The sequence below is a fragment of the Pseudomonas sp. LPB0260 genome, assembly GCF_013388395.1.
Map to the genome: position 1 here is coordinate 518158 of NZ_CP058247.1, position 57671 is coordinate 575828.

The 57671-nt window shown below is 64.9% G+C and carries 50 protein-coding genes and 3 tRNA genes (2 of these 53 only partly in view); 29 read left to right on the forward strand and 24 right to left on the reverse strand.

Annotated elements, in window-relative coordinates; genetic code table 11:
* The 4 genes in view from LPB260_RS02185 to fabI are tightly spaced (at most 30 nt apart) and all read left to right on the forward strand, a layout consistent with a single transcriptional unit that may run on beyond the window.
* Positions 1-38, forward strand: the 3' end of a protein-coding gene (locus LPB260_RS02185; RefSeq protein ID WP_208707011.1) for a microcin C ABC transporter permease YejB. Its footprint begins 1036 nt before the window's first position; the window shows 38 of its 1074 coding nt (coding positions 1037-1074); its start codon lies beyond the left edge, outside the window; it ends in the stop codon at positions 36-38.
* A 1-nt stretch (position 39) separates the two neighbouring features.
* Positions 40-1059 carry an ABC transporter permease gene (locus LPB260_RS02190; protein WP_208707012.1) on the forward strand — a complete coding sequence of 340 codons (1020 nt, stop codon included), beginning with the start codon at positions 40-42 and terminating at the stop codon, positions 1057-1059.
* A 1-nt stretch (position 1060) separates the two neighbouring features.
* Positions 1061-2674 carry an ABC transporter ATP-binding protein gene (locus LPB260_RS02195; protein ID WP_208707013.1) on the forward strand — a complete coding sequence of 538 codons (1614 nt, stop codon included), beginning with the start codon at positions 1061-1063 and terminating at the stop codon, positions 2672-2674.
* 30 nt (positions 2675-2704) lie between these two features.
* Positions 2705-3499, forward strand: coding sequence for an enoyl-ACP reductase FabI (fabI, locus tag LPB260_RS02200; RefSeq protein ID WP_208707014.1), 795 nt, complete (start codon positions 2705-2707; stop codon positions 3497-3499).
* A 62-nt stretch (positions 3500-3561) separates the two neighbouring features.
* Here the strand turns inward: fabI and LPB260_RS02205 are convergent, their stop codons facing one another.
* The 9 genes from LPB260_RS02205 to LPB260_RS02245 form a co-directional block, all read right to left on the reverse strand.
* Positions 3562-5427, reverse strand: coding sequence for a SurA N-terminal domain-containing protein (locus LPB260_RS02205; protein ID WP_208707015.1), 1866 nt, complete (start codon positions 5425-5427; stop codon positions 3562-3564).
* Between the two features lie 224 nt (positions 5428-5651).
* Positions 5652-5924, reverse strand: a complete 273-nt coding sequence (gene hupB / locus LPB260_RS02210; protein ID WP_003239952.1) for a nucleoid-associated protein HU-beta — start codon at positions 5922-5924, stop codon at positions 5652-5654.
* Between the two features lie 137 nt (positions 5925-6061).
* On the reverse strand, positions 6062-8458 hold the full coding sequence (gene lon, locus LPB260_RS02215; RefSeq protein ID WP_208707016.1) for an endopeptidase La: 2397 nt from the start codon (positions 8456-8458) through the stop codon (positions 6062-6064).
* 145 nt (positions 8459-8603) lie between these two features.
* On the reverse strand, positions 8604-9884 hold the full coding sequence (gene clpX, locus LPB260_RS02220; protein WP_208707017.1) for an ATP-dependent Clp protease ATP-binding subunit ClpX: 1281 nt from the start codon (positions 9882-9884) through the stop codon (positions 8604-8606).
* 107 nt (positions 9885-9991) lie between these two features.
* Positions 9992-10633 (reverse strand): ATP-dependent Clp endopeptidase proteolytic subunit ClpP, encoded by a 642-nt coding sequence (gene clpP, locus LPB260_RS02225; RefSeq protein WP_208707018.1) that lies wholly within the window; start codon positions 10631-10633, stop codon positions 9992-9994.
* A gap of 91 nt (positions 10634-10724) precedes the next feature.
* Positions 10725-12035: a trigger factor gene (tig, locus tag LPB260_RS02230; RefSeq protein ID WP_208707019.1), complete on the reverse strand. Its 1311-nt coding sequence runs from the start codon at positions 12033-12035 to the stop codon at positions 10725-10727.
* A gap of 124 nt (positions 12036-12159) precedes the next feature.
* Positions 12160-12244: transfer RNA gene (locus tag LPB260_RS02235), tRNA-Leu, on the reverse strand.
* A 54-nt stretch (positions 12245-12298) separates the two neighbouring features.
* Positions 12299-12374 (reverse strand) — tRNA-His (locus LPB260_RS02240).
* A 33-nt stretch (positions 12375-12407) separates the two neighbouring features.
* Positions 12408-12484, reverse strand: a tRNA-Arg gene (locus tag LPB260_RS02245).
* Positions 12485-12755: 271 nt separating this feature from the next.
* Between LPB260_RS02245 and folD the strand changes: the two genes are divergently transcribed.
* A complete protein-coding gene (gene folD / locus LPB260_RS02250; protein WP_208707020.1) occupies positions 12756-13610 on the forward strand; it encodes a bifunctional methylenetetrahydrofolate dehydrogenase/methenyltetrahydrofolate cyclohydrolase FolD in 855 nt (284 codons plus the stop codon).
* A gap of 60 nt (positions 13611-13670) precedes the next feature.
* Here the strand turns inward: folD and LPB260_RS02255 are convergent, their stop codons facing one another.
* The 6 genes from LPB260_RS02255 to LPB260_RS02280 form a co-directional block, all read right to left on the reverse strand.
* Positions 13671-15413 carry an ABC transporter substrate-binding protein gene (locus tag LPB260_RS02255; RefSeq protein ID WP_208707021.1) on the reverse strand — a complete coding sequence of 581 codons (1743 nt, stop codon included), beginning with the start codon at positions 15411-15413 and terminating at the stop codon, positions 13671-13673.
* A gap of 84 nt (positions 15414-15497) precedes the next feature.
* On the reverse strand, positions 15498-15770 hold the full coding sequence (locus LPB260_RS02260) for a DUF2160 domain-containing protein (RefSeq protein WP_208707022.1): 273 nt from the start codon (positions 15768-15770) through the stop codon (positions 15498-15500).
* Positions 15771-15781: 11 nt separating this feature from the next.
* Positions 15782-16582: a carbohydrate ABC transporter permease gene (locus tag LPB260_RS02265; protein WP_208707023.1), complete on the reverse strand. Its 801-nt coding sequence runs from the start codon at positions 16580-16582 to the stop codon at positions 15782-15784.
* 8 nt (positions 16583-16590) lie between these two features.
* Complete coding sequence (locus LPB260_RS02270) at positions 16591-17457, reverse strand: carbohydrate ABC transporter permease (protein WP_208707024.1); 867 nt, start codon at positions 17455-17457, stop codon at positions 16591-16593.
* Positions 17454-18566 carry an ABC transporter ATP-binding protein gene (locus tag LPB260_RS02275; RefSeq protein ID WP_208707025.1) on the reverse strand — a complete coding sequence of 371 codons (1113 nt, stop codon included), beginning with the start codon at positions 18564-18566 and terminating at the stop codon, positions 17454-17456. The genes LPB260_RS02270 and LPB260_RS02275 overlap by 4 nt, the downstream gene beginning before the upstream one ends.
* Positions 18566-19660 carry an ABC transporter ATP-binding protein gene (locus LPB260_RS02280; RefSeq protein ID WP_208707026.1) on the reverse strand — a complete coding sequence of 365 codons (1095 nt, stop codon included), beginning with the start codon at positions 19658-19660 and terminating at the stop codon, positions 18566-18568. Before LPB260_RS02280 ends, LPB260_RS02275 begins: the two co-directional genes overlap by 1 nt.
* A gap of 282 nt (positions 19661-19942) precedes the next feature.
* Here LPB260_RS02280 and LPB260_RS02285 point away from each other — a divergent pair, with 282 nt between their 5' ends.
* Together LPB260_RS02285 and LPB260_RS02290 are read left to right on the forward strand one after the other, a co-directional pair.
* Positions 19943-21817, forward strand: a complete 1875-nt coding sequence (locus LPB260_RS02285; protein ID WP_208707027.1) for a sigma-54-dependent Fis family transcriptional regulator — start codon at positions 19943-19945, stop codon at positions 21815-21817.
* A gap of 127 nt (positions 21818-21944) precedes the next feature.
* Positions 21945-22346: a hypothetical protein gene (locus tag LPB260_RS02290; protein ID WP_208707028.1), complete on the forward strand. Its 402-nt coding sequence runs from the start codon at positions 21945-21947 to the stop codon at positions 22344-22346.
* Positions 22347-22391: 45 nt separating this feature from the next.
* Here the strand turns inward: LPB260_RS02290 and LPB260_RS02295 are convergent, their stop codons facing one another.
* Entirely contained in the window at positions 22392-23309 is a 918-nt protein-coding gene (locus LPB260_RS02295) for a LysR family transcriptional regulator (RefSeq protein WP_208707029.1), read from the reverse strand.
* A 141-nt stretch (positions 23310-23450) separates the two neighbouring features.
* Here LPB260_RS02295 and LPB260_RS02300 point away from each other — a divergent pair, with 141 nt between their 5' ends.
* On the forward strand, positions 23451-24887 hold the full coding sequence (locus LPB260_RS02300) for an MFS transporter (RefSeq protein ID WP_208707030.1): 1437 nt from the start codon (positions 23451-23453) through the stop codon (positions 24885-24887).
* Positions 24888-25302: 415 nt separating this feature from the next.
* On the opposite strand, the gene LPB260_RS02305 is transcribed toward LPB260_RS02300, so the two are convergent.
* Positions 25303-25764, reverse strand: a complete 462-nt coding sequence (locus LPB260_RS02305) for a hemerythrin domain-containing protein (protein WP_208707031.1) — start codon at positions 25762-25764, stop codon at positions 25303-25305.
* 483 nt (positions 25765-26247) lie between these two features.
* Positions 26248-27135 carry a LysR family transcriptional regulator gene (locus LPB260_RS02310; RefSeq protein WP_208707032.1) on the reverse strand — a complete coding sequence of 296 codons (888 nt, stop codon included), beginning with the start codon at positions 27133-27135 and terminating at the stop codon, positions 26248-26250.
* 96 nt (positions 27136-27231) lie between these two features.
* Here LPB260_RS02310 and LPB260_RS02315 point away from each other — a divergent pair, with 96 nt between their 5' ends.
* Positions 27232-27732: a lactoylglutathione lyase family protein gene (locus tag LPB260_RS02315; protein ID WP_208707033.1), complete on the forward strand. Its 501-nt coding sequence runs from the start codon at positions 27232-27234 to the stop codon at positions 27730-27732.
* 84 nt (positions 27733-27816) lie between these two features.
* On the opposite strand, the gene cysS is transcribed toward LPB260_RS02315, so the two are convergent.
* Entirely contained in the window at positions 27817-29202 is a 1386-nt protein-coding gene (cysS, locus tag LPB260_RS02320; RefSeq protein WP_208707034.1) for a cysteine--tRNA ligase, read from the reverse strand.
* The gene (locus LPB260_RS02325) at positions 29202-30872 is read right to left on the reverse strand and encodes a glutamine--tRNA ligase/YqeY domain fusion protein (RefSeq protein ID WP_208707035.1); all 1671 of its coding nucleotides are present in this window, start codon (positions 30870-30872) and stop codon (positions 29202-29204) included. The genes cysS and LPB260_RS02325 overlap by 1 nt, the downstream gene beginning before the upstream one ends.
* Positions 30873-30991: 119 nt before the next feature.
* On the opposite strand from LPB260_RS02325, the gene LPB260_RS02330 reads away from it, so the two are divergent.
* Both LPB260_RS02330 and lpxH read left to right on the forward strand, forming a co-directional pair.
* Entirely contained in the window at positions 30992-31486 is a 495-nt protein-coding gene (locus LPB260_RS02330; RefSeq protein WP_208707036.1) for a peptidylprolyl isomerase, read from the forward strand.
* Positions 31483-32205 (forward strand): UDP-2,3-diacylglucosamine diphosphatase, encoded by a 723-nt coding sequence (lpxH, locus tag LPB260_RS02335; protein ID WP_208707037.1) that lies wholly within the window; start codon positions 31483-31485, stop codon positions 32203-32205. Before LPB260_RS02330 ends, lpxH begins: the two co-directional genes overlap by 4 nt.
* Positions 32206-32219: 14 nt before the next feature.
* Here the strand turns inward: lpxH and LPB260_RS02340 are convergent, their stop codons facing one another.
* A complete protein-coding gene (locus LPB260_RS02340; protein ID WP_208707038.1) occupies positions 32220-33098 on the reverse strand; it encodes a LysR substrate-binding domain-containing protein in 879 nt (292 codons plus the stop codon).
* 131 nt (positions 33099-33229) lie between these two features.
* Between LPB260_RS02340 and LPB260_RS02345 the strand changes: the two genes are divergently transcribed.
* Positions 33230-34444, forward strand: a complete 1215-nt coding sequence (locus LPB260_RS02345; protein ID WP_208707039.1) for an MFS transporter — start codon at positions 33230-33232, stop codon at positions 34442-34444.
* A gap of 54 nt (positions 34445-34498) precedes the next feature.
* On the opposite strand, the gene LPB260_RS02350 is transcribed toward LPB260_RS02345, so the two are convergent.
* On the reverse strand, positions 34499-35101 hold the full coding sequence (locus LPB260_RS02350) for a tRNA-(ms[2]io[6]A)-hydroxylase (protein WP_208707040.1): 603 nt from the start codon (positions 35099-35101) through the stop codon (positions 34499-34501).
* 164 nt (positions 35102-35265) lie between these two features.
* On the opposite strand from LPB260_RS02350, the gene LPB260_RS02355 reads away from it, so the two are divergent.
* Together LPB260_RS02355 and LPB260_RS02360 are read left to right on the forward strand one after the other, a co-directional pair.
* On the forward strand, positions 35266-36129 hold the full coding sequence (locus tag LPB260_RS02355; protein ID WP_208707041.1) for a universal stress protein: 864 nt from the start codon (positions 35266-35268) through the stop codon (positions 36127-36129).
* Between the two features lie 238 nt (positions 36130-36367).
* Positions 36368-37273, forward strand: coding sequence for a universal stress protein (locus tag LPB260_RS02360; protein ID WP_208707042.1), 906 nt, complete (start codon positions 36368-36370; stop codon positions 37271-37273).
* Between the two features lie 23 nt (positions 37274-37296).
* Here LPB260_RS02360 and LPB260_RS02365 read toward each other — a convergent pair whose 3' ends face one another.
* The gene (locus tag LPB260_RS02365) at positions 37297-37761 is read right to left on the reverse strand and encodes a DUF1289 domain-containing protein (protein ID WP_208707043.1); all 465 of its coding nucleotides are present in this window, start codon (positions 37759-37761) and stop codon (positions 37297-37299) included.
* Positions 37762-38168: 407 nt separating this feature from the next.
* On the opposite strand from LPB260_RS02365, the gene acnB reads away from it, so the two are divergent.
* The 5 genes from acnB to alaC all read left to right on the forward strand — a co-directional run bounded on the left by acnB (position 38169) and on the right by alaC (position 45676).
* On the forward strand, positions 38169-40769 hold the full coding sequence (acnB, locus tag LPB260_RS02370) for a bifunctional aconitate hydratase 2/2-methylisocitrate dehydratase (RefSeq protein ID WP_208707044.1): 2601 nt from the start codon (positions 38169-38171) through the stop codon (positions 40767-40769).
* Between the two features lie 181 nt (positions 40770-40950).
* Positions 40951-42168, forward strand: a complete 1218-nt coding sequence (locus LPB260_RS02375; protein ID WP_208707045.1) for a CmpA/NrtA family ABC transporter substrate-binding protein — start codon at positions 40951-40953, stop codon at positions 42166-42168.
* Between the two features lie 21 nt (positions 42169-42189).
* Positions 42190-42768: an ANTAR domain-containing response regulator gene (locus LPB260_RS02380; RefSeq protein WP_208707046.1), complete on the forward strand. Its 579-nt coding sequence runs from the start codon at positions 42190-42192 to the stop codon at positions 42766-42768.
* A 183-nt stretch (positions 42769-42951) separates the two neighbouring features.
* The gene (locus LPB260_RS02385; RefSeq protein ID WP_208707047.1) at positions 42952-44316 is read left to right on the forward strand and encodes a pyridoxal-dependent decarboxylase; all 1365 of its coding nucleotides are present in this window, start codon (positions 42952-42954) and stop codon (positions 44314-44316) included.
* A 121-nt stretch (positions 44317-44437) separates the two neighbouring features.
* A complete protein-coding gene (gene alaC / locus LPB260_RS02390; RefSeq protein ID WP_208707048.1) occupies positions 44438-45676 on the forward strand; it encodes an alanine transaminase in 1239 nt (412 codons plus the stop codon).
* Positions 45677-45727: 51 nt separating this feature from the next.
* Here alaC and LPB260_RS02395 read toward each other — a convergent pair whose 3' ends face one another.
* Positions 45728-46120, reverse strand: coding sequence for a hypothetical protein (locus LPB260_RS02395; RefSeq protein WP_208707049.1), 393 nt, complete (start codon positions 46118-46120; stop codon positions 45728-45730).
* Between the two features lie 201 nt (positions 46121-46321).
* Between LPB260_RS02395 and LPB260_RS02400 the strand changes: the two genes are divergently transcribed.
* From LPB260_RS02400 to nirD, 10 genes are all read left to right on the forward strand, one after another.
* Positions 46322-46639 (forward strand): transcriptional regulator, encoded by a 318-nt coding sequence (locus LPB260_RS02400; RefSeq protein WP_208707050.1) that lies wholly within the window; start codon positions 46322-46324, stop codon positions 46637-46639.
* Between the two features lie 402 nt (positions 46640-47041).
* Positions 47042-48430, forward strand: coding sequence for a CmpA/NrtA family ABC transporter substrate-binding protein (locus LPB260_RS02405; protein ID WP_208707051.1), 1389 nt, complete (start codon positions 47042-47044; stop codon positions 48428-48430).
* 60 nt (positions 48431-48490) lie between these two features.
* Positions 48491-49480: an ABC transporter permease gene (locus LPB260_RS02410; protein ID WP_208707052.1), complete on the forward strand. Its 990-nt coding sequence runs from the start codon at positions 48491-48493 to the stop codon at positions 49478-49480.
* A gap of 23 nt (positions 49481-49503) precedes the next feature.
* Positions 49504-50298 carry an ABC transporter ATP-binding protein gene (locus tag LPB260_RS02415; RefSeq protein ID WP_208707053.1) on the forward strand — a complete coding sequence of 265 codons (795 nt, stop codon included), beginning with the start codon at positions 49504-49506 and terminating at the stop codon, positions 50296-50298.
* 86 nt (positions 50299-50384) lie between these two features.
* Positions 50385-50828: a thioesterase family protein gene (locus LPB260_RS02420; RefSeq protein ID WP_208707054.1), complete on the forward strand. Its 444-nt coding sequence runs from the start codon at positions 50385-50387 to the stop codon at positions 50826-50828.
* Between the two features lie 60 nt (positions 50829-50888).
* A complete protein-coding gene (locus LPB260_RS02425) occupies positions 50889-51371 on the forward strand; it encodes a cytochrome C (RefSeq protein WP_208707055.1) in 483 nt (160 codons plus the stop codon).
* Positions 51372-51813: 442 nt separating this feature from the next.
* Complete coding sequence (locus LPB260_RS02430; protein WP_208707056.1) at positions 51814-53025, forward strand: NarK/NasA family nitrate transporter; 1212 nt, start codon at positions 51814-51816, stop codon at positions 53023-53025.
* 197 nt (positions 53026-53222) lie between these two features.
* Positions 53223-54890, forward strand: a complete 1668-nt coding sequence (locus LPB260_RS02435) for a bifunctional protein-serine/threonine kinase/phosphatase (protein ID WP_208707057.1) — start codon at positions 53223-53225, stop codon at positions 54888-54890.
* A 294-nt stretch (positions 54891-55184) separates the two neighbouring features.
* Positions 55185-57641, forward strand: coding sequence for a nitrite reductase large subunit NirB (gene nirB, locus LPB260_RS02440; protein ID WP_208707058.1), 2457 nt, complete (start codon positions 55185-55187; stop codon positions 57639-57641).
* On the forward strand, positions 57638-57671 hold the beginning of the coding sequence (nirD, locus tag LPB260_RS02445; RefSeq protein ID WP_208707059.1) for a nitrite reductase small subunit NirD. Its footprint extends 293 nt past the window's final position; the window shows 34 of its 327 coding nt (coding positions 1-34); it begins with the start codon at positions 57638-57640; the stop codon falls past the right edge of the window. The genes nirB and nirD overlap by 4 nt, the downstream gene beginning before the upstream one ends.

A 57671-nucleotide genomic window follows, 5' to 3' on the forward strand; every position in this document is an offset into this window, starting at 1 on the left:
TCGATCCACGCATCGACTTCGAAAGCCGGGAGCATTGAGATGGCCTTGTCTCCTATCAATCAACGGCGTTTCGAACTGTTCAAGGCCCACAAGCGCGGCTGGTGGTCGTTGTGGATCTTCCTCGCCCTATTCGTCCTGACCCTGGGTGCCGAGCTGATCGCCAACGACAAACCGCTGGTGGTGCAGTACGACGGCCAATGGTACTTCCCGGTGCTCAAGCGCTACCCGGAGACCACCTTCGGCGGCGAGTTCCCCTTGCAGGCGAACTACAAGAGCCCCTATATCAAGGGCTTGATCGCCGAGAAGGACGGCTGGATGCTCTGGCCGCCCATCCCCTTCAGCTACTCCAGCATCAACTACGACCTGGAGGTGCCTGCCCCCGCGCCGCCTTCCGCGGCGAACTGGCTGGGCACCGACGACCAGGGCCGCGACGTGCTCGCCCGGGTGATCTATGGCTTTCGCATCTCGGTGCTGTTCGCCCTGACCCTGACCGTGCTCAGTTCGATCATCGGTGTGCTCGCCGGCGCCCTGCAGGGCTTCTACGGCGGCTGGGTCGACCTGCTCGGCCAGCGCTTCCTCGAGGTCTGGTCGGGCCTGCCGGTGCTCTATCTGCTGATCATCCTGGCCAGCTTCGTGCAACCGAACTTCTGGTGGCTGCTGGGCATCATGCTGCTGTTTTCCTGGATGAGCCTGGTCGACGTGGTGCGCGCCGAATTCCTTCGCGGCCGCAACCTCGAGTATGTGCGGGCGGCCCGCGCCCTCGGCATGGAGAACGGCGCCATCATGCTGCACCACATCCTGCCCAACGCCATGGTCTCGACCATGACCTTCATGCCCTTCATCCTCACCGGCGCCATCGGCACCCTGACCGCCCTGGACTTCCTCGGTTTCGGCCTGCCCCCGGGCGCGCCGTCGCTGGGCGAGCTGGTCGCCCAGGGCAAGTCCAACCTGCAGGCGCCCTGGCTCGGCATCACCGCATTCTCCGTGCTGGCCCTGATGCTCAGCCTGCTGGTGTTCATTGGCGAAGCGGCGCGCGACGCCTTCGACCCGAGGAAATGAGATGAACGACTCAGCCCCCCTGATCGAAGTCCGCGACCTCGCCGTCGAGTTCGTCATTGGCGAGCAGAAACAACGCGTGGTCGAAGGCGTCAGCTTTTCCATCAAGCGCGGCGAGACCGTCGCCCTGGTCGGCGAGAGCGGCTCCGGCAAGTCGGTCACCGCCCACTCGATCCTGCGCCTGCTGCCCTACCCCCTGGCGCAGCACCCGAGCGGCAGCATCCACTACGCCGGGGAAGACCTGCTCAAGCTCGACGAGAACCGTCTGCGCGGCATCCGCGGCAACCGCATCGCCATGGTCTTCCAGGAGCCCATGACCTCGCTGAATCCGCTGCACAGCATCGAGAAGCAGATCAACGAGGTCCTCGCCCTGCACAAGGGGCTCACCGGCAAGGCCGCCACCGAACGCACCCTGGAACTGCTCGATCTGGTCGGCATTCCGGAGCCGCACAAGCGCCTCAAGGCCTACCCCCACGAACTCTCTGGCGGCCAGCGCCAGCGCGTGATGATCGCCATGGCCCTGGCCAACGAGCCGGAACTGCTGATCGCCGACGAGCCGACCACCGCGCTGGACGTCACGGTGCAGCTGAAAATCCTCGAACTGCTCAAGGAGTTGCAGGCCCGCCTGGGCATGGCGCTGCTGCTGATCAGCCATGATCTCAACCTGGTGCGAAGAATTGCCCATCGGGTATGTGTCATGCAGAGCGGAAAGATCGTCGAACAAGCGTCGTGTGAAAAGCTGTTCCGTGCACCGCAGCATGCCTATACCCAGGAACTGCTCGGCGCCGAGCCCAGCGGCGACCCAGTCGCCGTCAGTGCCGGCGCGCCATTGCTGGAGGTCGACGACCTGCGTGTGTGGTTCCCGATCAAGAAGGGGCTGCTCCGGCGTACCGTCGACCATGTGAAGGCCGTGGACGGAATCACCTTCAGCCTGCCTCAGGGCCAGACCCTGGGCATAGTCGGCGAGAGTGGTTCCGGCAAGTCGACCCTGGGCTTGGCTATCCTGCGGCTGCTCGGCAGCCAGGGCGCCATCCGTTTCCAGGGCCAGGAATTGCAAGGGCTGTCGCAAGACGGCGTGCGCCCCCTGCGTCGACAGATGCAGGTGGTGTTCCAGGACCCGTTTGGCAGCCTGAGTCCGCGGATGTCGGTGGGCCAGATCGTCGGCGAAGGTCTGCACATCCATCGCATGGGCACGCGGGAGGAGCAGGAACAGGCGATCATCGACGCGCTCGTGGAGGTGGATCTGGATCCGGAGACCCGGCACCGCTACCCCCACGAGTTCTCCGGCGGGCAACGGCAGCGGATCGCCATCGCCCGCGCGCTGGTGTTGAAGCCGGCGCTGATACTGCTGGACGAGCCGACTTCGGCGCTCGATCGCACAGTACAGCGCCAGGTAGTGGAGCTGTTGCGATCGCTGCAGGTCAAATACAACCTGACGTATCTGTTTATCAGCCACGATCTGGCGGTGGTTCGGGCATTGAGCCACCAGCTGATCGTGGTCAAGGAAGGACAAGTGGTGGAACAGGGATCGGCGGAGCAAATCTTCGCCGCTCCGCAACATATTTATACTCAGCAGCTACTGGAAGCCGCCTTTCTGGCTCCGGGCACTGCTGACTAATCCTTGAAAGCAGGAAGAGGAAGAGCACACATGGGTTTTCTAACCGGTAAGCGCGTACTGATCGTTGGCGTTGCCAGCAAATTGTCCATCGCCTCGGGTATCGCCGCGGCCATGCACCGCGAAGGCGCCGAGCTGGCCTTCACCTATCAGAACGAGAAGCTCAAGGGCCGTGTCGAGGAATTCGCCGCCGGCTGGGGCTCGGGCCCCGAGCTGTGCTTTCCTTGCGACGTGGCCAGCGATGACGAGATCGTCAGCGTGTTCGAGGCCCTGAGCAAGAAGTGGGATGGCCTGGACTGCATCGTCCACTCGGTCGGCTTCGCCCCGGGCGACCAGCTCAACGGCGACTTCACCGATGTCACCACCCGCGAAGGCTTCAAGATCGCTCACGACATCAGCGCCTACAGCTTCGTCGCCCTGGCCAAGGCCAGTCGCGAGATGATGAAGGGCCGCAACGGCAGCCTGCTGACCCTGTCCTACCTGGGTGCCGAGCGCACCATGCCCAACTACAACGTGATGGGCATGGCCAAGGCCAGCCTGGAAGCCGGCGTCCGCTACCTGGCCGCCAGCCTCGGCCCGGAAGGCACCCGCGTCAACGCCATCTCCGCCGGCCCCATCCGCACCCTCGCTGCCAGCGGTATCGCCAGCTTCCGCAAGATGCTCGCCGCCAACGAGAAGCAGACCCCGCTGCGTCGTAACGTGACCATCGAGGAAGTCGGCAACGCCGGCGCCTTCCTCTGCTCCGACCTGGCCTCGGGCGTGAGCGGCGAGATCATGTACGTCGACGGTGGCTTCAACACCACGGCCATGGGCGCCATGGAAGACTGATCGGCGAAACGCCGACAATAAAAAAGCCCGCTTTCGCGGGCTTTTTTATTGTCGGTCGGCTATCAGAATCGCTCGATATCCGCCCGGGCTTCCAGCTGCTTGCGGAACGCGGCGAAGTCCTGCTGGCCGCTGCGCGACGCCAGGAACTGCCGATACATGGACTTCTCCTCGTCCGCCAAGGGCTCCTGGGGCTCGCTCACGCCACTGAGGCGAATCAGCACGAAGTCGCCATTGCCGAGGCCTACGCCGGCAAAAGTCGGCTGCCCTGCATCGACGGGCTTGGGCATGCGGAACACCGCCTGCAGCACCGATGGCTCGACGCCTTCCTGGCTGCGTGTGGCCGCCTCGACCGGTTGCCAGGTCTGGGCCTGCTCAGCCGGCGTCTGGCCGTCGCGCAACGCCGCCAACAGCTCCTCACCCTTGGCTTTCGCCGCCTCGCTGGCGCGAACCTGAGTCAGGTGCGCACGGATGCTGTCGGACACCTGATCCAACGCCAACTGCTCGGGCTTCTTGTGCTCTTTGACACGCACCACAACGACCGTATTGGGGTCGAGCTCAATGGTGCTGCTGTTGCGCCCGTCTTCCAGCGCGTCCTCACTGAACGCTGCCTGAATGACCTGGCGGTTGGCGGTCAGTCCTTCGCCGCCCTCGCGACCGAAGGCCTCGCTGGTCTTGATCTCAAGCCCCAACTCCTCCGCCGGCTGATCCAGGTCGGAAGCCTCGAAGGCCAGGTCTTCAAGTTGCTTGGCGGCTTCGACGAAACGCTGCTCGACCTGCCGGGCCTTCAAGTCCCGCACCAGCTTATCTTTCAGGCTGGCAAGGCTCGGCACCTCAGGTGCCTGCACGCCCAACAGCTTGATCAAGTGCCAGCCGAACTCGCTGCGTACCGGCGCCGAGACCTGATTCTCGCCCAGCGCATACAGCGCTTCCTCGAAGGCCGGGTCGTAAACACCCTGCCCGGCATAGCCCAGATCACCACCCTCGCCGGCCGAGCCCAGGTCATCGGAAAACTCTTTGGCCAGCGCCGCGAAATCTTCGCCCTGCTGCAGACGCTTCTGCACGCCCTCGATCTTGGCCTTGGCCTGCTCATCGCTTAGCGAATCGCTCACCTCTACCAGGATATGCGCGGCCCGGCGCTGCTCAGCCAGGTTGGCGATCTCGCTCTGGTAGGCGCTCTGCAGATCCTCGTCAGACACCTCGACCTGTTCGAAGAAGGCATCCTTGGTCAGCTCGACATACTCCAGGACTACCTGCTCCGGGCTCATGAACTGCGCCGCCTGGGCTTCGTAGTACGCCTTGACGTCATCTTCGCTCAACTGCACCGCCGCGGTATCGGCCGGCACCTTCAGCATGGCGAAATCACGGGTCTGCTTCTCCAGACGGGCAAACGCCTCGACCTGGGCATCGGTGACGAAAGCGCTGCCGGCAAGTCCCGCACGCAACTGACCGATGAGCATTTCCTGCGCCAGCATCTGGCGGAACTGCAGGCGGCTGTAGCCCAGCTGGCGAATGACCTGATCGAAACGCTCTGCGCTGAACTTGCCCTCGACCTGGAATTCCGGCGTTTGCAGGATCAGCTGGTCAAGCGCCTGCTCGGAGAAGGCAAAGTCGGCATCGCCAGCAGCCTGAAGCAGCAAGGTGCGCTCGATCAGCCCCTTCAGCGCCGCCTCGCGCAGCAGCTTCTCGTCCAGCAAGGAGGCGTCGAAGTCCTTGCCGAGCTGCTGCAGCAACTGACGGCGCTGCATCTCGACCGCCTGTACCAGCTGATTCAAGCTGACCTTCTCGCCGTTGACCTCGGCGGCATTCTGACTGTTGCTGGTACTGGTGAAAATGGCCTCGACGCCGGTAAATGCCAGCAGCACGACGATGAGGCCGATAATGGTTTTGGCGATCCAACCCTGTGAGTTGTCCCTGATGTTCTGCAGCATGCGTCCCCCAGAACGGCTGTACTAAAACAAGCAGCCGCGCAGCGTGGGTAATATCCGGATAGAAGAAAGGCGCATCCTAGGATGCGCCTTCGCGTAACTGGCGGAGCGAACGGGGCTCGAACCTGCGAACCCCGGGTGACAGACCGGCATCCAAGCAGCCGGTTACCGCTCCGCTGCCAGATCAACCTCACGGCCGACCTGGTAGGGCAAGGCCCGAAGGACGCTTAGTTGACGGCGTCTTTCAGGGCTTTGCCAGCTTTGAAACCTGGGATCTTAGCGGCGGCGATGCTGATCGGCTTACCGGTCTGCGGGTTGCGGCCGGTGCGAGCGGCGCGCTCCTTGACTGCGAAAGTGCCGAAACCAACCAGTACAACGGAGTCGCCAGCCTTGAGAGCACCGGTGACGGATTCAATCACTGCATCCAGCGCACGGCCGGCAACAGCTTTCGGGATATCAGCAGATGCAGCGATGGCATCGATCAGTTCCGACTTGTTCACTCTTAAGTCCCCTTAATTTCTGTTGAGTTTGTTTCTTGATTTTTAGTGTAAGCAAAGCGGGTGCTGGGTGGCGTGCCGACACAATAAGAGCCGCTTTATAACAAGGGCCCTAAAATTGTGTCAAGGAAGCCCCCCGGCTAATGCGTGCTGATTCGCTCCTTGGAGTCAGAATCGCGCTTCTCATCCTTTGCAACCAGCTCGGGAGCCGCATCGGGCAAGGGCTCCGGGGCGTATTGCAGCGCAATTTGCAGGACTTCGTCAATCCATTTAACCGGCTTAATCTGCAGGTCCTGCTTTATATTTTCTGGAATTTCTTTCAAGTCCCGCACATTTTCTTCGGGAATGATCACAGTTTTGATTCCGCCGCGGTGTGCCGCCAGCAACTTTTCCTTTAGGCCGCCAATAGCGAGAACCTGACCGCGCAGGGTGATTTCGCCGGTCATGGCCACATCCGCGCGCACCGGGATCTGGGTCAGCGCCGAGACCAGCGCGGTGCACATGCCCACGCCTGCACTGGGACCATCCTTGGGCGTCGCGCCCTCCGGCATGTGGATATGAATGTCCCGCTTCTCATAGAAATCCAGCGCCACGCCCAGGCTCTTGGCCCGACTGCGTACCACGGTCTGCGCGGCGGTAATCGATTCCACCATCACATCGCCCAGCGAGCCAGTTTTGATCAACTGGCCCTTGCCAGGCACCACCGCCGCCTCGATGGTCAGCAGCTCTCCCCCCACCTGGGTCCAGGCCAGCCCGGTCACCTGACCGATCTGATCCTCCTGCTCGGCCAGGCCATAGCGATGCTTGCGCACCCCGAGGAAGTGCTCCAGCGACTCGGCGGTCACCACGACCTCGAAGCGCTTCTCGCGCGCATGCTCCTTCACCGCCCGACGGCAGACCTTGGCGATCTGTCGCTCAAGACTGCGCACACCCGCCTCGCGGGTGTAGTAACGAATGATGTCGCGGATCGCCGCCTCCTCGAACGCCAACTCGCCTTTCTTCAGGCCATTGGCCTGGATCTGCTTCGGCGCCAGGTACTTGATGGCGATATTGACCTTCTCGTCCTCGGTGTAGCCGGGTAGGCGAATCACTTCCATGCGATCCAGCAGGGGCGCCGGGATGTTCATGGAGTTGGCGGTGCAGAGGAACATCACGTCGGAGAGGTCGTAATCGACCTCCAGGTAATGGTCGTTGAAATTGTGATTCTGCTCCGGATCGAGCACCTCTAGCAGCGCCGAGGCAGGGTCGCCACGCATGTCCTGCCCCATCTTGTCGATCTCATCGAGCAAGAACAGCGGATTGCGCACGCCCACCTTGGTCATCTTCTGGATCAGACGACCGGGCATCGAGCCGATATAGGTACGACGGTGACCGCGGATCTCCGCCTCGTCCCGCACGCCACCCAGGGCCATGCGCACGAACTTGCGGTTGGTCGAATGGGCAATGGACTCGGCCAGGGACGTCTTGCCCACCCCCGGCGGCCCGACCAGGCAGAGCACCGGCCCCTTGATCTTCTTCACCCGCTTCTGCACGGCGAGGTACTCGAGGATGCGCTCCTTGACCTCTTCCAACCCGTAATGGTCGGCATTGAGAATGGCCTCAGCCCGAGCGAGGTCCAGACGCACCTTGCTATGCGCCTTCCACGGCACATTAACCAGCCAGTCGATATACGAACGCACCACGGTGGCTTCGGCCGACATCGGCGACATCTGCTTGAGCTTGTTTAGCTCGGTCTGGGCCTTGTCGTAGGCCTCCTTGGTCAGCCCGGCGCTCTCGATGCGCTTTTTCAGCTCGTCCAGCTCGCTGTGGCCTTCGTCGATGTCGCCGAGCTCCTTCTGAATGGCCTTCATCTGCTCATTCAGGTAGTACTCGCGCTGGCTGCGCTCCATCTGCTTCTTAACCCGGCCGCGGATGCGTTTTTCCACCTGCAGCAGGTCGATCTCTGCATCCAGCAGGGCCAGCACGTGCTCGACCCGCGCGGACAGGTCGGTGATCTCCAGGATTTCCTGCTTCTGCTCGATCTTCAGCGCCATGTGCGCCGCCATGGTGTCGACCAGGCGGCTGGGCTCGTCGATGCTGTTGAGCGACGACAGCACCTCGGCCGGCACCTTCTTGCCGAGCTGCACATACTGCTCGAACTGGCTGAGCAGGCTGCGCACGAAGACCTCGGACTCGCGCTCGGCGGCCTCCACCTCGTCGAGCAGCTGTACCTCGGCGCGGCAATGGCCATCGGCCTCGATGAAGCGCTCGATCTCGCCGCGCTGCTCGCCTTCGACCAGCACCTTGACCGTGCCATCCGGCAGCTTCAACAACTGCAGCACCGTCGCGACGGTGCCGACCCGGTAGAGCCCCTCCTCACCCGGATCATCATCCGCGGGGTTCTTCTGGGCGAGCAGCAGGATCTGCTTCTCCCCGGTCATCGCCGCCTCGAGGGCTTCGATGGATTTCTCGCGCCCGACGAAAAGCGGGATCACCATGTGCGGATAGACCACGACATCGCGCAGCGGCAGGAGAGGCAATTCGATGGTTGTCTTCATGATTTCGGCTCTACGGCGGCCATACGGCCGTAAACAGTTGGGATTACCCTTGGCCCTAAGATGGGGGTAGCCCCAGCAAAAAACAAGCGTTAGCACCGGAAATGCAAAGGGGCCCGCAGGCCCCTTTGCATTCAGGATGAAACGATCACGCGTCAGGCGCAGCCTTGGCAGGCGGCTCGCTGTTCTCGTAGATCAGCAGCGGCTTGGACGAACCGTCGATGACGCTTTCGTCGATCACCACCTTGCTGACTTCCGACTGCGAAGGGATCTCGTACATGGTGTCGAGCAGGATACCTTCGAGAATCGAACGCAGGCCACGGGCCCCGGTCTTGCGCTCCAGCGCCTTGTGCGAGACTGCTTTCAGGGCGTCCGGACGGAACTCCAGCTCGACCCCTTCCATCTCGAACAGCTTGGCGTACTGCTTGGTCAGAGCGTTCTTCGGCTCGGTCAGAATCTGCATCAGCGCCGCCTCGTCCAGCTCTTCCAGCGTCGCGATGACCGGCAGACGGCCGACGAACTCCGGAATCAGACCGAACTTCACCAGGTCATCAGGCTCGACCTCGCGCAGCGACTCGCCGACCTTCTTACCCAGGTCCTTGCTGCGCACCTCGGCATTGAAGCCGATGCCACCCTTGGTCGAACGCCCCTGGATGACCTTCTCGAGGCCGGAGAAGGCACCGCCACAGATGAACAGAATGTTGCGTGTATCGACCTGCAGGAACTCCTGCTGCGGATGCTTTCGCCCCCCCTGCGGAGGCACCGAAGCGACCGTGCCTTCGATCAGTTTCAGCAGAGCCTGCTGCACGCCCTCACCGGAAACATCGCGGGTGATCGAGGGGTTGTCGGACTTGCGCGAGATCTTGTCGATCTCGTCGATGTATACGATGCCCATCTGGGCCTTCTCTACATCGTAGTCGCACTTCTGCAGCAGCTTCTGGATGATGTTCTCGACATCTTCCCCGACATAACCCGCCTCGGTGAGGGTGGTGGCATCGGCGATGGTGAACGGCACATTGAGCAGGCGTGCCAGGGTCTCGGCGAGCAAGGTTTTACCCGAGCCGGTCGGACCGATCAGCAGGATGTTGCTCTTGCCCAGCTCGACGTCATCCTTCTTGTCACGCTGGTTGAGACGCTTGTAGTGGTTGTATACCGCCACCGACAAGACCTTCTTCGCACGCTCCTGACCGATCACATACTGATCCAGGATGGTGCTGATCTCCTTTGGCGCAGGCAGCTTGTGCGCGCTGCTCTCGGCCTGGGCTTCCTGCACCTCCTCGCGGATGATGTCGTTGCACAGGTCGACGCACTCGTCGCAGATAAAGACAGAGGGGCCGGCAATCAATTTGCGCACTTCGTGCTGGCTCTTGCCGCAGAAGGAGCAATAAAGCAGCTTGCCGTTGTCCTCGCCGTTGCGGGTATCAGTCATTCGATCAATCCAATACGGTAGGCTTGAAACACAAGATGAAGGCAAATGCGGGCGTTTTCAAGCCCGCGCAGCGGCCGGGATCTCCTGCCGCTGCCTGGTTAAGCCGCTTAGCCCGCCAGCTGACGCTTGCTCAGCACCTGATCGATCAGGCGATACTTCACCGCGTCTTCACCGCTCATGAAATTGTCACGATCAGTGTCGCGGGCGATCACCTCGATCGGCTGACCGGTGTGGTCGGCAAGAATCTTGTTCAGGCGCTCGCGAATGGTCAGGATCTCGCGGGCGTGGATCTCGATGTCCGAGGCCTGGCCCTGGAATCCGCCCAGCGGCTGGTGAATCATCATCCGCGAGTGCGGCAGGCAATAGCGCTTGCCTGCAGCGCCGCCAGCCAGCAGCAGAGCACCCATGCTGCATGCCTGACCGATACAGATGGTGGAAACATCCGGCTTGATGAACTGCATGGTGTCGTAGATCGACATGCCCGCGGTAACCGAGCCACCCGGGGAGTTGATGTACAGGTGGATATCCTTGTCCGGGTTCTCAGCCTCGAGGAACAGCAGCTGAGCGGCAACCAGGTTGGCCATGTAGTCTTCGACCGGACCGATCAGGAAGATCACCCGCTCCTTGAGCAGGCGCGAATAGATGTCGTAGGCGCGCTCACCGCGGGCCGACTGCTCGATCACCATCGGCACCAGGCCGCCGGCCGCTTGAATATCAGGCATGTGTTGCATAAAAGGATTGCGGGACATGTCTTGCACTCGCTCCCTAAATAGTCATGTCACAAATACGCATAAGCCAGCGCGGAGGCTGGCTTATGGCGTGTTCGAACGAGGTAAAGAATCAGTCGGCTTTGGGCGCTTCCGCCGGCTTGACAGCTTCTTCGTAAGAGACCGATTTATCGGTCACGTTGGCCTTCTGCAAAACAGTATCTACAACTTGCTCTTCCAGCACAACCGAACGCACTTCGTTCATCTGCTGGTCGTTCTTGTAGTACCAGGCCACAACCTGCTCGGGCTCCTGATAAGCCGAAGCCATCTCCTGGATCAGCTCGCGCACGCGCTCTTCGTCCGGCTTCAGCTCGAACTGCTTGACCACCTCGGCGACGATCAGGCCCAGCACCACGCGGCGCTTGGCCTGCTCTTCGAACAGCTCAGCCGGCAGCTGCTCGGGCTTGATGTTGCCACCGAACTGCTGGACGGCCTGAACGCGCAGGCGGTTGACCTCGTTACCCAGCAGCGCCTTCGGCACCTCGATCGGGTTGGCAGCCAGCAGACCGTCCATGACCTGGTTCTTCACCTTGGACTTGATGGCCTGACGCAGCTCGCGCTCCATATTCTTGCGAACTTCGGTGCGGAAACCTTCGAGACCGCCCTCCTTCACGCCGAACTGCGCGAAGAACTCTTCATTCAGCTCAGGCAGCTGCGGCGCGGACACGCTGTTCACCGTCACGGTGAACTCGGCCACTTTGCCGGCCAGATCCAGGTTCTGGTAATCCTCGGGGAAGGTCGGATTGATCACACGCTCTTCACCAGCCTTGGCGCCGATCAGGGCGTCCTCGAAACCAGGGATCATGCGGCCGGAACCGAGCACCAGCTGAGTCGCCTTGGCGGAACCGCCGGCGAAGGCTTCGCCTTCGATCTTGCCGACGAAGTCGATGTTCAGCTGGTCGCCATTTTCGGCGGCGCGCTCGACGACTTCGAAGCGAGTGTTCTGCTTGCGCAGGATGTCCAGCATGTTGTCCAGATCGGCATCAGCCACTTCGGCCTGCAGACGCTCGACTGCGATCGACTCGAAACCCTGAACCTCGAACTCCGGGAACACCTCGAAGGTGGCCACGTACTCCAGGTCCTTGCCCTTCTCGAAGGTCTTCGGCTCGACGGCCGGCGCGCCGGCAGGGTTCAGCTTCTGCTCGACAACGGCTTCATAGAAGGTTTCCTGGATCAGGTCACCCAGGGCTTCCTGACGCGCCGAGGCTTCATAGCGCTGGCGAATCACGCTCATCGGCACTTTGCCGGGGCGGAAGCCAGGAACCTTGGCACGACGGGCAGTCTGCTGCAGACGCTTGTTGACTTCAGTCTCGATGCGCTCGACGGGAACGCCGACGGTCATGCGGCGCTCAAGAGCAGAAGTGCTTTCAACAGAAACTTGCATGGATATTCCTCGTTGCACAGACATAAGCCGGCCGTTTCCGGCCCCAGATCAAGGGCATGCATTCTAGAGGGTCAATTTGCAGAAGTCACCCTAGATGCAGGCGGCAATCGGGAGGGAAAGAAGATGGTGCGGACGGAGAGACTCGAACTCTCACACCTTGCGGCGCCAGAACCTAAATCTGGTGTGTCTACCAATTTCACCACGTCCGCGTGGTCAGACTATAAAACAAAAACGCCAGGCTTTTGGCCTGGCGTTCTGGAATATGGGGTGGACGATGGGAATCGAACCCACGACACCAGGAGCCACAATCCTGTGCTCTACCAACTGAGCTACGCCCACCATATTACTTTTGCTTGTGCCAAAGCTGCCAAATGGCACGCCCGGCAGGACTCGAACCTGCGACCATCCGCTTAGAAGGCGGATGCTCTATCCAGCTGAGCTACGGGCGCCTATCCATCTGCAAGCGCAGACTTAAAGCTTTCGGCTTCGGCGGCAATCTTTCGACCGCTGCTTTTGCCGTCTTACCCAGCGACTGGCTGTGCTCGACAAGCGGGGCGCATGTTATAGAGGCGACCATGGGTCGTCAACACTAAAATCAAAAAAAATTCAGCGAGATAAAGGGGTTACGCGAAATTCCTGGGCTGGCGCCTTTGCCGTACCGTTTCGCCATGCGAGAATGCGCGTCCTTTTTCAATCCTTTGCAATGGTTAACCAAGCGCAATGACCGCACAATTGATCGATGGCAAAGCGATCGCCGCCAGCCTCCGCTTGCAGATCGCCCAACGTGTCGCCGAGCGACGCCAACAGGGCCTGCGGGCTCCCGGCCTCGCGGTGATCCTGGTCGGCAGCGACCCGGCCTCCCAGGTCTATGTCTCGCACAAGCGCAAAGACTGTGAAGAAGTGGGCTTCCTTTCCCAGGCTTATGATCTGCCGGCCAGTACCAGCCAGGCCGAGCTCCTGGCCCTGATCGACCGGCTGAACGAAGACCCGAGCATCGACGGCATCCTGGTACAGCTGCCGCTGCCGGAACACCTCGACGCCTCCTTGCTGCTGGAGCGTATTCGCCCCGACAAGGACGTGGATGGCTTCCACCCCTACAACATTGGTCGCCTGGCCCAGCGCATGCCGCTGCTACGCCCCTGCACGCCGAAGGGCATCATGACCCTGCTGGAAAGCACCGGCGTCGACCTCTATGGCCTGCACGCAGTGGTCGTCGGCGCCTCCAACATCGTCGGCCGACCGATGGCCATGGAGCTGCTGCTCGGTGGCTGCACCGTCACCATCACCCACCGCTTCACCAAGGACCTGGCAGCCCATGTGGCGCAGGCCGACATCGTCGTGGTCGCGGCTGGCAAGCCCGGGCTGGTGAAGGGTGAATGGATCAAGCCGGGCGCCATCGTCATCGACGTCGGCATCAACCGCCAGGACGACGGCAAGCTGATCGGCGACGTGGTCTACGAGACCGCCCTGCCCCGCGCCGGCTGGATCACCCCGGTTCCGGGCGGCGTAGGCCCGATGACCCGCGCCGGCCTGCTGGAGAACACCCTGCACGCGGCGGAACACCTGCACGACTGAGCGCGAAGCAGCATGAAAAACGGCACCCGAGGGTGCCGTTTTTTATTGCCTGGCTAGACCTTAGCCACGACCTTGCTCCCAGGACTTCAGCAGCTCGTCGTAGTTGATGGTTTCGCCCTTGGGCTTCTCATTTGCCAGCTTCGGCTTCGGCGCTCCCGGCTGGTCCAGCCAGTACTGCGGATCACGCGCTTCGTTCAGCTTCGGCCCACACTCGCCCAACACCCCAGAACGCTCCAGGCGCCCGAGCATGGTGTCCTGAGCGGCTGCAAGGCCGTCCAGGGCCTGCTGCGGGGTCTTGTCGCCACTGGCCGCTTCGGCGATGAACTGCCACCACAGCTGCGCCAGGCGCGGGTAGTCCGGTACGTTGGTGCCGGTCGGCGTCCACTGCACCCGTGCCGGGCTGCGATAGAACTCGACCAGCCCGCCCAGCTTGGGCGCCACGTCGGTCATGGCCTGGGACTGGATGTCCGACTCGCGGATCGGCGTCAGGCCGACCAGGGTCTTCTTCAGCGACACGGTCTTGGAGGTGACGAACTGGGCGTACAGCCAGGCCGCCAGGCGCTGCTTCTCCGGCGTCGACTTGAGGAAGGTCCAGGAACCGGCGTCCTGGTAGCCGAGCTTCATGCCCTCTTCCCAGTACGGCCCTTTTGGCGACGGCGCCATGCGCCACTTCGGCGTGCCGTCCTCGTTGACCACCGGCAGGCCGGCCTTGGTCATGTCCGCGGTGAAGGCGGTGTACCAGAAGATCTGCTGGGCAATGCTGCCCTGCGCCGGTACCGGGCCGGCCTCGGAGAAGGTCATGCCCTGAGCTTCAGGCGGTGCGTACTGGCGCATCCAATCGACGTACTTGGTGGTCGCATATACCGCGGCCGGGCCGTTGGTGTCGCCACCACGGGCGACGCTGGAGCCGACCGGACGGCAACCGTCGACCCGGATGCCCCACTCGTCCACCGGCAGGCCGTTGGGCAAGCCCTTGTCGCCACCACCGGCCATGGAGAACCAGGCATCGGTGAAGCGCCAGCCCAGAGACGGGTCCTTCTTGCCGTAGTCCATGTGGCCATAGACGCGCTGGCCGTCGATTTCCTTGACGTGCACCGAGAAGAACTCGGCGATGTCCTCGTAGGCCGACCAGTTGACCGGCACACCCAGATCGTAGCCGTAGATTTCCTTGAACTTGGCCTTCAGCTCCGGACGCTCGAACCAGTCGGCGCGGAACCAGTAGAGGTTGGCGAACTGCTGGTCGGGCAGCTGATAGAGCTTGCCATCGGGCCCGGTGGTGAAGGAGGTGCCGATGAAGTCTGGCAGGTCCAGGGTCGGCAAGGTGTAGTCCTTGCCCTCGCCGGCCATCATGTCACTGATCGCCACCGCCTTGCCGTAACGGAAGTGGGTACCGATCAGGTCGGAGTCGTTGATGTAACCGTCGTAGATGTTCTTGTCGGACTGCATCTGGGTCTGCAGCTTCTCGACCACATCGCCTTCCTGCATCAGGTCATGCTTGAGCTGGATGCCGGTGATCTCGCTGAACGCCTTGGCCAGGACCTTGGACTCGTACTCGTGGGTGGCGATGGTTTCCGAGGCGACGCTGATGCTCATGCCGCGAAACGGCTCGGCCGCCTTGATGAACCACTGCAGCTCGGCCAGCTGCTGTTCCGGGGTCAGGGTCGAGGGATTGAACTCCTCGGCTATCCACTTCTTCGCCGCCTCTTCGTAGGCATCCGCCCAGGCCGCACCACTGAGCCCGGACAACGCCAGCAGGGCGGCCAGCGCCATGCTACGTCGAGTTTTGTTGTTATTTTCGAACATAGAGACCTCCATCTCAGGTTTTATAAGAGGCAACACGACTGCCACGCCACAACGCCGGACGGCGCTTGACGCCTGCAGCACACATCAACCCCAACGCATCACTGCAAACAGCCACAGCAAAGACAGCAACGAGGCTATCCAGACGCTCCAGTCGGTCGCGCCTACCACCAGCAAGTGCAGGTAGGCACTACCAAGCAGACCGATAAACAGCCGATCACCACGGGTCGTGCTGATCGGCAGAAACCCTTTGCGCTCGACGCAGGGCGAGCGTATTTCCCAGACCGTCATGCCCGCCAGCAGCACGGCGATCGCGCCGAAGAACAGGCCGGTGGGCAACGTCCACGCCATCCAATCCATATGCCTTCTCCTTAAACCCGACCGAGGGCGAAGCCCTTGGCCACGTGGTTGCGAACGAACCAGATCACCAGCATCCCCGGCAGGATGGTCAACACCCCGGCGGCGGCCAGCACCCCCCAGTCGATGCCGGAGGCCGATACCGTGCGGGTCATCACCGCGACGATGGGCTTGGCGTCCACCGAGGTCAGGGTGCGCGCCAGCAGCAGCTCGACCCAGGAGAACATGAAGCAGAAGAACGCGGTGACGCCGATGCCCGAGCCGATCAACGGAATGAAGATCTTCACGAAGAACTTCGGAAAACTGTAGCCGTCGATATAGGCCGTTTCATCGATCTCCTTGGGCACCCCGGACATGAAGCCCTCGAGAATCCACACCGCCAGCGGCACGTTGAACAGGCAATGGGCCAGGGCCACGGCGATATGGGTGTCGAACAGGCCGATCGAGGAATACAGCTGGAAGAACGGCAGCAGGAAAACCGCCGGCGGCGCCATGCGGTTGGTCAGCAGCCAGAAGAACAGGTGCTTGTCGCCGAGGAAGCGGTAGCGCGAGAAGGCATAGGCCGCCGGCAACGCCACGCTGAGGGAGATCAGGGTATTGAGGGTGACGTAGTACAGCGAGTTGAGGTAGCCCTCGTACCAGCTCGGGTCGGTGAAGATCACCCGGTAGTTGTCCAGGGTGAAGCCGTGCGGCCACAGGCTCAGGCCGCCGAGGATCTCGGTGTTGCTCTTGAACGACATGTTCAGCAGCCAGTAGATCGGCACCAGCAGGAACAGCAGGTAGCACAGCAGCACCACGCGTTTACGCATAGTCATGGTCGGCCTCAGCGGTTTTTGTCGTCGTGGGTCATGGCGGTATAGAACAGCCAGGAAACCAGCAGGATGATCAGGAAATAGACCAGGGAGAACGCCGCAGCCGGCCCCAGGTCGAACTGGCCGACCGCCATCTGGGTCAGGGTCTGACTGAGGAAGGTGGTGGCGTTGCCCGGCCCGCCGCCGGTGAGCACGAAGGGCTCGGTGTAGATCATGAAGCTGTCCATGAAGCGCAGCATCACGGCGATCAGCAGCACGCTCTTGAGCTTCGGCAGCTGGATATGGCGAAACACCGCCCAGGCCGAGGCGCGGTCGATGCGCGCCGCCTGGTAATAGACGTCGGGAATCGCCCGCAGGCCGGAGTAGCAGAGCAGCGCCACCAGGGAAGTCCAGTGCCAGACGTCCATGATCAGCACCGTGACCCAGGCGTCCGCGGTGTTGGAAGCGTAGTTGTAGTCCACCCCCAGCTCGTTGAGGCTCCAGCCGAGCAGGCCGATGTCGGCGCGGCCGAAGATCTGCCAGATGGTGCCGACCACGTTCCACGGGATCAGCAACGGGATGGCCATCAGGATCAGACACAGCGAGGCCCAGCGCCCCTTGGTCGGCATGGTCAGGGCGATGCCTATCCCCAAGGGAATTTCGATCAGCAGCACGCAGCCCGAGTAGATGAACTGGCGCAGCAGCGAGTCGTGCAGGCGGGTGTCCTGCAGCACCTGGCGGAACCAGTCGACGCCGACGAAGTAGCGGCTGGACTGGTCGAAGATGTCCTGCACCGAGTAGTTGACCACGGTCATCATCGGCACGATGGCGCTGAACGCCACCAGCAGGAACACCGGCAGCACCAGCCACCAGGCCTTGTTGTTATGCACCTTGCTCATGGCGCCACCTCCAGCTGGCCTTCATCGACCAGATAGTCGTCGGCGTAGAGCATCAGCCACTGCGCCGGAAAGCTGATATAGGCCTGTTTCTGCGGCACCTGCTGGTCCTCCTGCAGGCGCACCTTGATCGGCTGGCCGTCCAGTTGCAGGCTGAGGATCTTGTAGGTCCCCAGGTCCTCGACATGCAGCACCTCGGCGCGCAGGGCGCCCTCGTAGGGGCCGTCCCAGACATGCACGAACTCGGGGCGGATGCCGACCTTGAGGCTCTTCCAGGTCATCCCGGCCAGTCGGCGGGTCAGCGCCGCGCTGAGCGGCAGCTGGGTATCAGCGAAGCTCACGCCGCCCTCGCAGGGGCTGACCTCGATCAGGTTCATCCCCGGGCTGCCGATGAAGTAACCGACGAAGGTGTGGCTGGGGCGCTCGAACAGCTCCCGGGGCGTGCCGAACTGGACGATCTGGCCGCCGTACATCACCGCGATCTTGTCGGCGAAGGTGGAAGCCTCCAGCTGGTCGTGGGTGACGTAGACCATGGTGATGTTGAACTGCTCGTGGATCTGCTTGAGCTTGCGCCGCAGCTTCCACTTCAGGTGCGGGTCGATGACGGTCAGCGGCTCGTCGAAGAGGATCGCCGAGACGTCGTCGCGCACCAGGCCGCGACCCATGGAGACCTTCTGCTTCTCGTCGGCGGTCAGGTTGCGCGCCTTCTTGTGCAACAGCGGGTGCAGCTCCAGCACCTCGGCGATCTCATGCACCTTGCTCATCACCTGAGGCTCGGCCATGCCCTGGTTGCGCAGGGGAAACGCCAGGTTGTCGAACACCGTCATGGTGTCGTAGACCACCGGAAACTGGAAAACCTGGGCGATGTTGCGCTGCTCCGGGGGCAGTTCGTTGACCGCTTTGGCGTCGAACAGCACCTCGCCGTGGGACGGCTTGAGCAGGCCGGAGATGATATTGAGCAGGGTCGACTTGCCGCAGCCCGAAGGCCCCAACAACGCATAGGCACCGCCCTGCTCCCACACATGATTCATCTCGCGGATGGCGTAGTCTTGCGCGCCGGAGGGCTCGCGACTGTAGCTGTGCGCTAGGTTCTTCAAACGTATCTCGGCCATCAGGCACTCCTCCCTGTGCGCCGGGTGGGCGCCTGAACCAGCTGCCCTTGGGCATCGAAGACGAACAGTTTGTGCGTGGGAATGTAGATGAGGATCGGCGCGTCCACGTCGTACTCATGGACGCCCGGCAGGTGCAGGACCAGGACGAACTGCTCGTTGCGCACGTGCAGGAAGGTTTCCGAGCCGCTGATCTCCGCCAGCTCGACGGTCACCGCCAGCTCCAGGTCGTCGTCGTTGGACGGCACCAGGCCGATATGGCTGGGGCGCACGCCGAAGCGATAGTCGCCCACGGCGATGTCCTTGAGGTCCGGGTTCAACGGGAAATGCACGGCGTCGGCGAAGCTCACCTCGGTTTCGCTGATGCGCCCGGGCATGAGGTTGATCGCCGGCTCGGAGAACAGCTCGGCGGCCAGCACCTGCTGTGGCCGGTGATAGACCTCTGCCGTGCGGCCGCTCTGCACCACCCGCCCCTCATGCAGGATGGTGGTGGTGCCGCCCAGGGCCAGGGCCTCGTTCGGCTCGGTGGTGGCGTAGATGGCGATGGTGTGGCGCGCCTGGAACAGCTCGCGCATCTCCTGGCGCAGCTCTTCGCGCAGCTTGTAGTCGAGGTTGACCAGCGGCTCGTCGAACAGGATCAGCGAGGCGTCCTTGACCAGGGCACGGGCCATGGCCGTGCGCTGCTGCTGGCCGCCCGACAGCTCCAGCGGATAGCGCTTGAGCAGGCCGTCGATGCGCAGCATCTGCGCGGTCGCCTGGACCTTGTCAATGATTTCGGCCTCGGCCACGCCGGCCTGGCGCAGCGGCGAGGCGATGTTCTCGAACACCGTCAGGGTCGGGTAGTTGATGAACTGCTGATAGACCATCGAGACGTTGCGCTGACGCACCGGCACACCGGTGACGTCCGCACCATTCATCAGGATGCGCCCCTTGTCCGGGCGGTCCAGCCCGGCCATCAGGCGCATCAGACTGGTCTTGCCCGCCAGGGTGCGACCCAGCAGGACATTGAAGGAACCGGGTTCGAAGCTCAGGCACGCATCGTCGATATGCACCTGGTTGTCGACGGTACGGCTGACATGTTCCAGCGTAAGCGACATGGCCTGTCCTTTTGTTGTTGTGCCATTTGCGGCATTAAGCCGTTTGCGCTAACAAAGCCAGTTTTGTGCCAGAATCCATCAAAACAACTTAAGCCATTGTTTTAATTAGCTCTTTATCAAACAAGAAACAGCCGGGCTATTTGCGACTGAACAGTTCTGAACAGGGTTAGATGAACAAATGAACAATCGCGCTGTTGACATTGAACAGTCATCAACGACACTGGCCACTGCCCGGCACAGACCGGAGTCGATAACGACAAGAACAACAACGGAACACTTGGCATGCCCGAAGCGGATTCTTCACTGTCCCATGACAACATCATCCAGGAGTCCTGGTCGCGCTGCCGCGACTTCGGCCTGACGCACCAGAGCACGCCCAGCTTCGGCCTGCCGGGCAAGGGCGAAGTCTCGACGCTGCTGGAAAGCCAGCACGCCCTGGTGCAGACCACCCAGCGCGAAGTACTGCCCTATTACGGCGACATCCTCGCCAACTCCAACTGCCTGATCATGCTGGCCGACAACCAGGGCCAGCTGCTGCAGTCCTGGGGCGACCAGCGCTTCGTCGACCCCAGCCTGGCCAGCGGTTTCCGCCCCGGCGCCAGCTGGCTGGAGCGCTTCACCGGCACCAACGCCATCGGCACCGCCCTCAGTTGCGGCCAGGCCGTGCACATCCAGCACGACGAACACTTCCTCAAGGCCAACCGTTTCATGACCGGCTCGGCCTCGCCGATCTTCGACGAGCAACGGCAGATGATCGCGGTGCTGGATGTCTCCAGCGACAGCTACCTGCCGCCGGCCCACACCCTGGGCATGGTCAAGATGATGAGCCAGTCGGTGGAGAACCGGCTGATCCTCAACCTGTTCAGCGGACGCTATTTCCAGCTGACCTTCAACACCAGCCTGAACAACCTCGACAGCCCCTGGGCGGGGCTGCTGGTCTTCGACGAGCAGGGCCAGGTGGTCTCGGCCAACCGTCGCGCCGACAGCCTGCTCGGCGTCGGCCTGGCGCGGGTGAACATCGACAGCCTGTTCGACATTCCTCTTCAGCGGCTGCTCAACCAACCCCAGGCCCAGCCCTTCAAGCTGCGCTCGAGCGGCGGCTTCAGCTTTCACGCGCAGCTCAAGCGCCCCCAGCAACCGGTGCCGATCCAGGCCCGCGACTTCCGCCCCGCCGCCCCGGCCGAGGAGCGCGCCAAGGGCTTTACCCTGGCCTCGATCAACCTCGGCGACCCCCGCGTGGCCAAGGCCGTGCGCCAGGCCGAACGGCTGCTGGAGAAGGACATTCCGATCCTTGTCCACGGCGAGACCGGCGTCGGCAAGGAGGTCTTCGTCAAGGCCCTGCACCAGGCCAGCTCGAGGGCCAACCAGGCATTCATCGCGGTCAACTGTGCGGCCATCCCCGCCGAACTGGTGGAGTCCGAGCTGTTCGGCTACGAGAAAGGCGCATTCACCGGTGCCAACCAGAAAGGCAGCATCGGCCTGATCCGCAAGGCCCATAAGGGCACGCTGTTTCTCGACGAGATCGGCGACATGCCGTTGCGGGTGCAGGCACGCCTGCTGCGCGTGCTGCAAGAGCGTTGCGTGCAGCCGCTGGGCAGCTGCGAGCTGTTTCCGGTGGATATCCGCCTGATCTCCGCCACCAACCGCCCGCTGCGCCAGGACGTCGACAGCGGCCTGTTCCGTCAGGACCTCTACTACCGGATCAACGGCCTGAGCCTGGCACTGCCGCCGCTGCGCGAACGCAGCGACAAGGCAGCGCTGTTCCAGCGCGTCTGGGACTACCACCGCGAACCCCACCAACGGGCGGGCATCAGCCGCGAGGTCGAGGCACTGTTCCTGCGCCATCCCTGGCCGGGCAACCTGCGCCAGCTCAGCAGCGTGCTGCAGATAGCCCTGGTGATGGCCGACGATGAGCCGATCCGCGCCGAACACCTGCCGGAGGATTTCTTCGACGACCTGCAGCAGGCTCCGGCGGCGGCCGAACCAGCCAGCGCGCCCCAGCCACTCGAACAGCAGGCGCCCGGCGCTGGCGAAAACCAGGATCTGCTCGGCCAGTACCAGGCCTGCGGCGGCAATATCTCGCACCTGGCGCGCAACTTGGGCGTAAGCCGCAACACCCTGTACAAGCGGCTGCGCGAGCAGGGGCTGAAAATCTAGGGGAAGGCGCCATGCGGCCGATCGACACCCGGCGCGCCGGCGAAGTCACGCGCCACTCATGGCGCAGGACGAGGCCTGCAAGATCCCCATGGGCAACTGCGCCCCGGGATCGCTATGATCGGTGCCCATGACGCCTTCCTTTCCGATCCGCCAACCCTGCCCGCCTGGAGTCTGCGACTGCCAGCGCGAACAGTTGCTGGACAGCCCCGACAGCGACCTGCGCATCCTGCGCCTGACCCGCCAGGAGGAGAAGCGCCTGCTCGAGCGCCTGGAGAACATTCAGAGCCTGGGCGATCTCGAGCACATGCAGCGGCGCCTCCACGAGCAGCTGGGCATCCGCCTGGCAATCGCCCCCGGCTTCAACGAAGTGCGCAGCATGCGCGGCATCGCCATTCGTATCGACGACCTGCCAGGGCTCTGCCGCAAGACCCGCCAGGCGATTCCGGCGGCGATTCGCCGCGGTCTGGAGAAGCACCCGGAAATCGCCTACGACCTGCTCAACGCCCACGACCTGTTGCGCGACGCCTGACGCAGGCAGCGGACCGGCGCACAGGGCAACGTCAGTCTACCGGTCCTATTCTCCCGTCGACGCCTCACCGAGCTGCTCCGCGCACACCTCCCGAACGCAGCCACGCAACCAGCGATGCGCCGGGTCGGCATGCAGCCGCGGGTGCCAGAGCAAGGCAACGCTGATCTCCGGCGTCGCGAACGGCAGAGCAAAACTGTGCATACCGAGGCGCAGGTTTCCGCTATGGCGTTCGGGAACACTGGCGATCAAGTCAGAACCCCTGGCGAGCGCCAAGGCCGTCGAGAAACCCTCGACCAGCGTGACGACCTGCCGCTTCAACCCCAGGGGCTCCAGCGCTTCATCGATCGGCCCCTTGTCGAGCCCGCGCCGCGAGACAGCGACATGCCGGCCGGCCGCATAGCGCGCGGGGCTAATCTCGCCCTGGCTCAGCGGATGTCCCAGGCGCACGACGCCGATGAAGCGGTCACGGAACAGCCCCTGCACCCGCAACTCCGGAGCGGTCGCCTTACCCACCACACCGGTTTCCAGGTCGACGCTGCCATCGCGAAGTGCGGCGCCGTCCTTGTCCGCCTTATGCACGAAGCGCAGCCGCACGCCAGGCGCCTGCTGGCAGACCCTGGCGATCAGGGCCGGGCCGAAGTTCTCCACGAAGCCCTCGCTGCTGCGCAGCGTGAAGGTACGGGACAGCCGCTCGAGGTCGAGATTCTCCACGGGACGCAGCACCGCCCCGGTGTCCCGTACCAGCTGGCTGACCTGCTCACGGAGCTCAAGCGCTCGAGGAGTGGGCACGAGGCCACGCCCGGCCCGCACCAGCAACGGGTCTCCGGTCGTCTCCCGCAGTCGCGCCAGCGCCCGGCTCATTGCCGACGGGCTCAGGCGCAATCGCTGCGCGGCTCGGGCAACGCTGCCTTCGGCGAGCAACACATCCAGGGTGACCAGCAGGTTGAAATCGGGATTCGACATGCCTCGACCATAGCACGGCCACGGGCTGACATGGCGTCGGACGCACGTATTCAGTGCAACTGCTGCGCCTTCCGCCTTATCAGGCGCAAGCCTATGGTTTCGACAGCAGCGTTTGCCGGCCAACCAGAGGGGACGAAGTGGATGTCGACGCCAACCACCGCGAGACACGATGAGATAGACCCGGGACGCACCGAACAGGCCGCTTCGTTTCGCTGGAGGCTCGTCAGCCTCGCACTCCCCATGTTGCTGGCCTCGCTCGGCAGCAGCATCGCCACGGTCGGCCTGCCGACGCTGGCCCAGGCGTTCGGCGCCTCCTTCCAGGCGGCCCAGTGGATCGTCCTCGCCTACCTGCTGGCCATCACCACGCTGATTGTCGGCGCGGGACGTCTCGGCGACATCATCGGACGCCGACGACTGCTGCTGGCCGGGGTGCTTCTGTTCACGGCGGCCTCGCTGCTGTGCGGCGTCGCTGCGTCGTTCTGGCTGCTGATCGCCGGCCGGGCACTGCAGGGCCTCGGAGCCGCGATCATGATGGCGCTGACCATGGCCTTGGTCGGTGACATGGTAGCGAAGGAAAGGACCGGCCGGGTCATGGGGCTACTCGGCAGCATGTCCGCGATTGGCACCGCACTAGGGCCGTCCCTCGGCGGCGTGCTGATCGCCGAACTTGGCTGGCGGGCGATCTTTCTGCTCAACCTGCCCCTGGGTGGCCTGACACTGCTGCTCGCCCATCGCTATCTGCCCGCTGAGCGCCAGGCGCCGCAGGCGGATAGCGGCGGTTTCGACATGCTCGGCACCCTGTTGCTGGCGTTGACGCTCGGGGCCTACGCGCTCGCCATGACACTCGGGCGCGGCGGCTTCGGCCCGCTCAACATGGCGTTGCTGCTGGCAGCCGTGGTTGGCGTCGGCTTGTTTCTGCGCGTCGAATCCACCGCGGCCTCGCCCTTGATTCGCCTGGCCCTGCTCCGCGATCCAGTGCTGAGCGCCGGCCTGGCCATGAGCATGCTGGTCTCGACTGTGCTGATGGCGACACTGGTCGTCGGGCCCTTCTATCTGTCGCGGGCGCTCGGGCTCGATGCCCTTGGGGTCGGGCTCGCCCTGTCCAGCGGCCCGTTGCTCGCTGCGCTGGCCGGCGTGCCCGCCGGCCTCATCGTCGAGCGCCATGGTGCAAAGAGGATGACCCTGGCCGGGCTCTGCGCGATGGCAGTCGGCTGCAGCCTGCTCGCCCTGTTGCCCGAGACACTGGGAGTCGCCGGCTACGTCATCCCCATCTTGCTCACCACCGCCAGCTACGCGCTGTTCATGGCGGCCAACAACACCGCCGTCATGAGCGATATCCGGAATGAGCAACGTGGCGTCATCGCCGCACTGCTCAGCCTCTCGCGCAATCTGGGGCTGATCACCGGCGCGTCCGTCATGGGTGCGGTGTTTGCGTGCGCCTCAGCCACGAACGACATCACGATGGCACAACCCGCCGCCGTCGCCGCCGGCATGCGCAGCACCTTCGCCGTCGCCCTGCTGCTGATCGCCGTCGCGCTGGCCGCCGCGGCTGCTGGCCGCGCTCGGTCTTGGCAATAGTCGGTCGCGGGACTGGATGGCGCGGCCAGCCGGGGGGCCGGTGCCGCGCTGGCAACGAGTAGGGCGAGAACCAGATTCACCAGCGCTCCGGTAAAGCGTGTTACTCCGAGCCTGAACTCGAACATCGGCGCGGGCCCCACGCTCGGCCTGGAGAGGCGAATGGCAGGAGGCCGCGCACCTTTCTCGCTCGGCCGCTACTGATGCCCGACTGGATCAGCCCCATGGCCTGCACTCAGCGAGCTTGAAGCTAAAACTGCTGGGCAGACCCGTCGCGCCCTTGAAACGACCCGTCGGGCCAACGCCGGCAGCCTTGTTTCACGCACAAGCGCAATCGGCAGGCAGGAAGACAGGTTCACCATCTCACGCGCAGAAATACCTACTGAAACCAGAGCCATACGGCCATGGCCGCGGCATCCTATTGTTGCCAGTGCTGCTTAATGTCCTGCCATTGCTCATCCATGATCCACTCGTCCGCCATCGGAAAGAATATATTCTCCTCGCGATCCATGTGGTCATAGTACTTCCTAATATAGTCCTCGACGAAAGCGGCTATTTCCTTTGAGTTAAGCCCCGATTGTTCCAGGGCCCCGAGTTGCTTGGCGATTCGCTCGAACCCTTGATGATCACGCTCTATATCTCTCACGCACTGATGCAGCGGCGCCTCGGTTGCCAACAACTTCTCACGAATCAGTTCTTCATTCTGATGGTGTTTTGTTTCCGCCTCACCATGCAGAGACTCCAGCATCCTGTAGAGCTGCTCGCAGTCGGCCGCTTCATCCACGCCACTGCCAAGCACTTTCAGCAGTTGCTTTATTCGGTCGATAGTGGCGGAAACACCGCGATGGTAGACGTGAAGTTCCTCCAGTAACGGGTGCATAGCAAACCTCTCTGACATAAAGCCGGAGTATTCCCAGTAACCTTTAGACTAGTACGGGAAGCTTGCCCTCCTGTTGATCTGCATCAATGAAGCCTAGCGCCCAGATGATGCCAGCAAGTCCAGTTCGGCCTTGCGCCGCATCTTAGGTCCATAAATCGCTAATGCGCGCTTGGGATATGCAATCAAAGTCTTTAACTTGAACGTATCCACCACCCTGCCCCGCCACCACAACTTTCTTCCGCCAGAGCAACAACAGGGAGATAAGCGCCGCCCCCTGCAGTTATCGAAGGTTATTTCATTAGGGTCGCAAATTGCCCGAGCCGCGTGGATCAGCGCCGACGGTGATCGATGCCGGGTAGCGCTCGCCAGAACAGCGCCGGCCGAGGCCGCTGCGTTCGCTTGAATCGCAAGCTCAACAGCAAGCGGCCAACGATCTTTCGCTTCGGCGCGGCTCGACTCGCGGTCGACAGGTGCGGTGCCAGATCAGCCTGCAGCCGATAGGCTCGGAAAGCTCGCCTTGATCCGCTGCAGGAGCAGCTCGGCGCGGGCCGATAACGGCCATTCGGCGCGGTGCAGCAGCCACAGGCTATCGACCACCGCAGGCGTCCCCTCGATGACCTGGATGGCCTCTGGCCGGGCGAAGGCCAGGCGGGCGAAGCGCGGAATCACCGTGAATCCCAGGCCGCGGGCCACCGGCTCGAGGATCAGGCCGATCTGGTTGGTGAAGCCGCGGCACGACAGGCTGCGCACCCCGGGCGCGCCGGGAAACCGCCGACTGAGCAGGCGCCCGGCCATGGCCTGGCCATCCGGGTGATCGATAAAGCCGAGGCGCTCGAGATCGCGCCAGTCGCGGACCCGCTCGCCGGCCGGCACCACCAGCTCCAGCGGCTCCTCGGCGAAGCGGCTGACGCTCAGACGCGGATCGTCCGGCTTGAGGGTCACCAGACCCAGTTCGAAGCGGTTCTCCAGCACGGCGTCCAGCACCTCAGGGTCCGGGGCGAAGCGATGGCGGATGCTCAGGCCCGGGTGCGCCTGCTGCAGCGCCAGCAGCTGCGGGTAGAGCGCCAGGCCGATGCTGCCGGGGCTGATCAGGCCGATCTCGCCCTGCTCGGCGTCGGCCTCGGACAGCCGCTGCTGCAAACGCTGGTCGGCGGCACCGACCTCCATGCAGTAGTCGAGCAGGGCGTGGCCGGCGGGCGTCAGCTCGAGCTGGCGCGGGCGGCGGATCAGCAGCGGGCCCAGGCGCTCCTCGAGACGCTGCACATGCTGGCTGACCGCGGCCTGGGTGAGGTCCAGACGCTCGGCGGTGCGGGTGAAATTGCCCTGCTCGGCGAGCGTGACAAAGGTACGCAGCCATTGCGGATTTAGCATAACGATCTCTTATTGGAATCATAACCTGAAGATTGTTTTGATTATGACTATGCACACCTAGACTGGCCACACTTCAGCCAACACGAGGTTTTGCTCATGTCCAGCGTCTACCCCCGCAGCTTTTCCCACATCGGCCTGTCGGTCACCGATCTCGACGCCGCCGTCAAGTTCTACACCGAGGTCATGGGCTGGTACCTGATCATGCCGCCGACCACCATCAGCGAGGACGACTCGGCCATCGGCGTGATGTGCACCGACGTGTTCGGCGCCGGCTGGGGCTCGTTCCGCATCGCCCACCTGTCCACCGGCGACCGCATCGGCGTGGAGATCTTCCAGTTCCGCAACGCCGAGAAACCGCAGAACAACTTCGAGTACTGGAAAACCGGAATATTCCACTTCTGCGTACAGGACCCGGACGTCGAAGGCCTGGCCGCCAAGATCGTCGCCGCCGGCGGCAAGCAGCGCATGCCGGTGCGCGAGTACTTCCCGGGCGAGAAGCCGTTCCGCATGGTCTACATGGAAGATCCCTTCGGCAACATCCTGGAGATCTACAGCCACAGCTACGAGCTGACCTACTCCGCCGGCGCCTATCAGTAAAGCGCGACCCCGGCAGCGGCTAACGCCGCCCACACAAACAAAAAGGCCGCAAATGCGGCCTTTTTTTGTTGTCTCCCAGTCCGGCTATTCGGCCAGGCGCCAGGTGGTGCCGCCCCTGCCGTCTTCCAGCACCACGCCCATGGCGCCGAGCTGGTCGCGGATGCGGTCCGACTCGCCCCAGTTCTTCTCGGCGCGGGCCTGCAGGCGCGCGGCGATCAAAGCCTCGACTTCGGCAGCGTCGACCTTGCCTGCGGCCCCGGCCTGGAGGAAGGCGTCCGCCTCCAGCTGCAGCACGCCGAGCAGCCCGGCCAGCTCCTTGAGCCGCGCGGCCAGGCCGGCCGCGGCCTGCAGGTCGCTGTCGCGCAGGCGGTTGACCTCGCGCACCATCTCGAACAGCACGGCGCAGGCTTCCGGGGAGTTGAAGTCGTCGTCCATCGCCGCGGCGAAGCGCTCGGCGAAGTCCTCGCCGCCGGCCGGTGCCGCCTCGGGCAGGCCGCGCAGCGCATGGTAGAAACGCTCCAGGGCGCCCTTGGCTTCCTTGAGGCTGTCCTCGGAGTAGTTGATCGGGCTGCGGTAGTGGCTGGACACCAGCAGGTAGCGCACCACCTCGGGGTGGTACTTGTCCAGCACCTCGCGGATGGTGAAGAAGTTGCCCAGGCTCTTGGACATCTTCTCGCCGTCCACGCGCACCGCGCCGGCATGCATCCAGGCCTTGGCGTAGAGCTTGCCGGTGGCCGCCTCGCTCTGCGCGATCTCGTTCTCATGGTGCGGGAACACCAGGTCCGGGCCGCCGCCGTGGATATCGAAGGTCTCGCCCAGGCAGCAGGTGGACATCACCGAGCATTCGATGTGCCAGCCCGGCCGCCCCTTGCCCCAGGGCGAATCCCAGCTCGGCTCGCCCGGCTTGGCGCCCTTCCACAGGACGAAGTCCAGCGGGTCCTGCTTGGACTCGTCGACCTCGATGCGCGCGCCGACGCGCAGGTCCTCGATCTTCTTCCTCGACAGTTTGCCGTAGCCGACGAACTTGCCGACCCGGTAGTAGACATCGCCATTGCCCGGGGCATAGGCGAAGCCCTTGTCGATCAGGTTCTGGATCATCGCGTGCATGCCGGCGATGTGGCCGGTGGCGCGTGGCTCCTGATCGGGGCGCAGCACCGACAGGCGTGCCTCGTCCTCGTGCATGGCGCTGATCATGCGCTCGACCAGGGCCTCGAACGGCTCGCCGTTCTCTTGTGCACGCTTGATGATCTTGTCGTCGATATCGGTGATGTTGCGCACATAGTTCAGCGCATAGCCGCTATGGCGCAGCCAGCGAGCGATCACGTCGAAGGCCACCATGACCCGCGCATGGCCGATGTGGCAGAAGTCGTAGACGGTCATGCCGCACACGTACATGCGCACCTGGTTGCCTTCCAGCGGCTGGAAGGCTTCCTTGGTCTTGCTCAGGGTGTTGTAGATCGACAGCGCCATTACTGACCTCCCCAGGAGTCACGCAGGGTCACGGTGCGGTTGAACACCGGGGCGCCCGGTTTGGAGTCCTTGAGGTCGGCGCAGAAGTAGCCTTCGCGCTCGAACTGGAAGCGCTCCTCCGGCTGCGCCTGGGCCAGCGACGGCTCGGCGCGGCAGCCCTTGAGCACCACCAGGGAATCGGGGTTGATGTTGTCGAGGAAGCTGGCGCCCTCCTCGACCTTCTCCGGGTTGGCCGAGCGGAACAGGCGGTCGTACAGGCGCACTTCGCACTCGACGCTCTCGGCGGCCGGCACCCAGTGGATCACGCCCTTGACCTTGCGGCCCTCGGGGTTCTTGCCCAGGGTGTTCTCGTCATAGCTGCAGCGCAGTTCGACGACATTGCCGGCGGCATCCTTGACCGCCTCGTCGGCGCGGATCACGTAGCTGCCGCGCAGGCGCACCTCGCCCCCCGGTACCAGACGCTTGAAGCCGGCCGGCGGGTTCTCCTCGAAGTCGCCGGCGTCGATGTAGATCTCGCGGCTGAACGGCAGCACGCGCACGCCCATGTCCTGCTTGGGGTGGCGCGGCAGCTCGAGGTTCTCCACCTGGCCTTCGGGGTAGTTGCTGATCACCACCTTGAGCGGCTTGAGCACGCACATGGCGCGCGAGGCGTTGGCATCCAGGTCTTCGCGGATGGCGAACTCGAGCATGCCGATGTCCACCACGCCGCCGGCGCGGTTGACCCCGATCATGTCGCAGAAGGTGCGGATCGACGCCGGGGTGTAACCCCGACGGCGGTAGCCGGACAGGGTCGACATGCGCGGGTCGTCCCAGCCGCTGACGTGCTTCTCATCGACCAGCTGCTTGAGCTTGCGCTTGCTGGTGATGGTGTAGTTCAGGTTGAGCCGGGCGAATTCGTACTGGCGCGGCTGCGCCGGCACCGGCAGGTTGGCCAGGAACCATTCGTACAGCGGGCGATGGTCCTCGAACTCCAGGGTGCAGATCGAATGGGTGATGCCCTCGATGGCGTCCGACTGACCATGGGTGAAGTCGTAGCTGGGGTAGATGCACCACTTGTCGCCGGTCTGGTGATGATGGGCGTGGCGGATGCGGTAGAGGATCGGGTCGCGCAGGTTCATGTTCGGCGAGGCCATGTCGATCTTCGCCCGCAGGGCGCGAGCGCCGTCCGGGAACTCACCGGCCTTCATGCGGGCGAACAGATCGAGGTTTTCCTCCACCGAGCGCTCACGGAACGGGCTGTTCTTGCCCGGTTCGGTGAGGTTGCCGCGATACTCGCGGGCCTGGTCCGGCGACAGGTCGCAGACATAGGCCTTGCCCGCCTTGATCAGTTCGACGGCCCAGTCGTGCAGCTGATCGAAATAGTTGGAGGCGTAGCGCTCCTCGCCGGCCCACTGGAAGCCCAGCCACTGCACGTCGCTCTTGATCGCGTCGATGTATTCCTGGTCTTCCTTGGCCGGGTTGGTGTCGTCGAAGCGCAGGTTGCACTCGCCGCCGAACTCCCTGGCCAGGCCGAAATTCAGGCAGATCGACTTGGCATGGCCGATGTGCAGGTAACCATTAGGCTCCGGCGGGAAACGGGTGATGATCTTCGTGTGCTTGCCCGCTTCCAGGTCGGCCTGGACGATGGGACGAAGAAAGTTCGTAGCGGCTGGAGTCTCTGGCTTGCTCATGGGGTCCTTGATCATGCAGGTGCGGCGCAGGGTAGGCCGACTAAAACAAAGCGCTTATCATAGCCGAAGCTGTCAACCCCCTGACAGGCCTTCGAATTTCTCGACAGAGCGAATCCCACATGATCAAGCTGCACACCAACCACGGCGTCATCACCCTCAACCTGTTCGAAGACAAGGCCCCGGAAACCGTGGCCAACTTCAAGGAATACGTAAAGGCCGGCCACTACGACAACACCGTGTTCCACCGCGTGATCAGCAACTTCATGATCCAGGGCGGCGGCTTCGAGCCGGGCATGAAGCAGAAGCCGACCCGCGCACCGATCAAGAACGAAGCCAACAACGGCGTCTCCAACAAGGTCGGCACCGTCGCCATGGCCCGCACCATGGAGCCGCACTCGGCCTCCGCGCAGTTCTTCATCAACGTCGCCGACAATACCTTCCTCGACCACAGCGCGCCGACCGTGCAGGGCTGGGGCTACGCGGTGTTCGGCGAAGTGAGCGAAGGCATGGACGTGGTCGAGAAGATCAAGGGCGTGGCCACCACCATGAAGTCCGGCCACCAGGACGTACCGGTCGACGACGTGATCATCGAGCGTGCCGAGATCGTTGAGTGATCCTGCTGATCTCCGACCTGCATCTTGAAGAGGAGCGCCCGGACATCAGCCGGGCGTTTCTGCATTTCCTGCAGACGCGCGCCACCCAGGCCGAGGCGCTGTACATCCTCGGCGACTTCTTCGAAGTGTGGATCGGCGACGATGCCATCAGCCCCTTTCAACGCTCCATCGCCCAGGCCCTGCGCCAACTGAGCGACGGCGGCACACGCATCTACCTGATGCACGGCAATCGCGACTTCCTGCTGGGCCAGGCGTTCTGCCGCGAGGCCGGCTGCACCCTGCTGAGCGATCCGAGCCTGGTCGAACTGGCCGGGGAGCAGGTCCTGCTGATGCACGGCGACAGCCTGTGCACCCAGGACGAAGCCTATATGCGCATGCGCCGCTGGCTGCGCAACCCGCTGAGCCTGTTCATCCTGCGCCACCTGCCCCTGGCCACCCGCCACAAGCTGGCGCGCAAGCTGCGCAAGGAAAGCCGCAGCCAGACCGCGATGAAGGCCAACGACATCGTCGACGTCACCCCCGCCGAGGTGCAGCGGGTCATGGCGGCCCAGGGCGTGCGCACGCTGATCCACGGCCACACCCACCGCCCGGCGGAGCATGAGCTGCAGGTCGAGGGGCAGGCGGCGCGGCGTATCGTCCTGGGCGACTGGGATCGCCAGGGCTGGGCCCTGCAGATCGACGCCCGGGGCTGGCAGCTGGCGCCCTTCCCCCTCGCCTGAGCTGCACCGCCGATCTAGCGCTGCAGGGCGGCCTGGCGCTCGTGACGCTGAAACTGCGGACTCGCCTCGATGGTCTGCGCCAGGCGCAGGGTCGCCTCGTTGACCTCCTCGGCGACGAACAGGGTGATGTCCGTACCCGGCAGAGCCGGCAGGCCCTCCTCGATCACCTGCAGGCCGGGCTCCAGGGTCGAGCGCGGAATGATGCCGACGCCGATGCCCGCGCGCACGGCGGCCAGGACCCCGGCCCGACTCTGGCTGGTGAAGGCGATCCGATAGGGAATCTGCGCCTCGGCCAGCACCTTGCCCGCCGAATCGCGGTGATAGCAGCCCTCGACGAACACCGCCAGCGGCAGTGGCTCGCGCTCGTGGGTCGAGTGGGCCTCGGTGCGCACCCACACCAGTTCGTCGCGAAACAGCCGGCGGCCGCCGTCGGACGCCGCAGGCATCTCGACCAGGGCCAGGTCCAGCTTGCCCTCGGCCACCAGCGACGCCAGGTAGTGGGGCCGATGGTCGCAGACCACCTCCAGGCAGGCCTCGGGATAACTCAGCACGAAGGCCTCCAGCAAGGGCGTAAGGCTGCGCGTGGCGTACTGATCATGGGTGCCGAAGCGCACCTGGCCGGCCACGTCGGCATGCTGGAAGGTACCGAGGATACGGTCGTGCAGGTTCAGCAACTGTTGGGCATGGCCCTTCAGCTGCTCCCCGGCTGGCGTCAGGCGGACGCCGTACTGACCACGTTGCAGCAGTTCGGTCGCGACCAGGGCCTCCAACCGGCCGAGCTGCATGCTGATGGTCGAGGGCGCGCGGTGCAGGCGCGCGGCCGCGGCGGTCAGGTTGAGCGTGTCGGCGACCACGACAAAGGTTCGCAGCAGAACGATGGGCAGGTCGCGCATGGCAGAATTCAACCTTCTTGAAAGTGGTGATCAATATTTATCGTTTTGCCGAATCCTGGCAAGCCTCTATGTTAGCCAGCATCCAGCTCACCCCTTGCCGATCCCCTGCGAGCTGTCCCGGAGCCTGAATAATGCGGATGCCCACCACCTTCGGCCTGAACCAGATCGTCAGCCACGGCTTTGGCATGTTCCTGTTCGCCGCGCTGATGCCGTTCATGCGCGACTCCATCGAGATCAGCCCGTGGCAGTTGGCGACCATCGGCGCCCTGACTCAGGTGGCCTACCTCGCCGGCGCCATGCTCCTGGGTACGCTCGGCCACCGCCTGGGTACCGGCCGCCTGGCCCTGCTGACCGGCATCACCTCCAGCAGCCTGTTGCTGCTCATGTCACAGCTGCGCGATCCGCTGTTGATCACCCTGACCCTGACCTGCCTGGCCGCCAGTGCGGCGATCAGCTGGGGCTGCATCGTCGAGATCGTCAGCCGCTGCGCCCGCCCCGAGTCGCGCTCCACCTACCTCTCCTGCGCATCCAGCGGCACGGCCTGGGGCTATGCCCTCAACGGCCTGCTGATCCTCGTGGTGGTGCCGCTGCTCGGCTGGCAGGCCAGCTGGCAGGTGGCCGGGCTGTTCGGCCTGGTGGTGCTGGCCCTGACCTGGCACATGCTGCGCGACCTCAAGGCCGCCCCCGTCAGCCCGACTGCCGGCCTTGGCCCGGTCGACGCGGCGATCCCCACCTCCAAGCTGTTCGCCACCATCATCGGCGAGCGCACCGCGCTGTTCGCCTGCCTGATCTGCCTGCTGGTGGGCTTCACCACCATGCCCTTCTCCTACTGGCTCAACACCTACCTGGATGAGCTCAGCCTGCCGGCGGCACTGGGCGGCTATACCTGGGCGACGGTGGGGGGCACGGGCATGGTGGCCGGCTTCATCACCGGCAAGCTGGCCGATCGCCGCGGCCATGGCACCGCGCTGATGGTGATCTTCAGTGGCTTCGCCCTGGGCCTGCTGGCGTTTATCGCCGACCCGGGCAAGTTCGCCCTGGTCGCCGGCTTCGGCTATGGGCTGATGTACTTCCCGATGTGGGGCATCGTCGCCGGCTGGGTCAACCAGCACTACTCCTCGACCGCCACCATGCAGATCAGCGGCATCTGCATGGTCACCTTCGGCCTGGGCGGGACCCTGGGCAATCTGCTGGCCGGCTATATCCGCGAGACCACCGGCTCGCTGCACGACGTGTTCTACGTGCTGACCGCCGCATCCCTGCTGCTGGTGGCCCTGGCCATCGTCATCCTGCGCGGCAATCGCAAGGTGCTGCCGATCATCCCGCCGGCGGCTGGCGCCTGCTGACGCCCGCCCTGTCTCTGCCGCCCAGCGAAGGGGCGGCAGCCCGCCAGATACGGCTCAGGCAGCCGCGCCGCTGTGGAAGCGGAATTCCTTGTCCGGCGTGAGGATCGCCTCGCGCTCCACTTCGGCGAAGTACGCCACCCGCTCATCGATCGACTCGCCGGCATAGTCCCGGGCCATCTTCAGATAGCCCTGGTAGTGGCGCGCCTCGGACTTCAGCAGGGAGCGGTAGAACTGCCCCAGTTCCTCGTCCAGATGCGGCGCCAGGCGGAAGAAACGCTCGCAGGAGCGCGCCTCGATAAAGGCACCGACGATCAGGGTATCCACCAGCTTGTGCGGCTCGGAGGTGCGCACGTGCTTGTGCAGGCGCTGGGCATACAAGGCCGCGCTGACCGGCCGGTAGGCGATCCCGCGCCGCTGCATCAAGGCCGCCACCTGCTCGAAATGGCGCAACTCTTCGCGGGCCAGGCGCGACAGGTTGTATTGCAGATCGGCCTTCTCGATATAGCGAAAAAGCAGGGTCATGGCCGTCGACGCGGCCTTCTTCTCGCAGTTGGCGTGGTCGATCAGCATGATGTCCTGGTGCTGCAGGGCCTGGGCGATCCAGGCATCCGGCGTGGGACAGAGGAGAAAGGCTTCGATCTCGGGTAGCAGTTGCATAGGCTCACGATTGGGGTGGCGGCGCCGGCAGGCGGGCAAGGCCGGCCATTATACGAATGACACCGGGAACAGCCAGCCGCGGCGTTGATACCGGTCAAAAACACGAGGCGCCTGCACCATCTATAGTTGTCTGGCCGCAGCAACCATTTCGCAGGGAGACGTACATGCAAGCCATTCGCAGCATTCTGGTGGTGATGGAGCCGGAGCAACCAGAAGGACTGGCCCTCAAGCGGGCCAAATTGATCGCCGGCGTAACCCGGTGCCAGCTGCACCTGCTGGTCTGCGACAAGAAGCATGACCATTCGACCTACCTGCACGACCTGAGCAGCACGCTGCAGCAGGAAGGCTTCAGCGTCTCCGGCCAGCAGGCCTGGCACGAGAATCCGCACCAGACCGTGATCGCCGTGCAACAGGCCGAAAGCTGCAGCCTGGTGATCAAGCAGCACTTTCCCGACAACCCGCTGAAGAAGGCCCTGCTCACCCCGGACGACTGGAAACTGCTGCGCTACTGCCCGGCTCCGGTGCTGATGGTCAAGAGCGACAAACCCTGGGCCGGCGGCATCGTCCTGGCCTGCGTCGATGTCGGCAATGCCGACGCCGAGCACCGCACCCTGCACGCCAGCATCATCAGCCACGGCCATGACATCGCCGCCCTGGCCAAGGCCAACCTGCATGTGATCAGCGCCCACCCGGCGCCGATGCTGTCGGCCGCCGACCCGACCTTCCAGCTCAAGGAGACCATCGAGGCGCGCTACCGCGAAGAGTGCAAGGCGTTCCAGGCCGAGTACCAGATTGCCGACGACTGCCTGCACATCGCTGAAGGGCCGGCCGACGCCCTGATCCCGCAGACCGCACGCAAGCTCGGCGCGGTGGTCACGGTGATCGGCACGGTCGCCCGCACCGGCCTGTCCGGCGCGCTGATCGGCAACACCGCCGAGGTGGTTCTCGACTCGCTGGAAAGCGACATCCTGGTGCTCAAGCCCGCGGACATCATCGCCCACCTGGAAGAGCTGGTCGGCCAACGCTGAAAGCGTGCGACGCTGCCGCCTGCGGGCGGCAGGCCATTTGCGGCGGCCAGGCGCCGCTCCGACCGCGCATCCCTGCCCCGACTGCAACTGACATACGGCCTGGCGAAGGCTGTCTTTAGCGGCCATGCTGCTATGGCTGCGCAGCCGATCAGCGGCACCGCAAGACCCTCCACGCATCCCGAGACAGACCCAGATCGCCGCTGCGCGGCCTCACGGTTCAACGCCTAGGGAGATAGCCATGCAAAGCATTCACCGAATTCTGGTCGTGCTTAATCCGGTGCACTCCGACAGCCTCGCGCTCAGGCGAGCCAAGCACATCGCCCGCGGCATCAGCGCCCACCTGCACCTGCTGCTCTGCGACCAGCGGCAGGACCATGGGGCGCTGCTCGGCAGCCTGAATGCCCAGCTCAGTGGCGAAGGTTTCAGCGTCACCACGCAACAGGCGCGCTGTGACCACCTGCACCCGACGGGCGCCATCCTCGCCGCGCAGCAGGCCAACGCCTGCGACCTGGTGGTCAAGCAGCACTACCCGGACAACCCGCTGACCAGATCGATCATGCCGCCCGAGGACTGGCGCTTGCTGCGCGACTGCCCCGTACCGGTGCTGATGACCAAGACCGAACGCTCCTGGGAGGGCGGCCTGGTCCTGGCGGCCATGGACGTCGACAATCACGAAGGCGATCACCTGGACCTGCAAGGCAGCATCATCGGCCATGCGGTGGACCTGGCCGCCCTGCTCCACGGCACGCTGCACGCCGTCACCGCCTATTCCAGCGGTTTCGACCTGGCCGCCGATCCCTGCGCCCCCCAGCTCGACGGCAAGGCGGCGCAGTGCTGGGAAGGCAGCCGCTGGTTCCAGGAGGAGTACGGCCTGCGTGACCACCAGCTGCACCTGGCCGAAGGCTCGGCGAGAACGGTGATCGCGCAGTACGCCCACGAGCTGGAAGCGGCCATTACGGTCATCGGCACGGTGGCACGCAAGGGACTGGCCGGGGTGATCATCGGCAACACGGCGGAAGCCGTGCTGGATCGGGTCGACAGCGACGTACTGGTGCTCAAGCCCCACGATGCGGACGTGCACCTGCTCGAACCCCTGGCGGAGCAAGCGAATCCGCCGCACGTGCGGCAGGCCGGCTCCCGCTAGGAGGGACAGCCGAAGGCCCGCGACTACTGGCCCTCGCGCAGGAACCGGGGGGCGATATAACGGCCGTAGTGCGCCTCGGACAACAGGAAGAACTCGCGGTCGATGGCGTCACGCAACTCGGGCAGGGCCCAGTCGCGAAACTCCGGCAACAGCGCGATGCCGTAGGCGTCGAGTTGGTTGATCACCCGTGCGCCACGGGCGATCAGCTGGTACGCCCAGCAGTAGGGCGACTGCTGCGCCACGAAGCGGATCTGGCGCTGTTCCAGTTGCGTGCGCAGACGCCCCTCATCGAAGACCTCCAGCTTGGCCACCATCACCTGCTCCAGCAGCAGTTCCAGGCGCCGCCAGACCGCCTGTTTTTCCTCCTCGCTGTAGCCGTTCCACTGGATCACTTCGTGGTGGAATCGCTTGCACCCGCGGCACACCAGGTCGCCGTAGACGGTCGAACACAGGCCTACACAGGGGGTCTTGATGCGTTGATTGGACATGGCGAGAACAGCGTCGAAGGCGAAACGGCCTGGCATCTTAGCCCTTTGTCCAAGCCAGATCATCCCCACCCGGCCGACGGCAATCGCTTAACTTTGCCCGCGCTTTGCAGTAGTATCGGCGCGCCTTTTATAGGCGCTAATGTCCGTTGGAAGCTGTTTTCAAAGCGTCACGAGCACAGTCGATCCTGCAGGTACGATGTTGGCGCCGGCTCTTGAACCCCCCTTCAAGCGTCTGCGCCAGCCCTCATCTACCCCGTCCTGCCGGCGTAAAACTTTGAAAGCAGCTTCTGGAAGAAATCCCTGAAATCTCGGCCGAGCGGCTCAAAAAGCCACGAAGCGCTTGATTCGGAGTTTTCTGGATACGCGTCCCGGACAACCCTTTGGGACCACTGATGAGGGTAATAACTGTGCTTGAAGCCTATCGCAAACACGTAGCAGAGCGTGCCGCTCAGGGTATCGTGCCCCAGCCGCTGAACGCCGAACAAACCGCAGGCCTGGTCGAGCTGCTGAAAAACCCGCCGGCTGGCGAAGAAGAATTCCTCGTTGACCTGATCACCAACCGCGTGCCGCCAGGCGTCGACGAAGCCGCCTACGTCAAGGCCGGGTTCCTCTCTGCCGTGGCCAAGGGCGAAGCCGCTTCTCCACTGATCAACAAGCAGCGCGCCGTCGAGCTGCTCGGCACCATGCAGGGCGGCTACAACATCGCCACCATGGTCGAGCTGCTGGATGACGCCGAGCTGGCCAGCGTCGCCGCCGAGCAACTGAAGCACACCCTGCTGATGTTCGACGCCTTCCACGACGTCGCCGAGAAAGCCAAGGCTGGCAACGTCCACGCCAAGGCCGTGCTGCAGTCCTGGGCCGATGGCGAGTGGTTCACCAAGCGCCCGGCGATCGCCGAGAAGTACAGCCTGGCGGTATTCAAGGTGCCCGGCGAAACCAACACCGACGACCTGTCCCCGGCGCCCGACGCCTGGTCGCGTCCGGACATCCCGCTGCACGCCCTGGCCATGTTGAAGATGGCCCGCGACGGCATCGTGCCCGAGCAGCAAGGCGCCATCGGCCCGCTCAAGCAGATCGAAGAAGTCAAAGCCAAGGGCTTCCCGGTCGCCTACGTCGGCGACGTGGTCGGCACCGGTTCCTCGCGCAAGTCCGCCACCAACTCGGTGCTGTGGTTCTTCGGCGACGACATCCCCTTTGTTCCGAACAAGCGCGCCGGTGGCTTCTGCTTCGGCTCCAAGATCGCCCCGATCTTCTACAACACCATGGAAGACGCCGGCGCCCTGCCGATCGAGTTCGACGTGTCGAACCTCAACATGGGCGACGTGATCGACGTCTACCCCTACGCCGGCAAGGTGTGCAAGCACGGCACTGAAGAAGTCATCACCACCTTCGAACTGAAGACCCCGGTGCTGCTCGATGAAGTCCGCGCCGGCGGCCGTATCCCGCTGATCATCGGCCGCGGCCTGACCGAGAAGGCCCGCGCCGAACTGGGTCTGGGCAGCTCCGACCTGTTCAAGAAGCCGGAACAGCCGGCCGACAGCGGCAAGGGCTTCACCCTGGCGCAGAAGATGGTCGGCAAGGCCTGCGGCGTGACCGGCGTGCGTCCGGGCACCTACTGCGAGCCGAAGATGACCACCGTCGGCTCCCAGGACACCACTGGCCCGATGACCCGCGACGAGCTGAAGGACCTGGCCTGCCTGGGCTTCTCCGCCGACCTGGTGATGCAGTCCTTCTGCCACACCGCGGCCTACCCGAAGCCGATCGACGTCACCACCCACCACACCCTGCCGGATTTCATCCGCACCCGTGGCGGCGTGTCCCTGCGTCCGGGCGACGGCATCATCCACAGCTGGCTGAACCGCATGCTGCTGCCGGATACCGTCGGCACCGGTGGTGACTCGCACACCCGCTTCCCGATGGGCATCAGCTTCCCGGCCGGTTCCGGCCTGGTGGCCTTCGCCGCCGCCACCGGCGTCATGCCGCTGGACATGCCGGAATCCATCCTGGTGCGTTTCAAGGGCAAGATGCAGCCCGGGATCACCCTGCGTGACCTGGTCCATGCGATCCCCTACTACGCCATCCAGAAGGGCCTGCTGACCGTCGAGAAGAAGGGCAAGAAGAACGCCTTCTCCGGCCGCATCCTGGAGATCGAAGGCCTCGACGAGCTGACCGTCGAGCAGGCGTTCGAGCTGTCCGACGCCTCCGCCGAGCGTTCGGCCGCCGGTTGCACCATCAAGCTGCCGGAAAAGGCCATCGCCGAGTACCTGAAGTCGAACATCACCCTGCTGCGCTGGATGATCGGCGAAGGCTACGGCGATGCCCGCACCCTGGAGCGCCGCGCCCAGGCGATGGAAGCCTGGCTGGCCAAGCCGGAGCTGATGAGCGCCGATGCCGACGCCGAATACGCCGAAGTCATCGAGATCGACCTCAACGAGCTGAAGGAGCCGGTGCTCTGCGCACCGAACGATCCGGACGACGCCCGTCTGCTGTCCACCGTGGCCGGCGACAAGATCGACGAGGTATTCATCGGTTCGTGCATGACCAACATCGGTCACTTCCGCGCTGCCGGCAAGCTGCTGGACAAGGTCAAGGGCGGCATTCCGACCCGTCTGTGGCTGTCGCCGCCGACCAAGATGGATGCCCACCAGCTGACCGAGGAAGGCTACTACGGCATCTACGGCAAGGCCGGTGCGCGCATGGAAATGCCGGGCTGCTCGCTGTGCATGGGTAACCAGGCACGGGTCGCCGCCAACTCCACCGTGGTCTCGACCTCGACCCGTAACTTCCCCAACCGTCTGGGCGATGGCGCCAACGTGTACCTGGCCTCTGCCGAACTGGCAGCGGTCGCCGCGATCATCGGCAAGCTGCCGACCGTCGAGGAGTACATGGTCTACGCCAAGGACATCGACAGCATGGCTGCCGACGTCTACCGCTACCTGAGCTTCGACCAGATCGCCGAGTTCCGCGAAGCCGCTGCCAACGCCCAAATTCCGGTCGTTCAAGCCTAAGCGTTACCCGCGTCGAAAAAGCCCCGCCCCGTGCGGGGCTTTTTTATGCCTGGCGTTCGCCATCCGTGGCATATCGCTTGCTTATGGATACTCAACAGGATCGCAATCGATCCGCACGCGCCCCCTGCCCCCGACGGTGATGGGACCGGCGACCTTTGAAGTTGAGCAAGGAAAAGGTGCAATGAGCGAGCAAGATATTCCCCGCAGCGACGCGCTGGCCTGGGTCAACGGCAGCGACGCACCGGAGAAGAGCGCCCTGGAGATCGGCTTCATGGCCCTGACCGACTCGGCCTCGCTGATCGTCGCCGCGACCCAGGGCTTCGCCCAGCCCTACGGCCTGACGCTGAACCTGCAGCGCCAGGCGTCCTGGGCCACCCTGCGCGACAAGCTGCTCAGCGGCGAACTGGACGCCGCCCAGGGCCTGTACGGCCTGCTCTATGCGGTGCACCTGGGCATCGGCGGCACGCCGCCGGTGGACATGGCCGTACTCATGGGCCTGTCGCAGAACGGCCAGAGCATCAACCTGTCCCAGCCCCTGCAGGAAGCCGGGGTGACCAATGCTGAGGCGCTGCGCGCACGCGTGCGCCAAAACAGTGCAAAGCTTACCCTGGCGCAGACCTTCCCCACCGGCACCCACGCCCTGTGGCTCTATTACTGGCTGGCCAGCCAGGGCATCCATCCCCTGGACGACGTGAATACCGTCGTCGTACCGCCTTCGCAGATGGTCGCCCACCTGCAGGCCGGACGCATCGACGGCTTCTGCGCCGGCGAGCCCTGGGGCGCCCAGGCGATTGCCGAAAGAAAGGGCTTCACCCTGGCCACCAGCCAGTCGATCTGGCCGGATCATCCGGAAAAGGTCCTGGGCTGCACCCAGGCGTTCGTCAGCGCCTACCCGAACACGGCCCGCGCCCTGGTGATGGCGGTGCTGGAGGCCAGCCGCTTCATCGATCAGAGCGAGGAGAACAAGCGCAGCACCGCGCATCTGCTCAGCGCCGGCGAGTACCTCGACGCGCCGCTGAACGCCATCCTGCCGCGCTTTCTCGGCCAGTACGAGGACGGCAACGGCCACGCCTGGCTGGATGCCCATCCGCTGCGCTTCTTCGACGAGGGCAAGGTGAACATGCCCTACCTGTCCGACGGCCTGTGGTTCATGACCCAGTTCCGCCGCTGGGGCCTGCTGCGCGAAGACCCGGACTACTTCGCGGTGGCGCGCCGGGTCCAGCAGCTTAAGCTTTATCATGAGGCTGCCGAGGCGCTGGGTATCGCGCTGCCGGCATCGCCCCTGCGCAGCGCCACGCTGCTCGATGGCAAGCCCTGGGATGGCGCCGACCCCGCCGGCTATGCCCGCAGCTTCGCCCTGCACGCCCTGGCCGACGTCCGCCAGGCCTCAGCCCTCTGACCCCTGGAAACCGATACCACCATGCTGCGCATCCTCCTGATCAACGACACGCCGAAAAAGGTTGGCCGACTGCGGGCCGCCCTGATCGAGGCCGGCTTCGAGGTGGTCGACGAATCCGGCCTGACCATCGACCTGCCCGGGCGCGTCGAGGCGATCCGCCCGGACGTCATCCTGATCGACAGTGAATCCCCCGGCCGTGACGTCATGGAACAGGTGGTCCTGGTCAGCCGTGACCAGCCTCGGCCCATCGTCATGTTCACCGACGAGCACGACCCCAAGGTCATGCGCCAGGCCATCCAGTCGGGGGTCAGCGCCTACATCGTCGAAGGCATCCATGCCGAGCGCCTGCAGCCGATTCTCGATGTAGCCATGGCCCGCTTCGAGAGCGACCAGGCCCTGCGCGCCCAGCTGCAGGCACGCGACGCGCAACTGGCCGAGCGCAAGCGCATCGAGCTGGCCAAGGGCCTGCTGATGAAGATGAAGAGCTGCAACGAGGAAGAGGCCTACACCCTCATGCGCCGCCAGGCCATGAGCCGTCAGCAGAAGCTGATCCAGGTCGCCGAGCAGATCATCGCCATGCACGACATGCTCGGCGGCTGAGGCTCACGCAGGCGCCCGCCCTCGTCTGCGCGCAACTGTACTGCCAGAAAAGCCACTGTGCTCCCTGCTTCGAGCCACGCCGGGCGAGCTGTACGGCCATCTCGGGGCCGGGTTGTGCCTGCTGCGCCGCCGCGGGCCTGGCTATGCTGATGGCCCTGCACAGTTCTCGACGACGAGGCCCGTATGACCAGTACCCTTGACGAGCGCCAACTCCTGGCCGAGGCGGACCGCCGCGCCCTCGACTACTTCGACGGCATTCCAGGCCGCCCGGCCTTTCCCGGGCCGGCTGCCATCGCCGACCTGAAAGCCCTCGATCAGGCGCCCCCCGAGCGAGGCATCGAGGCCGCCGAGGTGCTGCGACGCCTGGATGAGATCGGCTCGCCGGCCACCGTCGCCTCCAACGGCCCGCGCTATTTCGGCTTCGTCATCGGCGCCACCCTGCCCGCCGCCGCAGCGGCTGAGCGCATGGTGCTGGCCTGGGACCAGTGCGCCTCATCGTTCGACAACTCGCCGGCGGCCGATACCCTGGAACGCATCGCCGGCCGCTGGGTCTGCGAGCTGCTCGGTCTGCCGAGGGAAAGCGCCGTGGGCTTCGGCACCAGCGCCACCGCCTGCACCCTGGCCTGCCTGTCCGCCGCGCGGCGCCAGCTCCTGGCCCGCCAGGGCTGGGACTTCGACGGCGACGGCCTGGTCGGTGCCCCGGAAGTGCGCGTGGTGGTCTCCGCCAGCTGCCACATCACCGTGAAGAAGGCCCTGCGCATCCTCGGTTTCGGCATGAACCGGCTGATCGTCGCGCCGACCGACGCCCATGGCCGCGTCGATCCGCAGCAGCTGCCGCCCCTGGATGAGCTGACCATCCTCTGTCTGCAGGCCGGCGAGGTGAACACCGGCGAGTTCGACCCCTTCGCCGAGCTGATCCCCAAGGCCAAGGCGGCCGGGGCCTGGGTGCACATCGACGGCGCCTTCGGCCTCTGGGCCCGCGCCTCCTCCTCGGCCGAACTGGCCACCGGGGTCGAGCTGGCCGACAGCTGGACCACCGACGGCCACAAGTGGCTGAACACTCCCTACGACAGCGCCATGGCCATCTGCCGCGACGCCGACGCCCTCGCCAGCGCGATGAACAGCGATGCGGCCTACGCCACGGCGTCACGGGATGCGCAGAAGAACCTCACCCTGGAGTTCTCCCGCCGCGCCCGCGGCGTGGCGGTCTGGGCTGCGCTCGCCAGCCTCGGCCGCGACGGCCTGCGCGAAATGCTCGACCGGCATATCCGCCAGGCCGGCCACCTGGCCGCGAGCCTGCGCGCCCTGGGCTATCAGGTGCTCAACCGGGCGGTGCTCAACCAGGTGCTGGTGCGCGCCGACAGCGATGAGCAGACCGTGGCCATTCGCCAGGCGGCGCAGGCCTCCGGTCAGGTGTGGTTCGGCCCGACGATCTGGCAGGGACGCCCGGCCTTTCGCCTCAGCCTGTCCTCCTGGCGCACCCGCGATGCCGACATCCAGGTGCTGATCGAACTGCTGGGCGAGCTCAAGCGCAACACCCCGGCCTGAGCACGGCATCCCGACAAGCCTCTCGACAAACCCCAGGCGCTGCGCTTATCGTCGCCGCCTGGCCAGCGCACTGGCCAACGTCGCTCGGACGGTTCCGGGCGCTTACGTTTTCGAGGACAGCATGGCTGATCAAGCTTCGCGCCGCTTTGCGCGCATCGATCGACTCCCCCCCTACGTTTTCAACATCACCGCCGAACTGAAGATGGCCGCCCGCCGCCGTGGCGAGGACATCATCGACTTCAGCATGGGCAATCCGGACGGCCCCACGCCGCCGCACATCGTCGAGAAGCTCTGCACCGTCGCCCAGCGCGAGGACACCCACGGCTACTCCACCTCGCGCGGCATCCCGCGCCTGCGCCGCGCCATCTCGCGCTGGTACCAGGAGCGCTACGCGGTGGACATCGACCCGGACAGCGAAGCCATCGTCACCATCGGTTCCAAGGAAGGCCTGGCCCACCTGATGCTGGCCACCCTGGACCATGGCGACACAGTGCTGGTGCCCAACCCCAGCTACCCCATCCATATCTATGGCGCGGTGATCGCCGGCGCCCAGGTGCGCTCGGTGCCCCTGGTGCCCGGGGTGGACTTCTTCGCCGAACTGGAACGGGCCATCCGCGAGTCGATCCCCAAGCCGAAGATGATGATCCTGGGCTTCCCCTCCAACCCCACCGCACAGTGCGTGGAGCTGGACTTCTTCGAGCGCGTGGTGGCCCTGGCCAAGCAGTATGACGTACTGGTGATCCACGACCTGGCCTATGCCGACATCGTCTACGACGGCTGGAAGGCGCCGTCGATCATGCAGGTGCCGGGCGCCAAGGACATCGCCGTGGAGTTCTTCACCCTGTCCAAGAGCTACAACATGGCCGGCTGGCGCATCGGCTTCATGGTCGGCAACGCCGAGCTGGTGAACGCCCTGGCGCGGATCAAGAGCTACCACGACTACGGCACCTTCACCCCGCTGCAGGTCGCCGCCATCGCCGCCCTGGAAGGCGACCAGCAATGCGTGCGCGATATCGCCGAGCAGTACCGCCAGCGCCGCAACCTGCTGGTCAAGGGCCTGCACGAGATTGGCTGGATGGTGCAGAACCCCAAGGCCTCGATGTATGTCTGGGCGAAGATTCCCGAGCAGTACGCGGCGCTCGGTTCGCTGGAGTTCGCCAAGAAGCTGCTGCTTGAGGCCAAGGTCTGCGTCTCTCCAGGCCTGGGCTTCGGCGACTACGGCGACGACCATGTGCGCTTCGCCCTGATCGAGAACCAGGACCGCATCCGCCAGGCGCTGCGCGGCATCAAGGCGATGTTCCGTGCCGACGGCCTGCTGCCGGCCGCGCCGGCCAAGCCCCGCAAGGCGCCAGAGGCCTGATGCCTTGAACCGTCGCGCGCGGTAGCCAGGCCGCCGCGCGCAACGGTCCCCTCATCCCGAATAGTCCAGCACCGTCCACACCCGGCTCAGGCCCTCGCCGATCACACAGCCGGACTCGCCCAAGCGTTTGTTGTCGTGCAGCGACATCAGGCTGGTCACGCCATCCGCGGCATCGCGCCGCTCGCTCAACCATTGCAGGCGCCCGCAGTTCGGCGTCTCGATCACGTAGCTGGCGGCCACCGGCGCGTGCTCGCTGGGCAACCTGATCGCATCGACCACCGTGCCGCGCTCCTCGCTGCGCTTGCCATCGGACACCAGCACCGCCCAGGCCTGGCCGTTCTCGATCACCAGGTAGCTGCCATTGGCCCTGGGTTGCTCGATCTGCGGCTGAGCGCAGCCGCTCAGCAGGACCAACAGCACAATCGTCATCAAGGTCTGTTGCATTGCTACTTGCTCCTCTGCAGTGCACCGCAATCCGGCTAGGGCGGACCAGGCGAATGAGTGAGTTCAGGAAGACACGGTCTTACTATTGCCCAATACTGGTTATATGTACAGTGTTTTTCCAGTAGACTGTTTTCCGTCATCGGTCAGCCCTCGACTGCCTCATGGGCCGGCCAATTCAGTGCATCAATCAGGAGCAAAGCGATGCTGGACGTACTGCAACTGAAACACACGGTGAACCGCATGCCGCTGGAGCGGGTTCGCGCGACGGTCGAGGAACTGCAACTCGAAGGCCTGGTCACCGAGGGCAAAACACCCTTCAACCGCGTGCACTTCAATACCTGCTTCGCCGAGATCGAGGCCCTGCTGCAGCGCGCCGGCTACCACAGGCAGCTGGACGTGGTCGGCTATCAGGGCCTGGCCTACGCCATGTTCGACCCGGCGCGCTGGGACGCGGTGGACGTGCTGAGGTGGCTCAAGGAGTTCGTCGAGGAGGCCCGGGCGCAGCCGGCCGTGCGCTAACCCGGCGGCGCCTGCGAAACCGACCCAAAAGCGCTCAGGACATGGCCACGACGCACAGCGATGGCCCAGTAACAGGGCCGCAGGCGCGGCCCCTGGCGGGCCGGCGAGCCCCTCGCTGCGTGCTCTGCAGCCGCCGAAGCAACCCGCAATATCTCCATAAGCCACTGTTTTGGAAGATTTTTATCTCCAGCCCCGAACTTCCGGCGAGGCACCGCGCGCGGGCTCGCAAGGGTCGCCTCGGGAAAGCTGGCAAGCCCCTTGCAATTACCTCCTCAGCAAACGTCTTCGGATCGCCAACGGCGGTGATCGAGACGAATAGACAAAGACGTCTCAGGCATCCAGTTCTCCGGAACCGGCTTGTCCGTGACGTCTTTTTTCGTTTTCGAGACCAGAGGAACCACCATGCGTACATTCACCGCTCGCCGCTCCCTGCTGAAAAAGACCCTCGCTGGCCTGGGCTGCGCCGCCGCCATCTTGCTGTCGCCCCTGAGCCTGCAGATCGCCCAGGCGGCCGATCCGGAAAAGGACGAGCTCAAGCTCGGTTTCATCAAGCTGACCGACATGGCGCCCCTGGCCATCGCCTATGAGAAGGGCTACTTCGAAGACGAGGGGCTCTACGTCACCCTCGAAGCCCAGGCCAACTGGAAGGTACTGCTGGACCGGGTGATCACCGGCGAACTGGACGGCGCGCACATGCTCGCCGGCCAGCCCCTGGGGGCGACGATCGGCTTCGGCACCAAGGCCGAGGTGGTCACCGCCTTCTCCATGGACCTCAATGGCAATGGCATCACCGTGTCCAACGAGGTGTGGCAGGAGATGAAGAAGCATGTGCCGATGGAGAACGGCAAGCCGGTGCACCCGATCAAGGCCGACGCCCTCAAGCCGGTGATCGAGCAGTACAAGGCCCAGGGCAAGCCCTTCAACCTGGGCATGGTGTTCCCGGTCTCGACCCACAACTATGAGCTGCGCTACTGGCTGGCCGCCGGCGGCATCAACCCCGGTTACTACGCGCCGGCCAAGGGCGACATCGCCGGCACCATCAACGCCGACGCCCTGCTCTCGGTCACCCCACCGCCGCAGATGCCGGCGACCATGGAGGCCGGCACCATCGACGGCTACTGCGTCGGCGAGCCGTGGAACCAGCAGGCGGTGTTCAAGGGCATCGGCGTGCCAGTGATCACCGACTACGAGATCTGGAAGAACAACCCGGAGAAGGTCTTCGGCGTATCCAAGGCCTGGGCCGAGGCCAACCCGGAAACCCACAAGCGCCTGGTCAAGGCCTTGATCCGCGCCGCCATGTGGCTTGACGAGAACGACAACGCCAACCGCGCCGAGGCCGTGCAGATCCTCTCGCGTCCCGAGTACGTCGGCGCCGACGCCAAGGTGATCGCCAACTCCATGACCGGCACCTTCGAGTACGAGAAGGGCGACAAACGCGAAGTGCCTGACTTCAACGTGTTCTTCCGCTACCACGCCACCTACCCCTACTACTCCGACGCCATCTGGTACCTGACCCAGATGCGCCGCTGGGGCCAGATCGGCGAGGCCAAGCCGGACAGCTGGTACCTGGACGTGGCCAAGCAGGTCTACCTGCCGGAGATCTACCGCAGCGCCGCCGCCGAACTGGTGGAAGAAGGCATGGCCAAGGCCGACGACTTCCCAAGCGCAGCGGAAGAGGGTTTCCGGGCGCCGAGCAACGAGTTTATCGACGGCCTGACCTACGACGGACGCCAGCCGAACGCCTACATCAACCAGTTCAGCATTGGCCTGAAGGCCGACTCCGCGCTGTAAGCCAGCCATAGCCCAGGGAGCCGGCCCCTCCGGCTCTCCCCCTGCTTCGAGGACCAGACGATGAGCAACCCCGCCGTCGCCCAACCCATACGGGAAACCCTGAAGTCGGCGCGCAGCGCCGCCTTCAAGCGCTGGCTGCCGAGCGTGCTGATGCCGCTGATCGGCGTGCTGGCCTTCCTGCTGTTCTGGCAGCTCGCCGCCGGCAGCATCGACACCAGCCTGGGCAAGTTCCCCGGGCCGACCCAGGTCGCCAGCCAGTTCGGCGCCCTGGTCAACGAGCACCAGCGCGAGCTGGACAAGGCCGACGCCTTCTACGCCCGCCAGGAGGCGCGCAACGCCGCCAAGCTGGCGAACAATCCCGACGCCGAGGTGAAGATTCGCCCCTATACCGGCAAGCCGACCTTCTTCAAGCAGATCTTCACCAGCCTCTACACGGTACTCACCGGCTTCGTCATCGCCTCCCTGCTGGCCATTCCACTGGGTATCGTCTGCGGCCTGAGCAAGCCGATCTACAACGCGGTCAACCCGCTGATCCAGGTGTTCAAGCCGGTCTCGCCGCTGGCCTGGCTGCCGCTGGTGACCATGGTGGTCAGCGCCGTGTACACCAGCAGCGACCCGATGATGGCCAAGTCCTTCGTCACCTCGGCGATCACCGTGGCGCTGTGCTGCCTGTGGCCGACTGTAATCAGCACCACGGTAGGCGTGGCCAACCTCGACCAGGACCTGCGCAACGTCAGCCGCGTGCTCAGCCTGTCGCCGCTGTCCCACGTGCGGCGCATCGTCCTGCCCGCCGCCGTGCCGATGATCTTCACCGGCCTGCGCCTGTCGCTGGCCACCGGCTGGATGGTGCTGATCGCCGCCGAGATGCTGGCGCAGAACCCCGGCCTGGGCAAATTCATCTGGGACGAGTTCCAGAACGGCAGCTCCAATTCCCTGGGGCGGATCATGGTCGCGGTGATCGTCATCGGCCTGATCGGCTTCGTCCTCGACCGCCTCATGCTCCTGCTCCAGCGCCGTGTCAGCTGGGACAAGCACGCCGACCTGCGCTAACCGCCCCTTTTCAGGAGTCCGCCATGAACACTGCCCATCTCGAGCTGACCGGCGTCGGCATCAGCTTCCCCACCGACAAGGGCCTGTACTGCGCCCTGCAGAACGTCAACCTGAAGATCGCCAAGGGCGAGTTCGTCTCGCTGATCGGCCACTCCGGCTGCGGCAAGTCGACCGTGCTGAACATCGTCGCCGGCCTCTACCAGGCCAGCACCGGCGGGGTGATCCTCGACGGGCGCGAGGTCGACTCGCCCGGCCCCGAGCGCGCCGTGGTGTTCCAGAACCACAGCCTGCTGCCCTGGTTGAGCTGCTACCAGAACATCGAGCTGGCCGTGCGCCAGGTGTTCCAGGGGCACAAGAGCAAGGCGCAGATGCGCGAGTGGATCGAGCACAACCTGGCGCTGGTGCACATGAACCACGCCCGCGACAAGCGCCCCAGCGAGATCTCCGGCGGCATGAAGCAGCGCATCGGCATCGCCCGTGCCCTGGCCATGCAGCCCAAGGTGCTGCTGATGGACGAGCCGTTCGGCGCCCTCGACGCCCTGACCCGCGCCCACCTGCAGGATTCGCTGATGGAGATCCACGCCGAGCTCGGCAACACGGTGATCATGATCACCCACGACGTCGACGAGGCGGTGCTGCTGTCCGACCGCATCGTGATGATGAGCAACGGCCCGGCGGCGACCATCGGCGACATCCTCGAGGTCAAGCTGGCGCGCCCGCGCGAACGCATGGCCCTGGCCCACGATGCGCGCTACCACGACTACCGCGCGGCGGTGCTGGAGTTCCTCTACCAGAAGCAGCAGCGCCCGGCGGCCTGAACCGGGCACCGCCGTGGCCGGGCGCGCGCGTATAATGCCGCCGCGCGCCCGAGCGGCGTGAACTCCAGCCGCAACGAGATCCCGCCATGGCCCGCCTGAAACTTGAGTTCCCCGAAGACCAGTACTGCTACAGCACCCACCTCACCGTGCGGGTCACCGACATCAATGCCGCCAACCACCTGGGCAACGACTCGATGATCTCGATGATCTCCGAGGCGCGGGCGCGCTTTCTGTTCGAGTTCGGCGTGGAGGAAACCCGCGAGGACGGCGTCGGCATCATCGTCACCGACCTGGCCACCACCTACCGCGCCGAAGCCCATGCCCGCGACCAGTTGCTGTTCGAGGTCGGGGTGATGGACTTCAACCGCTACGGCGGCGATATCACCTTCCGCATCAGCCGCCCGCTCGATGGCAGCCTGGTGGCGATGGCCAAGTCGGGCTTCGTGTTCTTCGACTACAGGCGCGGCCAGGTGGTGCAGATGCCGGCGACCTTCAGCGACCTGTTTCCCCAGGTCAACTGGCTGGACTGAGCGCCTGCGCTATACCTAGGGACAGCGCCGCTCGATGGCGCCCGCAGTCCGAGGTTCGCCATGTCCGCCAAACGCCGCTTTGCCTTGAACAGCCTGCTCGCCAGCCTGCTTGTCTGCAGCCCCTGTGCATTCGCCGATGAGGCGCAGCTCGAGCGCGGCCGCTACCTGGTCAACATCGGCGGCTGCAACGACTGTCACACCGCCGGCTACCTGATGGCCCCCGGCTCCATCCCCGAGAGCGAGTGGCTCAAGGGCGATCGCCTCGGCTGGAGCGGCCCCTGGGGCACCACCTACCCGAGCAATCTGCGCCTGTTGCTGCCGTACCTGAGTGAAAGCCAGTGGCTGACCCTGGCGCGCAACGCCAACTACCGCCCGCCGATGCCCAACGACAAGCTGCACATCATGACCGACGAGGACCTGCTGGCCATCTACCGGCTGGTCAAACACCTCGGCCCGGCCGGCGAGCCGGCACCGGCCGCGCTGCCGCCCGGGCAGACGCCGCCCGCCCCGGTCGTCCTCTTCCCGACACCACCGGCGGATTGAGCGGTCACCCCAACACCGCCCAGCAACGCCCCGTCTCGGCGCATGATCGGCAACCGCGCCCCATTTTGACTCGCCCGCACGCGCCTGCTGGGCAGGCCCACCCCCGATTCCGCGCGATTCGAAGGGTTGGCGCAGCTTTTGCTACTACCCCTCACAGGTAGCCAATGGCGGCTGCCCATGAACGACAAAGACGTCGCCTGCCCCTGCGCTGACCAGCGCCAGGGGCAGGCGACGTTTTTCGTTTCCGCCCCAGCGTTTGGGGATGGCGATGCCCCTGTGATCCAGGGGCCTTGCGGGCAACTCTCTCAACCCAGCTGTGGCTTCGGCCGCAGGGTGCGGCGCCACAAGTGCCGCGCCTCCCCGGCGGGCTGCGGCCACCGTGTCCACGACCACGGTCTGTCGCGCCCCGACCGGGACCCTTTCTTGCCGATGAGGTGTTCGAATGAATACGAGTTTCTGGAAAGCCGGTCACGCCCCCACGCTGTTCGCCGCCTTTCTCTATTTCGACCTGAGCTTCATGGTCTGGTACCTGCTCGGTCCATTGGCCGTGCAGATCGCCACCGATCTCGAGCTGACCGCCCAGCAGCGTGGCCTGATGGTCGCCACGCCGATTCTCGCCGGCGCGGTGCTGCGCATCGTCATGGGGTTCCTCGCCGACCGCCTGTCGCCCAAGAGCGCCGGGCTGATCGGCCAGGTGGTGGTCATCTGCTCGCTGTTCGCCGCCTGGCAGATCGGCATCCAGACCTACGAGCACGCCCTGCTGCTCGGCCTGTTCCTCGGCTTCGCCGGCGCGGCCTTCGCCGTCGCCCTGCCCCTGGCCTCGCAGTGGTACCCGCCGCAGCACCAGGGCAAGGCCATGGGCATCGCCGGCGCCGGCAACTCCGGCACTGTGCTGGCGGCACTGTTCGCCCCGGGCCTGGCCGCGCTGTTCGGCTGGCAGAACGTCTTCGGCTGGGCGCTGATCCCGCTGCTGATCACCCTGGTGGTGTTCGCCCTGGTGGCCAAGAACGCCCCGGAGCGGCCCAAGCCCAAGGCCCTGGCCGACTATCTCAAGGCCCTCGGCGACCGCGACAGCTGGTGGTTCATGTTCTTCTACAGCGTCACCTTCGGCGGCTTCATCGGCCTGGCCAGCGCCCTGCCCGGCTACTTCAACGACCAGTACGGCCTGGACCCGGTCACCGCCGGCTACTACACCGCCGCCTGCGTCTGCGCCGGCAGCCTGCTGCGCCCCCTGGGCGGCGCCCTGGCCGACCGCATCGGTGGCATCCGCTCGCTGCTGATGATGTACACCGTCGCCTCGCTGTGCATCGCCGCGGTGGGCTTCAACCTGTCCAGCTCGACGGCCGCCCTGGCCCTGTTCGTCGCCGCCATGCTCGGCCTCGGCGCCGGCAACGGCGCGGTGTTCCAGCTGGTGCCGCAGCGTTTTCGCAAGGAAATCGGCGTGATGACCGGGCTGATCGGCATGGCCGGCGGCGTCGGCGGCTTCCTCCTGGCCGCCGGCCTCGGCGCGATCAAGCAGCACACCGGCGACTACCAGCTGGCCCTGTGGCTGTTCGCCAGCCTCGGCCTGCTGGCCTGGGTCGGCCTGTACGGTGTGAAGCAGCGCTGGCGCACCACCTGGGGCTCGGCCGCGGTCACCGCCGCGCGGGTGTAACAGGCTAACGTAGGGTGGATGACGCCTTCATCCACCCTACGGCTTCATGGACTGGAGGATTGAGGCAAAGACGGGGCTGCCCGGCAGGGTGGCAATGCACTGGTCAGGCGAGATGGGGAAGGCCGGCGACGGCCGCCCCCGGCAGCCGTGCCCCGGCCTCGTCTTTGCCTCAGCCCTCCCCCTACAGGACAGCCACGATGGCCCTGCAACTGAGCTTCGGCGACGCCACGGCCACCGGCCCCCGGCAAGAGAACCAGGACGCCCTGCGCGTGGTGACGCCGGCACCGGCCCTGGCGGCGAGCAAGGGCTACCTGTTCGCCCTGGCCGACGGTGTCAGCCAGTGCGCCGATGGTGGCCTGGCCGCCCGCGCGACCCTGCAGGCCCTGGCCCTGGATTACTACGCCACCCCGGAGACCTGGGCGGTGGCGCAGTCGCTGGATCGCCTGCTGGTGGCCCACAACCGCTGGCTGCAGGCCAATGGCGGCGGCCAGCCGCTGCTTACCACCCTCACCGCCCTGGTCCTGCGCGGCCGGCGCTTCACCCTGGCGCATGTCGGCGACTGCCGCGCCTATCGCTGGTACGCCGGCCAGCTCGAGCGCCTCAGCGAGGACCATGTGTGGGAACAGCCGGGCATGCAGCATGTGCTCAAGCGCGCCCTGGGCCTGGACCAGCACCTGGTGGTGGACTACCTGGACGGCGAGCTGCGCGAGGGCGAGAGCTTCCTGCTGGTCAGCGACGGGGTCTGGGCGGTGCTCGGCGATGTCGGCATCCAGCGCATCCTGCACGACGAACCGGACCCCGCGGCGGCCTCGCGGGCACTGGTCAGCGCCGCCCACCTGGCCGGCAGCCAGGACAACGCCAGCGCCCTGCTGGTGCGGGTCGAGGGCCTGCCGCAGAGCGACCTGGCCGATACCCTGGCGCAGCTCGCCGCCTGGCCACTGCCGCCGCGGCTGCGCGAAGGCCAGACGTTCGAGGGCTGGCAGGTCGACCGCCTGCTCGCCGAGTCGCGCCAATCGCTGGTCTACCGGGTGCGCGATGCTCAGGCGCGGCGCTGGCTGCTCAAGACCCTGCCGCCCTCCCGTGCCGACGAGCCGCAGGCCGGGCCGGCGCTGCTGCTCGAGGAGTGGTTCCTGCGCCGCGTGGCCGGTCGCCACTTCGCCGAGGTGCATCCGCTGCCACAGCGCCAGCACCTGTACTACCTGCAACGCGAGTACGCCGGACAGACCCTGGCCGAGCACCTGCGCCTGTCCGGCCCGCTGCCGCTGCCGGAGTGGCTGGACATCGCCCCACGCCTGCTCAAGGCCGTAGGCATGCTGCACCGGCGCAATATCCTGCATCGCGACATCAAGCCGGAAAACCTGCTGTGGGGCGATGACGGCGAACTGCGCCTGGTGGATTTCGGCCTGGCCTACTGCCCGGGGCTGTCGCGCGACGAAGCCGGCAGCCTGCCGGGCACGCCCAGCTATATCGCCCCGGAATGCTTCGGCGGCAGCCCGCCCAGCGCCGGCCAGGACCTCTACGCCGCCGGCGTGACCCTCTACCACCTGCTCACCGGCCACTACCCCTACGGCGAGATCGAGGCCTTCCAGCACCCGCGCTTCAGCACGCCGACACCGGCCAGCCGCTATCGCCCCGACCTGCCGAGCTGGCTGGACGAGAGCCTGACTCGCGCGGTCAGCGCCGACCCGCAGCAGCGCTATGAAACCGCCGAGGAATGGCTGCTGGCCCTGGAACAGGGTGAGCGCCAGGCCCTCAGCAGCCAGCCCCGACCGCTGCTCGAGCGTGAGCCGCTGCTGGTCTGGCGCACGGTGGCGCTGGTTTCCCTGCTGCTCAACCTGGCCCTGCTGGTTCTGCTGCTGAGCTAGGCGCCACGCCGTGACGATGCACCATAAGGGCGCAACTCGCCTTAAACAGGTGCGCCGGCAGCCTCCCGGAGCCGCCCCGGACATGAGCAGAAAGCGCTGCAGCCCCCGGTAACCGAGCATTCGGCAAAGTTGGCACAGAGCCTGCTAAAGCACTCATACAAATCAAAAAAGCGCGACCTTCAACGTGGAAGGCGGCGCTTCCCGAGAGAACGGGACCAGGACAAAGGCGTCCTCGCTAGGTGACTAGCGGGACGCCTTTTTTTGTTTTCCGGTTTTGCGTGACGGTGAGGAACCATGAAAAAACTCAAGTTGGTGATGATCGGCAACGGCATGGCCGGAGTCCGTACCCTCGAAGAGCTGCTCAAGCTCGCCCCCGACCTCTATGAGATCACCGTGTTTGGTGCCGAACCGCATCCGAACTACAACCGCATCCTGCTCTCGCCGGTGCTGGCCGGCGAACAGACCTTCGAGGAGATCGTCCTCAACGACCTGGCCTGGTACGCCGACAACGGCATCGACCTGCGCCTGGGGCGCAAGGTGCTGGAGATCGACCGCAAGGCGCGCAAGGTGATCGCCGACGACGGCAGCGAGGCCGAGTACGACCGCCTGCTCATCGCCACCGGTTCCAACCCCTTTATCCTGCCGATTCCCGGCAAGGACCTGGACGGGGTGATCGGCTATCGCGATATCGCCGACACCCAGACCATGATGGACACCGCCAAGACCCACAAGCACGCGGTGGTGATCGGCGGTGGCCTGCTCGGCCTGGAAGCGGCCAACGGCCTCAAGCTGCGCGGCATGGACGTCACCGTGGTGCATATCGGCGACTGGCTGCTGGAGCGCCAGCTCGACCGCACCGCCGGCGACCTGCTGCAGAAGTCCCTGGAAGACCGCGGCCTGAAGTTCCTCCTGCCCAAGCACACCGCCGAGCTGCTGGACAACGGCGAGGGCCGGGTCTGCGCGGTGAAGTTCAAGGACGGCGAAGTCATCCCCGCCGACCTGGTGGTGATGGCCGCCGGCATCCGCCCCAACACCGAGCTGGCCGAGCAAGCCGGAATCGCCTGCAACCGCGGCATCCTGGTCAACGACACCATGCAGACCTTCGACCCGCGGGTCTACGCCATCGGCGAATGCGCCAGCCACCGCGGCATCGCCTACGGCCTGGTGGCGCCGCTGTTCGAGCAGGCCAAGGTCTGCGCCAACCACCTGGCCCAGCTCGGCTTCTCCCGCTACCAGGGCTCGGTGACCTCGACCAAGCTCAAGGTCACCGGCATCGACCTGTTCTCCGCCGGGGAATTCATGGGCGCCGAGGGGACTGAAACCATCACCCTGTCCGACCCCATCGGCGGCGTGTACAAGAAGCTGGTGATCAAGGACGACGTGCTGGTCGGCGCCTGCCTGTACGGCGACACCGCCGACGGCGGCTGGTACTTCCGCCAGATCCGCGAAAACCACAACGTCAGCGAGATCCGCGACCACCTGATGTTCGGCGAGAACGCCATCGGCGACGTCGGCCACCAGGGCGCCGACAAGACCGCCAACATGCCCGACAGCATGGAGGTGTGCGGCTGCAACGGCGTGTGCAAGGGCACGATCGTCAAGGCCATCCAGGAGAACGGCCTGTTCTCGGTCGACGAGGTCAAGAAGCACACCAAGGCCGCCAGTTCCTGCGGCTCCTGCGCCGGATTGGTCGAGCAGATCCTGATCAGCACGGTCGGCGGCGCCGCCGACGTCAAACCCAAGAGCGAGAAGGCCATCTGCGGCTGCAGCGAGCTCAACCACGGGCAGATCCGCAAGGCCATCCGCGAGCAGCACCTGACCAGCCTCGGCCAGGCCATGGCCTTCATGAACTGGAGCACGCCCAACGGCTGCGCCACCTGCCGCCCGGCGCTGAACTACTACCTGATCTCCACCTGGCCGGGCGAGGCCAAGGACGACCCGCAGTCGCGCCTGATCAACGAGCGCGCCCACGCCAACATCCAGAAGGACGGCACCTACTCGGTGGTACCGCGCATGTGGGGCGGGGTGACCAACCCCTCCGAGCTGCGCCGTATCGCCGACGTGGCCGACAAGTACAACGTGCCCATGGTCAAGGTCACCGGCGGCCAGCGCATCGACCTTTTGGGCATCAAGAAGGACGACCTGCCGGCGGTGTGGAAGGAGCTGGACATGCCTTCCGGCCACGCCTACGGCAAGTCCATCCGCACCGTGAAGACCTGCGTGGGCAGCGAGTTCTGCCGCTTCGGCACGCAGAACTCGACCCAGTTGGGCATCGACCTGGAGCACGACCTGTTCAACATGTGGTCGCCGCACAAGGTCAAGCTGGCCGTCTCCGGCTGCCCGCGCAACTGCGCCGAGGCCGGCATCAAGGACGTCGGCATCATCGGCGTGGACTCGGGCTTCGAGATGTACATCGGCGGCAACGGCGGCATCAAGACCGAGGTCGCGGAGTTCTTCGTCAAGCTCAAGACCGCCGAGGAGGTACGCGAGTACAACGGCGCCTTCCTCCAGCTCTATCGCGAGGAAGCCTTCTACCTGGAGCGCACCGTGCACTACATGCAGCGCGTGGGCATGGAGCACATCAAGAAGGCCGTACTCGAGGACGCCGACAACCGCAAGGCGCTCAATGCCCGCCTGCAGTACGCCCTGTCCTTCGAGCAGGACCCGTGGAAGGAGCGCATCGAAACCCCGAACCTGAAGAAAGAGTTCGACCGCATCAACGTCGTGCAGCTCGAGGAGGCCTCCGTATGAACTGGCTGGATATCTGCGCCCTGGAAGAGA

Coding starts and splice junctions, on each gene's coding strand:
- clpX (WP_208707017.1), bottom strand. CDS start 9,884: ATGACTGATACCCGCAACGGCGAGGACAACGGCAAGCTGCTTTATTGC.
- LPB260_RS02270 (WP_208707024.1), bottom strand. CDS start 17,457: ATGAGCAAGGTGCATAACAACAAGGCCTGGTGGCTGGTGCTGCCGGTG.
- LPB260_RS02400 (WP_208707050.1), top strand. CDS start 46,322: ATGCTGGACGTACTGCAACTGAAACACACGGTGAACCGCATGCCGCTG.
- LPB260_RS02420 (WP_208707054.1), top strand. CDS start 50,385: ATGGCCCGCCTGAAACTTGAGTTCCCCGAAGACCAGTACTGCTACAGC.
- LPB260_RS02375 (WP_208707045.1), top strand. CDS start 40,951: ATGAGCGAGCAAGATATTCCCCGCAGCGACGCGCTGGCCTGGGTCAAC.
- lon (WP_208707016.1), bottom strand. CDS start 8,458: ATGAAGACAACCATCGAATTGCCTCTCCTGCCGCTGCGCGATGTCGTG.
- LPB260_RS02380 (WP_208707046.1), top strand. CDS start 42,190: ATGCTGCGCATCCTCCTGATCAACGACACGCCGAAAAAGGTTGGCCGA.
- LPB260_RS02355 (WP_208707041.1), top strand. CDS start 35,266: ATGCAAGCCATTCGCAGCATTCTGGTGGTGATGGAGCCGGAGCAACCA.
- LPB260_RS02325 (WP_208707035.1), bottom strand. CDS start 30,872: ATGAGCAAGCCAGAGACTCCAGCCGCTACGAACTTTCTTCGTCCCATC.
- LPB260_RS02285 (WP_208707027.1), top strand. CDS start 19,943: ATGCCCGAAGCGGATTCTTCACTGTCCCATGACAACATCATCCAGGAG.
- LPB260_RS02305 (WP_208707031.1), bottom strand. CDS start 25,764: ATGCACCCGTTACTGGAGGAACTTCACGTCTACCATCGCGGTGTTTCC.
- clpP (WP_208707018.1), bottom strand. CDS start 10,633: ATGTCCCGCAATCCTTTTATGCAACACATGCCTGATATTCAAGCGGCC.
- LPB260_RS02300 (WP_208707030.1), top strand. CDS start 23,451: ATGTCGACGCCAACCACCGCGAGACACGATGAGATAGACCCGGGACGC.
- LPB260_RS02290 (WP_208707028.1), top strand. CDS start 21,945: ATGACGCCTTCCTTTCCGATCCGCCAACCCTGCCCGCCTGGAGTCTGC.
- LPB260_RS02435 (WP_208707057.1), top strand. CDS start 53,223: ATGGCCCTGCAACTGAGCTTCGGCGACGCCACGGCCACCGGCCCCCGG.
- LPB260_RS02365 (WP_208707043.1), bottom strand. CDS start 37,761: ATGTCCAATCAACGCATCAAGACCCCCTGTGTAGGCCTGTGTTCGACC.
- LPB260_RS02315 (WP_208707033.1), top strand. CDS start 27,232: ATGTCCAGCGTCTACCCCCGCAGCTTTTCCCACATCGGCCTGTCGGTC.
- LPB260_RS02265 (WP_208707023.1), bottom strand. CDS start 16,582: ATGACTATGCGTAAACGCGTGGTGCTGCTGTGCTACCTGCTGTTCCTG.
- tig (WP_208707019.1), bottom strand. CDS start 12,035: ATGCAAGTTTCTGTTGAAAGCACTTCTGCTCTTGAGCGCCGCATGACC.
- LPB260_RS02295 (WP_208707029.1), bottom strand. CDS start 23,309: ATGTCGAATCCCGATTTCAACCTGCTGGTCACCCTGGATGTGTTGCTC.
- LPB260_RS02280 (WP_208707026.1), bottom strand. CDS start 19,660: ATGTCGCTTACGCTGGAACATGTCAGCCGTACCGTCGACAACCAGGTG.
- LPB260_RS02415 (WP_208707053.1), top strand. CDS start 49,504: ATGAACACTGCCCATCTCGAGCTGACCGGCGTCGGCATCAGCTTCCCC.
- LPB260_RS02405 (WP_208707051.1), top strand. CDS start 47,042: ATGCGTACATTCACCGCTCGCCGCTCCCTGCTGAAAAAGACCCTCGCT.
- LPB260_RS02410 (WP_208707052.1), top strand. CDS start 48,491: ATGAGCAACCCCGCCGTCGCCCAACCCATACGGGAAACCCTGAAGTCG.
- alaC (WP_208707048.1), top strand. CDS start 44,438: ATGGCTGATCAAGCTTCGCGCCGCTTTGCGCGCATCGATCGACTCCCC.
- folD (WP_208707020.1), top strand. CDS start 12,756: ATGACCGCACAATTGATCGATGGCAAAGCGATCGCCGCCAGCCTCCGC.
- LPB260_RS02425 (WP_208707055.1), top strand. CDS start 50,889: ATGTCCGCCAAACGCCGCTTTGCCTTGAACAGCCTGCTCGCCAGCCTG.
- LPB260_RS02345 (WP_208707039.1), top strand. CDS start 33,230: ATGCGGATGCCCACCACCTTCGGCCTGAACCAGATCGTCAGCCACGGC.
- LPB260_RS02385 (WP_208707047.1), top strand. CDS start 42,952: ATGACCAGTACCCTTGACGAGCGCCAACTCCTGGCCGAGGCGGACCGC.
- LPB260_RS02360 (WP_208707042.1), top strand. CDS start 36,368: ATGCAAAGCATTCACCGAATTCTGGTCGTGCTTAATCCGGTGCACTCC.
- fabI (WP_208707014.1), top strand. CDS start 2,705: ATGGGTTTTCTAACCGGTAAGCGCGTACTGATCGTTGGCGTTGCCAGC.
- LPB260_RS02350 (WP_208707040.1), bottom strand. CDS start 35,101: ATGCAACTGCTACCCGAGATCGAAGCCTTTCTCCTCTGTCCCACGCCG.
- LPB260_RS02190 (WP_208707012.1), top strand. CDS start 40: ATGGCCTTGTCTCCTATCAATCAACGGCGTTTCGAACTGTTCAAGGCC.
- LPB260_RS02260 (WP_208707022.1), bottom strand. CDS start 15,770: ATGGATTGGATGGCGTGGACGTTGCCCACCGGCCTGTTCTTCGGCGCG.
- LPB260_RS02340 (WP_208707038.1), bottom strand. CDS start 33,098: ATGCGCGACCTGCCCATCGTTCTGCTGCGAACCTTTGTCGTGGTCGCC.
- nirB (WP_208707058.1), top strand. CDS start 55,185: ATGAAAAAACTCAAGTTGGTGATGATCGGCAACGGCATGGCCGGAGTC.
- LPB260_RS02255 (WP_208707021.1), bottom strand. CDS start 15,413: ATGTTCGAAAATAACAACAAAACTCGACGTAGCATGGCGCTGGCCGCC.
- LPB260_RS02205 (WP_208707015.1), bottom strand. CDS start 5,427: ATGCTGCAGAACATCAGGGACAACTCACAGGGTTGGATCGCCAAAACC.
- LPB260_RS02395 (WP_208707049.1), bottom strand. CDS start 46,120: ATGCAACAGACCTTGATGACGATTGTGCTGTTGGTCCTGCTGAGCGGC.
- LPB260_RS02430 (WP_208707056.1), top strand. CDS start 51,814: ATGAATACGAGTTTCTGGAAAGCCGGTCACGCCCCCACGCTGTTCGCC.
- LPB260_RS02195 (WP_208707013.1), top strand. CDS start 1,061: ATGAACGACTCAGCCCCCCTGATCGAAGTCCGCGACCTCGCCGTCGAG.
- LPB260_RS02330 (WP_208707036.1), top strand. CDS start 30,992: ATGATCAAGCTGCACACCAACCACGGCGTCATCACCCTCAACCTGTTC.
- cysS (WP_208707034.1), bottom strand. CDS start 29,202: ATGGCGCTGTCGATCTACAACACCCTGAGCAAGACCAAGGAAGCCTTC.
- LPB260_RS02310 (WP_208707032.1), bottom strand. CDS start 27,135: ATGCTAAATCCGCAATGGCTGCGTACCTTTGTCACGCTCGCCGAGCAG.
- LPB260_RS02275 (WP_208707025.1), bottom strand. CDS start 18,566: ATGGCCGAGATACGTTTGAAGAACCTAGCGCACAGCTACAGTCGCGAG.